This window comes from Microbacterium sp. Bi98, from assembly GCF_918698045.1.
Lineage (GTDB): Bacteria > Actinomycetota > Actinomycetes > Actinomycetales > Microbacteriaceae > Microbacterium.
In genome coordinates this window covers 1-57,671 of the sequence record NZ_CAKKLK010000008.1, presented here as the reverse complement: position 1 = coordinate 57,671, position 57,671 = coordinate 1, and the positions used below count along the sequence as shown (strand labels likewise).

General features: G+C 68.0%; 47 protein-coding genes (1 of these 47 running past the window's edge). 17 read left to right on the top strand and 30 right to left on the bottom strand.

The features are described from left to right. A protein-coding gene (locus LQZ85_RS12815; RefSeq protein ID WP_230100972.1) for an ABC transporter ATP-binding protein crosses the window boundary here: on the top strand, positions 1-107 show its 3' portion. 799 nt of this gene lie to the left of the window's left edge; the window shows 107 of its 906 coding nt (coding positions 800-906); its start codon lies beyond the left edge, outside the window; its stop codon occupies positions 105-107. Beyond that, the gene (locus tag LQZ85_RS12810) at positions 104-934 is read left to right on the top strand and encodes an ABC transporter permease (protein ID WP_230100971.1); all 831 of its coding nucleotides are present in this window, start codon (positions 104-106) and stop codon (positions 932-934) included. The genes LQZ85_RS12815 and LQZ85_RS12810 overlap by 4 nt, the downstream gene beginning before the upstream one ends. Positions 935-1,013: 79 nt before the next feature. On the opposite strand, the gene LQZ85_RS12805 is transcribed toward LQZ85_RS12810, so the two are convergent. The 7 genes from LQZ85_RS12805 to LQZ85_RS12775 form a co-directional block, all read right to left on the bottom strand. Beyond that, positions 1,014-2,132, bottom strand: coding sequence for an acyl-CoA desaturase (locus LQZ85_RS12805; protein ID WP_053098710.1), 1,119 nt, complete (start codon positions 2,130-2,132; stop codon positions 1,014-1,016). Between the two features lie 148 nt (positions 2,133-2,280). Next, positions 2,281-2,565, bottom strand: a complete 285-nt coding sequence (locus LQZ85_RS12800) for a hypothetical protein (RefSeq protein ID WP_150115151.1) — start codon at positions 2,563-2,565, stop codon at positions 2,281-2,283. Between the two features lie 158 nt (positions 2,566-2,723). Beyond that, entirely contained in the window at positions 2,724-3,131 is a 408-nt protein-coding gene (locus tag LQZ85_RS12795) for a twin-arginine translocase TatA/TatE family subunit (RefSeq protein ID WP_230100970.1), read from the bottom strand. Further along, entirely contained in the window at positions 3,128-3,922 is a 795-nt protein-coding gene (gene tatC / locus LQZ85_RS12790) for a twin-arginine translocase subunit TatC (RefSeq protein ID WP_315985299.1), read from the bottom strand. The genes LQZ85_RS12795 and tatC overlap by 4 nt, the downstream gene beginning before the upstream one ends. 3 nt (positions 3,923-3,925) lie before the next feature. Continuing rightward, complete coding sequence (locus tag LQZ85_RS12785; RefSeq protein ID WP_056276723.1) at positions 3,926-4,168, bottom strand: twin-arginine translocase TatA/TatE family subunit; 243 nt, start codon at positions 4,166-4,168, stop codon at positions 3,926-3,928. A gap of 42 nt (positions 4,169-4,210) precedes the next feature. Beyond that, on the bottom strand, positions 4,211-5,185 hold the full coding sequence (locus LQZ85_RS12780; protein ID WP_230100969.1) for an intradiol ring-cleavage dioxygenase: 975 nt from the start codon (positions 5,183-5,185) through the stop codon (positions 4,211-4,213). An 89-nt stretch (positions 5,186-5,274) separates the two neighbouring features. Continuing rightward, on the bottom strand, positions 5,275-6,405 hold the full coding sequence (locus LQZ85_RS12775; protein WP_056276717.1) for a low temperature requirement protein A: 1,131 nt from the start codon (positions 6,403-6,405) through the stop codon (positions 5,275-5,277). A gap of 353 nt (positions 6,406-6,758) precedes the next feature. Here LQZ85_RS12775 and LQZ85_RS12770 point away from each other — a divergent pair, with 353 nt between their 5' ends. From LQZ85_RS12770 to LQZ85_RS12740, 7 genes are all read left to right on the top strand, one after another. Next, complete coding sequence (locus LQZ85_RS12770) at positions 6,759-8,291, top strand: sugar transferase (protein ID WP_230100968.1); 1,533 nt, start codon at positions 6,759-6,761, stop codon at positions 8,289-8,291. A gap of 98 nt (positions 8,292-8,389) precedes the next feature. Then, the gene (locus tag LQZ85_RS12765) at positions 8,390-9,538 is read left to right on the top strand and encodes a DUF1972 domain-containing protein (RefSeq protein ID WP_230100967.1); all 1,149 of its coding nucleotides are present in this window, start codon (positions 8,390-8,392) and stop codon (positions 9,536-9,538) included. Continuing rightward, positions 9,535-10,650: a Gfo/Idh/MocA family oxidoreductase gene (locus tag LQZ85_RS12760; protein ID WP_053098702.1), complete on the top strand. Its 1,116-nt coding sequence runs from the start codon at positions 9,535-9,537 to the stop codon at positions 10,648-10,650. Before LQZ85_RS12765 ends, LQZ85_RS12760 begins: the two co-directional genes overlap by 4 nt. A 2-nt stretch (positions 10,651-10,652) precedes the next feature. Further along, positions 10,653-11,540 (top strand): hypothetical protein, encoded by an 888-nt coding sequence (locus LQZ85_RS12755; protein ID WP_200955152.1) that lies wholly within the window; start codon positions 10,653-10,655, stop codon positions 11,538-11,540. A gap of 1 nt (position 11,541) precedes the next feature. Beyond that, positions 11,542-12,687 carry a glycosyltransferase family 4 protein gene (locus LQZ85_RS12750; RefSeq protein ID WP_230100965.1) on the top strand — a complete coding sequence of 382 codons (1,146 nt, stop codon included), beginning with the start codon at positions 11,542-11,544 and terminating at the stop codon, positions 12,685-12,687. A 178-nt stretch (positions 12,688-12,865) separates the two neighbouring features. After that, positions 12,866-13,483, top strand: a complete 618-nt coding sequence (locus tag LQZ85_RS12745) for a DUF4352 domain-containing protein (protein WP_056276703.1) — start codon at positions 12,866-12,868, stop codon at positions 13,481-13,483. Between the two features lie 64 nt (positions 13,484-13,547). Further along, the gene (locus LQZ85_RS12740) at positions 13,548-18,260 is read left to right on the top strand and encodes a PKD domain-containing protein (RefSeq protein WP_056276700.1); all 4,713 of its coding nucleotides are present in this window, start codon (positions 13,548-13,550) and stop codon (positions 18,258-18,260) included. Between the two features lie 58 nt (positions 18,261-18,318). Here the strand turns inward: LQZ85_RS12740 and LQZ85_RS12735 are convergent, their stop codons facing one another. The 8 genes from LQZ85_RS12735 to LQZ85_RS12700 form a co-directional block, all read right to left on the bottom strand. Then, positions 18,319-20,718 (bottom strand): right-handed parallel beta-helix repeat-containing protein, encoded by a 2,400-nt coding sequence (locus LQZ85_RS12735; protein WP_157538076.1) that lies wholly within the window; start codon positions 20,716-20,718, stop codon positions 18,319-18,321. Positions 20,719-21,002: 284 nt separating this feature from the next. Continuing rightward, complete coding sequence (locus tag LQZ85_RS12730; protein WP_082586533.1) at positions 21,003-21,626, bottom strand: CDP-alcohol phosphatidyltransferase family protein; 624 nt, start codon at positions 21,624-21,626, stop codon at positions 21,003-21,005. An 89-nt stretch (positions 21,627-21,715) separates the two neighbouring features. Next, on the bottom strand, positions 21,716-27,067 hold the full coding sequence (locus tag LQZ85_RS12725) for a PKD domain-containing protein (RefSeq protein ID WP_082586495.1): 5,352 nt from the start codon (positions 27,065-27,067) through the stop codon (positions 21,716-21,718). Positions 27,068-27,162: 95 nt separating this feature from the next. Further along, complete coding sequence (locus tag LQZ85_RS12720; RefSeq protein ID WP_056276689.1) at positions 27,163-27,813, bottom strand: hypothetical protein; 651 nt, start codon at positions 27,811-27,813, stop codon at positions 27,163-27,165. A 54-nt stretch (positions 27,814-27,867) separates the two neighbouring features. After that, positions 27,868-29,067 (bottom strand): O-antigen ligase family protein, encoded by a 1,200-nt coding sequence (locus LQZ85_RS12715; protein WP_150115149.1) that lies wholly within the window; start codon positions 29,065-29,067, stop codon positions 27,868-27,870. Between the two features lie 61 nt (positions 29,068-29,128). Further along, the gene (locus tag LQZ85_RS12710; RefSeq protein WP_056276686.1) at positions 29,129-30,454 is read right to left on the bottom strand and encodes a hypothetical protein; all 1,326 of its coding nucleotides are present in this window, start codon (positions 30,452-30,454) and stop codon (positions 29,129-29,131) included. 37 nt (positions 30,455-30,491) lie between these two features. Continuing rightward, on the bottom strand, positions 30,492-31,721 hold the full coding sequence (locus LQZ85_RS12705) for a hypothetical protein (RefSeq protein WP_230100964.1): 1,230 nt from the start codon (positions 31,719-31,721) through the stop codon (positions 30,492-30,494). Positions 31,722-31,827: 106 nt separating this feature from the next. Beyond that, positions 31,828-33,006: a glycosyltransferase gene (locus tag LQZ85_RS12700; RefSeq protein WP_230100963.1), complete on the bottom strand. Its 1,179-nt coding sequence runs from the start codon at positions 33,004-33,006 to the stop codon at positions 31,828-31,830. A gap of 162 nt (positions 33,007-33,168) precedes the next feature. Here LQZ85_RS12700 and LQZ85_RS12695 point away from each other — a divergent pair, with 162 nt between their 5' ends. Then, on the top strand, positions 33,169-33,630 hold the full coding sequence (locus LQZ85_RS12695; protein ID WP_053098689.1) for an adenylyltransferase/cytidyltransferase family protein: 462 nt from the start codon (positions 33,169-33,171) through the stop codon (positions 33,628-33,630). Between the two features lie 49 nt (positions 33,631-33,679). Here the strand turns inward: LQZ85_RS12695 and LQZ85_RS12690 are convergent, their stop codons facing one another. Further along, positions 33,680-34,072 carry an SIP domain-containing protein gene (locus tag LQZ85_RS12690; protein WP_056276678.1) on the bottom strand — a complete coding sequence of 131 codons (393 nt, stop codon included), beginning with the start codon at positions 34,070-34,072 and terminating at the stop codon, positions 33,680-33,682. A gap of 108 nt (positions 34,073-34,180) precedes the next feature. Between LQZ85_RS12690 and LQZ85_RS12685 the strand changes: the two genes are divergently transcribed. From LQZ85_RS12685 to LQZ85_RS12675, 3 genes are read left to right on the top strand one after another with little or no spacing between them, the layout of a single operon-like run. Beyond that, positions 34,181-34,444 carry a glutaredoxin domain-containing protein gene (locus tag LQZ85_RS12685; protein WP_053098687.1) on the top strand — a complete coding sequence of 88 codons (264 nt, stop codon included), beginning with the start codon at positions 34,181-34,183 and terminating at the stop codon, positions 34,442-34,444. Between the two features lie 38 nt (positions 34,445-34,482). Beyond that, positions 34,483-35,880, top strand: a complete 1,398-nt coding sequence (locus LQZ85_RS12680) for an MFS transporter (protein ID WP_230100962.1) — start codon at positions 34,483-34,485, stop codon at positions 35,878-35,880. A gap of 28 nt (positions 35,881-35,908) precedes the next feature. Then, positions 35,909-37,663 (top strand): aldehyde dehydrogenase family protein, encoded by a 1,755-nt coding sequence (locus LQZ85_RS12675; protein WP_230100961.1) that lies wholly within the window; start codon positions 35,909-35,911, stop codon positions 37,661-37,663. 24 nt (positions 37,664-37,687) lie between these two features. Here LQZ85_RS12675 and pip read toward each other — a convergent pair whose 3' ends face one another. Together pip and LQZ85_RS12665 are read right to left on the bottom strand one after the other, a co-directional pair. Then, positions 37,688-38,650, bottom strand: coding sequence for a prolyl aminopeptidase (gene pip, locus LQZ85_RS12670; RefSeq protein WP_171821979.1), 963 nt, complete (start codon positions 38,648-38,650; stop codon positions 37,688-37,690). Between the two features lie 9 nt (positions 38,651-38,659). Beyond that, positions 38,660-39,541, bottom strand: a complete 882-nt coding sequence (locus LQZ85_RS12665) for a neutral zinc metallopeptidase (protein WP_056276671.1) — start codon at positions 39,539-39,541, stop codon at positions 38,660-38,662. A 50-nt stretch (positions 39,542-39,591) separates the two neighbouring features. On the opposite strand from LQZ85_RS12665, the gene LQZ85_RS12660 reads away from it, so the two are divergent. Then, complete coding sequence (locus tag LQZ85_RS12660; protein ID WP_187248878.1) at positions 39,592-40,581, top strand: malate dehydrogenase; 990 nt, start codon at positions 39,592-39,594, stop codon at positions 40,579-40,581. Between the two features lie 52 nt (positions 40,582-40,633). Next, a complete protein-coding gene (locus LQZ85_RS12655; protein ID WP_056276664.1) occupies positions 40,634-41,104 on the top strand; it encodes a recombinase family protein in 471 nt (156 codons plus the stop codon). A 25-nt stretch (positions 41,105-41,129) separates the two neighbouring features. Here LQZ85_RS12655 and LQZ85_RS12650 read toward each other — a convergent pair whose 3' ends face one another. From LQZ85_RS12650 to LQZ85_RS12595, 12 genes are all read right to left on the bottom strand, one after another. Then, the gene (locus tag LQZ85_RS12650; RefSeq protein WP_230100960.1) at positions 41,130-41,882 is read right to left on the bottom strand and encodes a hypothetical protein; all 753 of its coding nucleotides are present in this window, start codon (positions 41,880-41,882) and stop codon (positions 41,130-41,132) included. Then, positions 41,882-43,093 carry a hypothetical protein gene (locus tag LQZ85_RS12645; protein WP_053098680.1) on the bottom strand — a complete coding sequence of 404 codons (1,212 nt, stop codon included), beginning with the start codon at positions 43,091-43,093 and terminating at the stop codon, positions 41,882-41,884. Before LQZ85_RS12645 ends, LQZ85_RS12650 begins: the two co-directional genes overlap by 1 nt. After that, positions 43,093-43,389, bottom strand: a complete 297-nt coding sequence (locus LQZ85_RS12640) for a hypothetical protein (protein WP_053098679.1) — start codon at positions 43,387-43,389, stop codon at positions 43,093-43,095. The genes LQZ85_RS12645 and LQZ85_RS12640 overlap by 1 nt, the downstream gene beginning before the upstream one ends. Then, positions 43,386-43,688 (bottom strand): SAV_915 family protein, encoded by a 303-nt coding sequence (locus LQZ85_RS12635; RefSeq protein ID WP_053098678.1) that lies wholly within the window; start codon positions 43,686-43,688, stop codon positions 43,386-43,388. Before LQZ85_RS12635 ends, LQZ85_RS12640 begins: the two co-directional genes overlap by 4 nt. A gap of 19 nt (positions 43,689-43,707) precedes the next feature. Then, positions 43,708-47,682 (bottom strand): type VII secretion protein EccCa, encoded by a 3,975-nt coding sequence (gene eccCa / locus LQZ85_RS12630; RefSeq protein WP_230100959.1) that lies wholly within the window; start codon positions 47,680-47,682, stop codon positions 43,708-43,710. Further along, positions 47,679-48,923 carry an FHA domain-containing protein gene (locus tag LQZ85_RS12625; RefSeq protein WP_053098676.1) on the bottom strand — a complete coding sequence of 415 codons (1,245 nt, stop codon included), beginning with the start codon at positions 48,921-48,923 and terminating at the stop codon, positions 47,679-47,681. Before LQZ85_RS12625 ends, eccCa begins: the two co-directional genes overlap by 4 nt. Next, positions 48,920-50,284 (bottom strand): hypothetical protein, encoded by a 1,365-nt coding sequence (locus LQZ85_RS12620; RefSeq protein ID WP_053098675.1) that lies wholly within the window; start codon positions 50,282-50,284, stop codon positions 48,920-48,922. Before LQZ85_RS12620 ends, LQZ85_RS12625 begins: the two co-directional genes overlap by 4 nt. A 118-nt stretch (positions 50,285-50,402) precedes the next feature. Further along, a complete protein-coding gene (locus tag LQZ85_RS17895; protein WP_053098674.1) occupies positions 50,403-51,839 on the bottom strand; it encodes a hypothetical protein in 1,437 nt (478 codons plus the stop codon). Beyond that, on the bottom strand, positions 51,829-53,166 hold the full coding sequence (locus LQZ85_RS12610; protein WP_082586491.1) for a S8 family serine peptidase: 1,338 nt from the start codon (positions 53,164-53,166) through the stop codon (positions 51,829-51,831). Before LQZ85_RS12610 ends, LQZ85_RS17895 begins: the two co-directional genes overlap by 11 nt. Next, positions 53,166-53,603, bottom strand: coding sequence for a hypothetical protein (locus LQZ85_RS12605; RefSeq protein ID WP_053098672.1), 438 nt, complete (start codon positions 53,601-53,603; stop codon positions 53,166-53,168). Before LQZ85_RS12605 ends, LQZ85_RS12610 begins: the two co-directional genes overlap by 1 nt. A 127-nt stretch (positions 53,604-53,730) precedes the next feature. Further along, positions 53,731-54,012 carry a WXG100 family type VII secretion target gene (locus tag LQZ85_RS12600; protein WP_082298072.1) on the bottom strand — a complete coding sequence of 94 codons (282 nt, stop codon included), beginning with the start codon at positions 54,010-54,012 and terminating at the stop codon, positions 53,731-53,733. Positions 54,013-54,053: 41 nt separating this feature from the next. Continuing rightward, on the bottom strand, positions 54,054-54,368 hold the full coding sequence (locus LQZ85_RS12595) for a WXG100 family type VII secretion target (protein WP_053098670.1): 315 nt from the start codon (positions 54,366-54,368) through the stop codon (positions 54,054-54,056). Between the two features lie 443 nt (positions 54,369-54,811). Here LQZ85_RS12595 and eccD point away from each other — a divergent pair, with 443 nt between their 5' ends. Together eccD and eccB are read left to right on the top strand one after the other, a co-directional pair. Then, complete coding sequence (gene eccD / locus LQZ85_RS12590) at positions 54,812-56,146, top strand: type VII secretion integral membrane protein EccD (RefSeq protein WP_230100958.1); 1,335 nt, start codon at positions 54,812-54,814, stop codon at positions 56,144-56,146. A 3-nt stretch (positions 56,147-56,149) separates the two neighbouring features. Then, entirely contained in the window at positions 56,150-57,502 is a 1,353-nt protein-coding gene (gene eccB, locus LQZ85_RS12585) for a type VII secretion protein EccB (protein WP_056276640.1), read from the top strand. The last annotated feature ends 169 nt before the right edge of the window (positions 57,503-57,671 follow it).

Below are 57,671 nucleotides of genomic sequence, written 5' to 3'. Positions count from 1 at the left end.
CCACTCTCGAGGACATCTACCTCGGCCTCATCCGTGAGCACGGAGCCGCATCCGATTCCGATCCGACCGCAGAGGTCTTGCGGGCAGATGTGGCGGAGTCCGCATGAGCACCACGACTGCCACGCCGAACTTCGGGCTCGCTCGCACCGTTCGCCTCGGGGTCCGCCGCATCCCGTTCGAACTGCGTCAGTACTTCCGCGCCAGCGACCAGGTCTTCTTCACGTTCCTGTTCCCCACCCTCATGTACCTCATCTTCGCGACGATCTTCACGGGCGACATCGGCGAAGGCCCCGACAAGATCAGCATGGCGACGTACTATCTTCCCGGTCTCGTCGCAGGAGGCATCTTCCTCTCCGGGATGCAGGGCCTGTCGATCGAGATCGCGGTGGAGAAGAGCGACGGAACCCTCAAGCGGCTGGGCAGCACGCCGATCTCACCGGCGACGTACTTCATCGGCAAGATCGGTGAGGTCTTCGTCACCGCGATCCTGCAGATCACTCTGCTGCTGGTCGTCGCGGTCGTCCTCTATCAGGTCGAACTGCCCTCGGATGCTGAGGCCTGGGGTCGCTTCGCCTGGGTCTTCGTGCTCGGGCTGCTCTCGTGCACGCTTCTCGGCATCGCACTGTCGGCCGTGCCGCGGTCGGGCAAGACGGCGTCCGCCGTGGTGATCCCGGTCGTGCTGCTGCTGCAGTTCATCTCCGGCGTCTACATCGCCTTCACCGCGCTGCCGGAATGGCTGCAGAACGTCGCTGCGGTCTTTCCCCTCAAGTGGATGGCTCAGGGTATGCGCGCGGCGATCCTGCCCGAGTCGTTCTCCTCGGCGGAGCCGAGCGGATCATGGGATCTCGGGCTCGTGGCGGTCGCCCTCGCCGCATGGCTCGTGGTCGGCTTCATCCTCAGCCGCGCGACGTTCCGCTGGATCAGGCGGAACTGACCGTCTGGCATGCGAACGGCCCCATCCCGAAGGATGGGGCCGTTCGATGTGCGGGTCGGCTGCGATGCCGCGAGAGTGTTTACGCCCGGACGAACTGGGCCGCTGCGGGGCAGTCGAACGGATCAGCACCGGCGGCGAGACCGACGCGGTTGAGGTACTCGATCACGATCGCGTACGACCGGCCGAGGCTGGTCTCGGTGTAGGGCACGTTGTTGGCGGCGCAGTAGTCGCGCACGACCTCGCGAGCCTTCGAGAGGTGCGGGCGGGGCATGTTCGGGAACAGGTGGTGCTCGACCTGGTAGTTGAGTCCGCCCATGAGCCAGGTGGCCCACCATCCGCCGCGGATGTTGCGAGAGGTGCGCACCTGCTTCGAGAAGAAGTCGAGACGGGCGTTGGGATCGATGATCGGCATGCCCTTGTGGTTCGGCGCGAAGGACGCGCCCATGTAGACGCCGAAGACGGCGAGCTGCACACCCATGAAGGCGAATGCCATGCCGAGCGGCAGCATCAGGAACACAGGCACGAGGACGATCGCGAACCGGAGGGCGATGAGGCCCAGCTCGATCCAGCGACCCTTGGCCTTCTTGCTGGTCACCAGGTGCTTCACGCCCAGGTAGTGAAGGTTCAGGCCCTCGAGCGTCAGCAGCGGGAAGAACAGCCACCCCTGCTTGCGCGTGATCAGACGGACGATACCGCGGGACTGCGCGGCGTCGGTCTCGAGGAACGAGATCGTGTCGACCTCGATGTCGGGGTCCTTGCCGACCTGGTTCGGGTTGCCGTGGTGCTTGGTGTGCTTGGAGTCCCACCAGGAATAGCTGATTCCCACCACGCCGGCGGCGAGGATGCGGGCGAGGCGGAAGTTCGCCGGGCCCGTGGAGAGGATCTGACGATGCGCGGCCTCATGGGCGAGGAACGCCACCTGCGTGAGGATGATGCCGAGAGCCCCGGCCATCAGGAGCTGGAGCCAGCTGTCGCCGAGAAGGATGAAGCCGGTGATGACTCCGCCCAGAGCCACGGCGATGCCGGCGGCCACGAAGATGTAGAACCATCCGGCGCGCTGGAGGAGGCCGGTTTCGCGGATGACCTGCGAGACCTGCTTGTAGGCGTGGGTCATCGGAGGAATGTCCGCATTGCCCGAATACGTCTGACGTACCGGTCCGAGAACTGCGTCGGTCTTTTCGACCTGTGAAATGGAGATGTTGCTCTCCCGTCGATCGGAGCCCTTGAGCTGATGTGAAGCCCAAGGCAGATCGCCGAACGCTTAACTCAGGCTAACCCTGCCCTCATGCGATTTGGGGAATACATCAGCATCCCTTGCCGATTCACAGTTCCCCCGCATGGAACGGTCAGGCGCGTGCGCGACGCGGTCGGCTGCGGAGGGCGCGGCGAAAGGGAGAGGTGAGGCTGCGCGGGCGAGATCTCGGCGCATTCGCGCTCTCGAGGGCGTCACGGGCGGCATCCAGCGACTCGAACGAGCCGAGGTCGTCACCGCGCTGGTCGCGGGCGACATGCGCGGTGCCGTCGAATTCGACGAACCCGGCGAACTCGCCGCCGCGGGTCGCGACGTGCACATCTGTGTCGGCCTGTTTCCAGGTCAACGGATCGGAAGGAGGAAAAGTGGTCGTGCTCATGGTGATACTCATTGCTGTGTGACGGGCACGCGTTGTCGCGACCCGCAAGATGTGAGATCGAAGGCGGATGCCGCGCGCATCGATGCGCTTGGTCCGTAATGGCCCTGATCAGTGGCTCCGTGGTGGCCTAGAGGGCGGCCAGAACTCACGTTGCTCCATCAGTCTAGCAGGTCGGCGCCGCGCACGCGGGCCTCCGCCTCAGCGGGCTTCCACACGCGCCGTGGATGACCGGACGATCCAGCCACGATCCAGCGCCCCTCGGGCTCCGGCTGCGGGGCCTCAGCGGCTTTCGAGCCGTCCGACTCCTCCCCCGCATCCCACGCCTCGCGGATGATCTGCCTCGGGTCGTACCGCCGAGGATCCACGGCGGTCCATTCCTGGCGGATGCTCGCCACTCCGGCCTCCTGCTCGGCTCGCCGCGCCGCCTCGCCGACGGTGAGCGTCACCCGGTGGACGAGGGCGCCGAGACGGCCCGCATACTCCGGCAGTCGCCGAGGACCGATGATCACGGCTGCGATCAGCGCGACGAGGAACAGCTTCTCGATCGTGAGTCCGAACATCGTCATGCCTCCGTTGTGCCGACGGCCGACTCCCCGACCCTGCGATCATGCAGCCATGCGAGCAGCAGGGCGATCAGGAACAGCAGGGTCATGGGAATCGCGATCAGGAACATCGACAGCACGTCGGCCGCGGGGGTCACGACCGCACTGAAGAGGACGATCGCGACGACGACGAGACGCCAGCTCCGCGCGATCGCCGCCGCCGACACGACACCGAGCAGGTTGAGCATCACGACGAACACCGGGAGCACGAAGGCGACCCCGGTCGCGAGCACGATCTTGAGGATGAAGTCGACGTAGTACGACGCCTGCAGCAGCGTGCTGTCCTCGGTCGAGGCGAAGCTCGCGAGCAGCTCGACCATGTGGGGGAAGAGAAGGAAGCCCATCAGGCATCCGCCGATGAACAGGGGAACGGATGCCGCCAGGAAGCCGAACGTGTACCTCTTCTCTCTGGTGGTCAGACCCGGAGCGAGGAACGCGAGCAGCTCGTGCATCCAGACGGGACTCGACAGCGCGACACCGGCGAAGAGCGCGATCTTGAGCCGAAGGTCGAAAGCCCCGGTGATGCTGTCGTAGTTGAGGCTCGCATCGCGCGATTCGGCGAGCGCACTGATCGGTGCTCGCACGACCTCGAGGATCTGGTCCGAGAGGAGATACCCGGCGACCACCCCGGTCAGGAGCGCCGCCGTCGCACGGAACGAGCGCGTGCGCGCCTCCCGCAGGTGCGAGGACAGCGGCATCCGGGCCAGGGCGGGCGCGGTGCTCGCCTCGACGGCATCAGCGGCGAGCGAGGACACGGTTTACTCCGCGGGCCGCAGGACGGGCTGCGGGAGGTCTGCGGACTCCCGAGCGTCGACACGGTCCCGGCCCCTCGGCGTCGGCTCGACCCGTGCCTCGTTCGAAGGCTCGGCGACCTCCGATCTGAGGATGCGCATCGACTGGCCGACGCTCTTGGCGAGGGCGGGGAGCTTCGCGGCGCCGAAGACGAGGACGACGATCGCGAGGATGATCAGGGCGTGCCACCCTGTGAGGTTCTGGAGCATGGTCTCTGTTCTTTCGCATGGAGGGGTTGTCGGGGTTCGGGTTCAGTCGGACGGCGGCTCGCCGCCACCACCGGGGCCGCCCGCGCCGTCCGACGGCGCGGAGCCTGCGCTGGGCGTCGTGGCCGTGTCGACGCCGACCACGAGCGTCGCGGTGTATCCGCTGCCGCCGCCGGTGACAGTGGCCAGCTGAAGGGCCCCGGAGTCGTCGCCGAAGACGTTGTCGCCGGAGAGGCTCGTCTGCGACAGGTTCTGCGTCGAGCCCGGGTAGCGGGAATCGGCGTAGACGGTGGCGCAGACATCTTCGGGCAGTGCCAGCTGGGACGTGGCGATGGCGTTGGCCGAGTCGGTGATCGAGGCGAGGTCGGGGTAGACCTCGAAGTGGATGTGCGGCCAGCGGCCCGAGTAGCAGCCGGGGAAGATCGACGTGAACGAGACCTTCCCCTCGGCATCCGCCACCTGCACTCCACGGAGGTAGGTGACATCCTCGAGCCCCGACGAGTACATCGAGTACTCCCCCTCAGCCGTGCAGTGCCATGCGTACACCGCGACGCCCTCGAAGGGGACGCTGCCGTTCGCGAGGTCGACCACCTGGAACTCGAAGGTCAGCGGGATGCCGTCGGCTGTCGCCGACCCGTCGATCGACGTCGTGATGTCCTGTCGCACGATGCCCGAATCCTCGAGGACGTCCGGTCCGTTCGATCCGTCTCCGGGGTAGGGACCTGCGGTCTCGTCGGGGATCTCGCCGGCCGCTGTCGCGGTCGACGATCCGGACGTCGTCCCCGTATCGCTCGTCGATGTCGACTCGCTCGTGCTGCCGCTGCCCGACGGGGCGCACGCGGCGAGCACCATCGCGCCCACCCCGAGTCCGGCGAGTCCGAGAATGCCGCGGCGCGTCACCAGGGTGCGGATGTCGAAGGCAGCGCCCTGATCCACGACCTCCTCATCGGCACGGTCGAGCAGCCGCCCCTCGTAGGTCGGGCCCTCAGGGGTCTGTACGGGTTCGGGAATGCGGCTCATGATCGTGCTCCTCTCGATGTGGATGGGTGTCGATGTACCCATGGTCACGGAGGAGACGATCAGCGAGCTATGCCGCGTCTATGCAGAATCTATGGCTCTCGACGCACCGGCGGATGGAGGACGAGGACGACCACGATCACCACGAGAACGAGGGCGCTGACCGCCACGGGGATAGGCAGCACGGCGTCGAGGAGGACGACAGCCGCACCGACCGGCACGACGGTGTTCACCACCCTGTCGGCGTTCTCGCGGATCGCGATCCACCAGACGCCGAGCAGGAAGATCGCGATCGGGATGGTCACGGTGAACGACGCCTGGATGGTGGAGAGATGGCTCTCCCCTATCAGGACGTCGAGTTCGACCTCGATGCCCGCCGAGAAGGCAGCGGCCGCGGCGAAGACGAGATAGTGCGTGTACCCGTAGCGGAGCGAGCGTCCGAACGTCGTGATCGCCCTGTGGTGCGGCGCCCAGAAGTAGATCCACCAGAGAGATGCGGTCACGACCAGGGTCAGCACGGAGATCGAGATGAGAGGGACGAAGGAGTCGAGTTCGTTCTTCGCGTCGATGATCGCATTGGCGGAGGCGAGGAGGCTCTCGCCGAGCACGATCAGGGTGAACAGCCCGTAGCGCTCGGTGATGTGATGGGGATGCCAGGGCGTCTGCCTGCGGTGCTCGGCGAACACGGGCACGCTGACCTCGACGAGAGCGAAGATCACGAAGGCCACGAGCTGGAGGGGGCCCGACGGGATGAGCAGGAAGAGCACCCAGAGCACCTGCACACCGGCGATCCCGATGGCGTACCGACGCGCGGCGGCCTTGAGATCTCCCGCACCGCGGGACGCCCGGAGCCACTGCGCGATCATGGCCACACGCATGACGATGTAGCCGATCACCGGGACGGTGAAGTCCCCCTCCTCGAACGCCGCAGGGATGCCGGCAGCGAGCACGAGCACCCCGCCCATCTGGATGATGGTGGTGACGCGATACAACCAGTCGTCTGTGTCGAAGGAGGTGGCGAACCAGGTGAAGTTCATCCACGCCCACCACACCGCGAAGAACACCATCGCGTAGGAGGTGATTCCGTGAACGAAGTCGCCGTGGCTCAGCGCGTGGTGCAGCTGGGCCGAGGCGATGCTCACCGCGACGACGAAGACGAGATCGAAGAACAGCTCGAGCGTGCTGGCCGTGCGATGAGGCTGAGCCGGATCCCTCGGCAGCATGCGGCTGAGACGGAATCGAGGCGCTGAAGTGGTGGTCACGCGGTCAGAATATCGGGGCCATTCTCCGACTAAGCAGATGTACCGGAATACAGGTTGATCCACTCCCGTGAATTATCTTCCCCTGAACGTTTGGTTCCGCTAGAGTGAACGAAGTCTGCAGTGCCTGCTGCCAGCACCACCGTGTGGGACGGTGACCGCAACCCGTGATGTGGGATCACGGATGCAGCAGGACCCGAGGGGTCGGGAACGCAGACGATGCCATGGACGTGGGGTCCGTGGTCTGGGGAATATCTGGGGATAACTATGGCGCACTGGGGAATTCTGCGTACATTCACGGCTCAAGGGGCCTCGGCATGACTTCCGTCGAGGATGCTCTGAGCATCACTCGCGCGGGTTCGGTCTTCACGCCGGTCTCTGCTCCGCGAGCCGCGAAGTCGGTCACGCGTACGGTGGTCACACCGCGCGTGTCCGCAACGCTGGAGCGACGCCGCCAGTGGGAGCGGCGTTATCGGATGCGGCTGCGGATCACGGATGCTGGGGTCATCCTGTTCGCGGTCGGAATCACAGCAGCGGTCCAGGTGATGACCGGTGTCGTAGGGGAAGAGGCCCTGCGCAACGGCATTCTGCTGGCCACGCTCTGGTATCTGATGCTCGGCGCGCTGCACACCCGTGACGCAGCGCTGTTCCGCGCCAGCGCCACCGAGTACCGCGGTGTGGCACACGCGAGTGGATTGGCGTTCGGGATCATCGCCATGCTCAGCGTCGTGCTCGGCTGGCAGACGATGCAGCTCGTGCTGCTCGTCGGCCTGCCGCTCGGTGTCCTCACACTGCTCGTCACGCGCTGGGCGTGGCGGCACTGGCTGACGGCGCAGCGTGCGCGAGGTCGTTTCGCCTCGCGCACGCTCGTCGTCGGCAACCGCGACGACGTCGAGTACGTCATCCGCACCCTGCACCCGATCGGCGCCTCCGGGTACCAGGTGGTGGGCGCGACGCTGCTCGACGGCAACGCGCGAGATGTCGAAGCACGCGGCGAGCAGTTCCCGGTGCTCGGCAACGTCAACTCCGTCTCCACCGTGGCTGCCGAACTGGGCGCCGACACGATCATCGTCGCAAGCCGCCCAGACGGCGAGCCCGACTTCGTGAAGCACCTCAGCTGGCAGCTCGAGGGCACCGCCGCAGAGCTCGTGCTCTCGAGCCGCCTCACCGATGTCGCGGGCCCGCGCATCTCCTTCGCTCCTGTCGAAGGTCTTCCGCTGATCCAGGTGCAGATCCCCTCGTACGAGGGCGGTCAGCACGTGCTGAAGCGCGCACTCGACATCGCCGTCGCGTCCGTCGCTCTCATCCCGATCGCACTCATCACGCCGATCCTCGCGCTCCTCGTCAAGCTGGACTCGCCCGGACCGCTGTTCTTCTCGCAGGAGCGCGTCGGTCGCGACGGTCGCACCTTCAAGATCATGAAGTTCCGCTCGATGAAGACCGACGCCGAGCAGCAGCTCGCGACGCTCAAGGAGCAGAACCAGGGAGCGGGCCTGCTGTTCAAGATGAAGGACGACCCCCGCGTCACGCGGGTGGGCAGGATCCTGCGCAAGCTGTCTCTCGACGAGCTGCCGCAGTTCTGGAACGTCCTCATCGGCGACATGAGCGTCGTGGGTCCGCGCCCGCCGCTGCCCACCGAGGTCACCGCCTACGACGGCACCGTGTTCCGTCGGCTCTACATCAAGCCGGGCATCACAGGCCTGTGGCAGGTCTCCGGGCGCAGCGATCTCTCGTGGGACGAGAGCGTTCGCCTCGACCTGCGCTACGTCGAGAACTGGTCGGTCATGAACGACCTGCAGATCATGTGGCGCACCGCCAAGGTCATGGTCCAGCCCAGCGGGGCATACTAGGTACAGAACACTGTGGTTCGGTCTGCCGGGGAGGCGGATGCAGGGCCGTGATGCAGTGAAATGGGTGCGGGAGCACCCGACATGAGGGGGAAATCACCGTGCCATCAACCGTTCGGATACTTGGCACCCACGGCGTTCCTGCCGCCTATGGCGGCTTCGAGACGGCGGCCGAGAACGTCGGTCTGTATCTTCGCGATCAGGGGTGGAACGTCATCGTCTACTGCCAGCTCCCGGGCGAGGGTCCGACCACGGTCGACGACTGGAACGGTCTCCAGCGCGTGCTCGTGCACGAGCCACGTGAAGGCTGGAAGGGCACGTCGGCATTCGACCTGACCACGATCCGTCACGCGATGCGCGAGCACATCGACGGCGACGTCTGGCTGACCTTCGGCTACAACACCGGTGTCTTCGACGTCATCCCGCGGCTTCGGCGGATCCCCAACGTCATCAACATGGACGGCATGGAGTGGACACGCAAGCGCTGGGGCATCGTCAAGCAGGGAATCCTGCTGGCGAACGAGCGTCTCGCCGGCTGGGTCGGCGATGTGCTGATCGCCGACCACCCCGTGATCGCGACGTATCTGCGGCGCCACTTCGGCACGCGGCGCGTTCAGACCATCACCTATGGCGCCCACGAGGTCGTCGATGCTCCGACCGCACCCGTCGAGGAACTCGGCCTCGTGCCCGGCAGGTATGCGACCGTCGTCTGCCGACCGATCCCCGAGAACTCCGTTCTCGAGATCGTGCAGGCGTGGTCGGCCACCTCACGGGGAATGCCGTTGGTGGTCGTCGGCCCCTACGGCGAGGACGACCCTTACCACGCGGCTGTGCGGGCGGCGGCATCCGATGAGGTGCTCTTCCCCGGTGCCATCTTCGAGCCGGAGCGGATGCGGTCGCTCCGCTTCCACTCCGCTCTCTATCTGCACGGTCACACTGTCGGTGGGACCAACCCCTCGCTCGTCGAGGCCATGGCCGCGGGCAACCCCGTGATCGCTCACGACAACTCTTACAACACCTGGGTCGCAGGACCCGACAACGCCTACTTCACCGGAGCCGACGATCTCGCCGGCCTGCTCGACGACGTGCTCTCCGATGACAGCAGACGGCAGCGCATGGGCGCCGCCAGCCGCGACAGGTTCCACGCGGAATTCACCTGGACCAAGATCGGCGCCGAGTACGAGAAGGCGCTACGGACGGCACTCGCGCGACGAGGCCACACGCATCAGCAGACAGGGGTAAACGCATGATCGATGTCGCGGTAGTCGGACTGGGGAAGATGGGACTGTCCCACCTGTCGATGATCAAGGCCCACCCAGACGTGAATCTCGTCGGAGTGTGCGATGCGACGGGGTACCTTCTCGACATCCTCGCGAAGTACACGGGGGTCACGACATACAAGGACCTCGACAAGATGCTCGACGAGGCTCGTCCGCAGGCAATCATCATCGCGACGCCGACGCACCTGCACGCCGGCATGATCCGGCGGGCGCTCGAACGCGGCATCCACGTGTTCTGCGAGAAGCCTCTGGTCATCGACCCCGCTGACAGCATCGAGCTCACCGCACTCGCCGAGCAGAAGGGTCTGGTCACACAGGTCGGTTACCACAATCGGTTCGTCGGCGCCTTCCGCGAAGTCAAGCGACTCCTCGACCTCGACGCGATCGGCACCGTGAACACCGCGCTCGCCGAGGCGTACGGCCCCGTCGTGCTCAAGCCCGCCGGGCGCACCTGGCGAAGCGAGCGAGCGACCGGTGGAGGGTGCCTCTACGACTACGCGGCGCATCCGCTCAACCTCCTCACCTGGTACCTGGGCACACCGGAGTCGGTGAGCGGCAGTCAGCTGACGAGCATCTTCTCCGCCCAGATCGACGACGCTGTCGCGAGCACTCTGCACTACCCCGACGGCACGGCGCAGATCATCTCCAACTGGTCTGACGAGTCGCAGCGCAAGATGACCACCAAGATCACGCTGTGGGGCACCAACGGTCGCATCTACGCAGACCGCCAGGAGATCCACGTCTACCTGCGAGACACGGCGACGATCCCCGAGGGATACCGTGTCGGTTGGAACGTCCGATACACCACCGAGCTCACCGAGGCACCGTGGTTCTATCTGCGCGGCGAGGAATACAGCGCCCAGCTCGACTCGTTCGTGCAGCGTGCGCAGGCCGGTGCGTCCGCCGGCACGAACGACTTCGCGTCGGCCGCGGTCACCGACAGGGTGATCTCCATGATCAGCGAGGACGCGGTGCGCGAGGACTCGCGCCTCACGTCTGACGCAGCATCCGATCTCGCAGTGAACACCGCACCGAAGGGGCGCATCGCGGCGGCATTGACCGCGCTGCGCGGAGGGAAATGACCATGACGACAACCACTCGAACGATGGACCGGCTGCTGTTCGGTGACAACCAGTTCTTCGGCGTCAATCACATGTCAGAAGAGAAGGCACGGGCGCAGCAGATGCGCTTCCAGGACACAGACGCCATCATGAGCGTCCTCGACGCCGCGTACGACGAGGGTGTCCACACCTTCATGTGCACCACTCACGACCGGATCGCCGAGGTGACGGACCACGTCCGCGCGCACCCCGATCGTTACTCGGACATGACCTTCTTCCCGTGTATGCCGTATGCGCACAAGTACGCCAATGCGGTGACGGAAGACGGCTTCCTCGGCGCAATCCGCAAGTTCCTCCCGGAGGAGGGACTCCTCGACAGCATCGCTCGCGGCACCTCCTCGCTCGCCCGCAAAGACATCGAGGGCGTGACGACGCTGCTCATCGACGCCGAGATGAAGATGTTCGAGGGCCTCGACACCCCCGTCATCTGGCTTCAGAACGTGGTCGTCGATCTGCTCTCGGGACTGGGCTTCACCGACGCGTTCCGCATCTTCGCCGATCACGTGCGCAAGCGCTACAACGCGGAACCCGGGTTCATCACGATGAACCTGCCTCGCCTGCTCGACGACCTCGACAAGGCCGGCGTCGAGAACCCGATCGTGTGCTCGAACATCAACAAGCTCGGCTTCCGTATGTCCGGGGGCGTCGACGCGTACCGCGAGGCGATGGACAAGCGCCCGTTCCGCGCGGTCGCGATGTCGGTGTATGCCAGCGGTGCCATCCCGCCGCGGGAGGCCATCGAATGGGTGACCTCGCTACCGAATCTCGAGTCGATCGTCTTCGGCGCATCGAGCAGGGCGAACATCGCGTCGACAGTGAGTCTGGTCGACGAATACTGGCCGCAGCGCTGACATGCCCACCGGTGATCCCAACGTCGTCCTGATCGCGAACCCCGGTGCCGACCTCTACGGCTCCGATCGGATGGTGCTCGAGACCGTGCGGGCTCTCGTAGGTGCGGGGCGACGAGTCGTCGTCACCGTGCCGGCTTCGGGACCTCTCGTGCCGCTGCTCACGCAGGCGGGTGCCGAGGTGGTCGAATGCTCGACTCCCATCGTGCGCAAGGGCCTGTTGAGTCCGCGCGGGCTGATCAGCCTGTTCGTCACCGCTCTGAGGTCGATCGGACCGGGCCTCCGACTGATCCGGCGCGTCGACCCCGGCGCCGTGATCGTGAACACGATCACTCCCCCGCTGTGGATCGCCCTGGCCCGGTGGAGCCGCCGGCTGACCGTGTGCCATGTCCATGAGGGTGAAGGCTCCGTGTCGGGCATCCTGCGACGCGCGCTCTATCTTCCACTCGTGTTCAGCCATCGGGTGATCGCGAACAGCGATTTCACAAGGCGTGTCCTCGCCGAGGCCGCGCCTCGGGTGCGCTCGCGCACTGTGGTGGTGCACAATGCCGTTCCGGGGCCGCCAGAGGTCGTGCCACCGCGTTCGTCCCTCGTCGCGCCGACCCGCCTTCTGTACGTCGGTCGTCTCTCTCACCGCAAGGGTGTGCATGTCGCGGTCGATGCGCTCGACATCCTCGTCCGCGGTCGCCGGGACGCCCGCCTCGACATCGTCGGAGCCGTCTTCCCGGGCAACGAGTCCTACCTCGAGGAGCTGCACGCTCGCATCGAGCAGCGCGGACTCGGCGAGCGCGTATCCTTCCTCGGCTTCAAGGCCTCCGTGTGGGACGACCTGGCCCGCACAGATCTCTCGCTCGTCACCTCTTTGGTCGACGAGACGTTCGGGAACACCGCTGTCGAGGCCGCGCTGTCCGCGCGCCCCGCAGTCGTGAGCAGGGTCGGGGGTCTGCCCGAGGCTGTCAGCGCCTCGCAGAGCGCCACGCTCGTCACCCCCGGCGACGCCGCCGAACTGGCTGCGACCATCGCCGCGAAGATCGACGACTGGCCCGCGCAGGCTCGGCTCGCACTGGCGGATTCCGTCGCCGTTGCTGAGGCGTTCTCGACTGCGCGCTATTCGGACGGCATCCTGGCCGCGCTTGCGCTGAAGGTCTAGCGAACGCTATCCACAGGTCTCTTGTCCCCCATCCGGTGGACATGATATGATCTCGCCACTGGGGATAGTGTCATTTGGGGATGACACAAGCTGACCGATCCGTTCTGAACGGATCGATGTCGGCAACCCTGATTGGGGAATCTGGGGATCGACAATCATGATGATTGCGCGTACAAGCATGTCCATCGCGACCCTCGCGCTCTGCGTGAGCCTGGTCGCTTGCACCGGCAGCAGCGAGGCACCGAGCGGCGGAGGGCCGTCGGCGAATCCGTCGGCGACGTCCGCTTCGGATCCGACCGCGGGCGCCGTAGCACCGAGCGAGTCCGACGGGCCGTCTCCGGACGAACCGGTCGCGAAGATCGAGAGGGCGGGCCAGTCGGGCGACCCGAGCGTGAAGGCGGATCCCGCCCGCACCTCGGATGCGGTGTCCTATGACGACGGCGTGAGCGTCGCGATCGACGATGTCACGTTCGCAGCCGAGACGGCGCAGGGCCCCGGGAGCTTCCCGGACCGCGAGTACGCCCGCCTGACGATCACGATCGACAACGGCTCCTCGCAGGCGATCGACCTCGGCACCTCCGTGCTGACATTGCTCGACGCTAACGGCGCGACCGCCGTGCGCGTATACGCCGCAGAGGCTGAGACCGTCGACCTCGCCGGTGTCCTGGCAGCCGGAGAGAGCGCCACCGCCGCGTACGCCTTCGCCGTTCCCGCCGATGCGCGCGACGAGGTCACGCTGGTCGTCGACTTCGACGGCGACCATACATCCGCAATCTTCCGCGGAGGGCTCGACTGACATGTCATCACTGAGCCCGCGCGCCACCACTCGACTCGACCGCATCTCAGAACGAGGAACTTCCATGACACGCACCGCCCGCGGAGCAGATCGTCTCCGTCGCGTGATCGCCGCGATCGCCACCGCGGCCACGGCGCTCGCCATGATCGCTTTCATCGCGATGCCGACCGAGTCGGCATCCGCTGACACCCCCGGCCAGCCCGACACCGTCACCGCCGACGTCCTGCCGACGTGGCAGATCAACGGCGTCGTATGGAGCCAGGCGGTCGCCGGGAACACCGTGTACGTCACGGGCAGCTTCACCAAGGCGCGTCCGCCGGGGGTCGCCGTCGGCGGCCCCGGCGAGATCGACGCGAACAACGTGTTCGCCTTCGACATCACCACCGGCAACCCGGTGCCCAACTTCAACCATGCCTTCGACGGCCAGGGCCTCGTCGTGCGGGTCACCCCCGACGGCAAGACGGTCTACTTCGGCGGCGACTTCACCGCTGTCGACGGACAGGCTCGCGCGCATGTGGCCTCGTTCGACGTCGCAACGGGTGCGATGCTCGATTGGGCACCGCGCGCTGACGGACAGGTACGCGGTTTCGCGTTCGCCGGTGACACGGTCTACGTCGGCGGCAACTTCCGCTCCAGCGGGGGGCAACCGCGCAGCGAGCTGGCCGCCTGGAGCAGCACGACCAAGGCGATCCTCCCGTGGGCTCCGTCTGCCGCCGGCGACGGATTCGTCTGGGACATGCTGATGAGTCCCGACGCGTCCCGCGTCATCATCGGAGGCTCCTTCACGACGCTCAACGGCGCGTCCGCCTACGGCATGGCATCGATCGACGCCGCGTCGGGCACCGCCCTTCCGTGGGCCGCGACCGACAAGATCAAGACGGCCGGCCTCAATGGCGCGATCTCGAGCCTCAGCACTGACGGCACCCAGGTCTACGGGACGGGCTATGCCTTCGGCGCTGGAGCGTCGTTCGAGGGAACATTCGCTGCGGACCCGTACACGGGCTCGATCAACTGGGTCAACGACTGCCTCGGCGACACCTACGGCTCGTTCCCCAGGGACGGGGTGCTGTACTCCGTCTCGCACAAACACGACTGCAGTGTGGTCGGAGCGTTCGGCGACACGAACCCGCGTTCACGCTGGACCAAGGCCATCGCCGAGAGCACGACACCCACGGGCGTCATCACCAAGAAGGACGCCTACGGCTGGGACTTCACCGGACTCCCGTACACCGAGCAGCTGAACTGGTACCCCGACCTCGAGTTCGGCACCTACACCAGCTCTCGCCAGGCGGCCTGGTCAGTGACCGGCAACGCGAACTACGTGGTGCTCGGCGGCGAGTTCCCGAAGGTGAACAACGTCGCTCAGCAGGGGCTCGTCCGCTTCGGCAAGACGAGCGTCTCGCCGCACGCGGTCGGCCCGGTGTACAACGCGGGCCTCACACCGGCTCCGTACTCGAACGAGTCCGGCGTCGTGCGCGTGCCGTTCACCAGTGTCTGGGATCGTGACAACGCCACGATCACGTACGACGTCTTCCGCAGCCCGTCGGTGAAGATCGCGACCTTCACGCGCAGCGACGGCCGCTTCTGGAACCTCCCGGACCTCAGCATCACCGACACCGGGCAGGCGCCCGGAGCGCAGGTGCGCTACCAGGTCAGGGCCAAGGACGCAGACGGCAACGTCCAGTGGAGCGCGTGGTCGCCCTACGTCACCGTGTCGAGCACGCCGACCGCTGCATACCGCGCGGCAGTGCGAGCGAGCGGAGCCGAGCATTACTGGCGCCTCGATGAGACCACGGGAACCCGCCTCAAGGACGACATCGGAAACGCAGCGGGCACTGCGACAGGCCTCACGCTCGGCTCGAGCGGCGCGATGACGAACGACACGAACGCGGCCATCACCTCCGCGGGCGGCAGCTCACCGAAGATGACGACGCAGGACGTCAACGCCGCGCCCGCCGCAGTCACCGTCGAAGCCTGGGTGAAGACCACGAACACCAGGGGCGGACGAATCGTCGGCTTCGGCGACTCGGCCACCGGCACCTCGACCTCGGGCACCACCGATCGCGTGCTCTACCTCGACGCCTCGGGGCGAGCGAACTTCGCGATCAACGACGGCTCCTACCGCACGATCTACAGCCGGACCGCCGTGAACGACGGCAACTGGCACCACATCGTGGGTACCGTCGGCAGTGAGGGGATGCAGCTCTTCGTCGACGGCAAGCGCGTCGACCGCGACCAGGCCAGAACCTCGCCGAGGATCTACGACGGGTATTGGCGCATCGGCGCCGACCAGACCAACGGCTTCACCAACAAGCCGACCAACGCGGGACTCGCGGGAACGATCGACGACGTCGCCGTGTATCCGGCGGCCCTGAGCCCGTCGGACATCCAGTCGCACTACCTCGCGAGCGGGCGTTCCGCAGCCTGGACCTCGACTCCGACGGATGTCTACGGCGCCGCCGTATCCACGGACAAGCCTGACCTGTTCTGGCGTCTCAACGAGACCGTTGCGGGAAGCATCGTCGATTCGGCGACCGGCGGCACGACCGGAAACCTCTCCGGCACCGTGACCCGGGGGCAGGCATCCGCGATCGGGGCCGGCACGGCGACCACGTTCAACGGGACGAGCGCGCTCGTCGTCGCTCAGGAGGCTTGGACGGCGCCGAGCACCTACAGCGCCGAGCTGTGGTTCAAGACGACGTCGACCAGGGGTGGGACCCTGATCGGGTTCGGGAACACGACCAGCGGACTGAGCTCGTCGTACGACCGTCACGTGGTGATGCAGAGTGACGGCAAGATCCAGTTCGGAAGCGGGCAGCCGCAGACGACGCTCGTGACCCCCACGGCTTACAACGACGGGCAGTGGCACCATGTGGTGGCCACTCAGGGCACCGGCGGCATGAAACTGTGGTTGGACACGCAGCTGGTGGGCAGCAACTCGATGGCAGGGGCTGAGAACTACCGCGGCTACTGGCGCATCGGCGCGGACCGCACCTGGGGAAGCACACTCAGCAACTACATCGCCGGCACACTCGACGAGGTCGCCGTGTACCCCACCGCTCTCTCTGAGCAGCGGGTGCGCGATCACTTCGCCGCAAGCGGCCGGACAGTGCCAGGACGTGCCCCGGTGGCAGCGTTCACATCTGCGGCGAACAAGCTGAACATCGCGGTCGATGCCAGCACCTCCACCGACGCTGACGGGGGCCCGCTCGTCTACGCCTGGAACTTCGGTGACGGCACCCTGGCGGACGGGCCGACGGCGTCGCACACCTTCGCCGCTGGCGGAACGTACACGATCACGCTCAAGGTGACGGACAGCACATCGTTGGTCAACACCCTCACGCGCGCCGTGACGGTCGCTCCGAACCAGGTCCCGACGGCAGTCGTCACCACGAACGCGGATCACCTCGACGTCGCCTTCGACGGGTCGGCATCGACGGATCCTGATGGCACGATCGCCTCGTACGCCTGGGACTTCGGCGACGGCGGGACAGGCACCGGGGCGACCGCGTCGCACAGCTACACGACGGCGGGCACATTCACCGCAACGCTCACCGTCACCGACGACAGCGGCGCCACGGCGACCGCGACTCGCACGGTGACGACGACGCTGGCGCCGAACCAGGATCCGACGGCCGCCTTCACGACGGCGACCGACATGCTCCGGATCTCGACCGACGCGTCCACGTCGGCGGACCCGGACGGCACCATCGAGTCGTACGCCTGGCAGTTCGGAGACGGTGCGACCGCGACCGGAGCCACCGCGGAGCACACGTACGCGAATGCCGGCACCTACACGGTGACGCTCACGACGACCGACAACAGAGGGGGTACCTCGACGGTCACGCACGACGTCACCGTCGCGCAGAACCAGGCACCGACCGCGGCCTTCACCACGTCGGTCGCGAACCTCACCGCCTCCGTGAACGCCTCCGGCTCCGCGGATGCCGACGGTACCGTCGCCTCCTACGCCTGGGACTTCGGAGACGGCACCTCGGGCTCGGGTTCGACAGCCACGCACGCCTACGCTGCCGGGGGCACGTACACCGTGACTTTGACGGTGACGGATGATCGAGGCGCCACTGCCACCACAACGAACGCGGTCACGGTGGCGGCTCCGCAGGTATGGGCGCAGGACGCCTTCACGCGCACGGCGACCAACGGCTGGGGCACCGCGACGACGACGGGCGGCCCATGGACCATGTTCCCGAGCAGCGCGACGGCCCTCAGCAAGTTCGCAGTCAACGGCACGGGCGGCACGGTCACGCTGTCCGCCGGCAACAACTACTCGGCATCGCTCGCCGGCTCCACGCCGTCGACGAACACCGAGGAGCGGTTCACCGTGGCGTTCAACCAGCCGTCGACCGGCGGCGGCTTCTACTTCTCGGCTCTGGGCCGTCAGATCGACAGTGGCAACGACTACCGCGCGAAGTTCCGTGTAGCCTCCACGGGCGTCGTGTCGCTGTGGCTGACGAAGACGATCGGCGGGGTCGAGACGGTCCTGTCGTCTACGACGATCCCCGGTCTCTCGGTCACCACCGCAGATCAGCTGAGCGTCAGACTGCAGGTCACCGGAACGAACCCGACCACGTTGAAGGCGAAGGTGTGGCGCACGTCGGCCACCGAACCCACCGCGTGGGCACTCACTGCCACGGATGCGACGGCGTCTCTGCAGACCGGCGGCTACGTCGGAGTGAACAGCTACCTGTCGGGGAGCGCGACGGCAGTGCCGGTCGTGTACACCTACGACGACTTCTGGTCCGGCCCGGCTCAGTAGGGGAGGCAAAGAGGCCGGGGTGCTCACGCACCCCGGCCTCTTACATGAGTACCGCCGATCAGGGGAAGCGGGCCCCGATGGTCGGCGTCGCAGAACCGAGGATCGTCGCCACCACTGCCGGGATCGTCCGAGCCGACGCGGTCACCCCGGCCAGCAGCCTTCCGGAGCGATCGGTGGCCGCACGACCTTCGATCGCGGTCGAGTTCGCATCCTGCCCGGTCGTGCCGCGGTACGTCGCCCACGTCGAGAAGACGTAGGGGTTCACGTTCTCCGCGCCGCGCGACCAGACGACGAACCAGCTGGGTGCGGCGGCACCGTTGCGCTGGACCACATTGCCGTCCGAGCGGATGTTCAGCTGCGCGGGCGTGTACCGGTGGGTGTAGTCCTCGACGCACACCGTGCAGTTGCCCGCGCTCTCACCGATGACGTTGTTGCCCATCGAGACGTCGCGGATGAGCCACGGCATCGTCGGGTCCGGGAACGGGCGCCGAGCGTTGTGTCCCGGCACCGACGCGTCAGCGGCGCTTCTGCTGTCCTGCACGATGTTGACGGCGCGGTCGCCGCCGATGATCGTGTTGTTCCAGAGGTTCACACCACCGGTGTTGTTGATCTTGACCCCGTTGCCGACGTTTCGCAGCACGAGGTTGTTGACGAAATCGATCTTCTGCGAGAGCTCGAGGAATGCCCCGGCTCCCTTGTTCTCGATGATGTCGGATCCGGCGATGCGGACGTCGTACACGGACTGGTCGAGCCAGACACCCGGTCCGTCGTTGCGCAGCAACGCGGAATCGGTCACCGTCACGCCGCGCGACTTCGCGATCTTCACTCCGCCGGACACCGGCGATGTATTGAAATGCTCGGCGTTGTTCTCGATAGCGAGCAGATCATCGATGACGAGCGCATCAGCGTAATTCGCGCCGAGGCCCATGAGGCCGTTGCGTGCGAGCGTGACATCGCGGACCGTGGCGTTCGACGACCCGACGAAGAGTCCTGTCGAGGCGTTGTCGTAGATCACGACGTTCTCAAGCGTCGCGCGCGGCGCCTCGACCGTGACGGCGCCCATCATCCACACGGACGTCGCATAGTTGCGGATGCCGATCCCCCGCACCACGGCTCCCTCGCCTCGGAGCGAGAGCGCCTTCGTCAGCGTCGAGGTCTTGACGTTGCGTCCGGTCGGATCGGTGCCGAGGTAGAGGCGGTCGTTCGCGACGTCCGTGAAGAATGTGCCCGCCTTGAGATTCGCGAGCGAGGCGACCTCCGCCTGTGCGACGCCATCGATCCAGACCTGCTCGGGATGCGCGGCCATGGGATGCGCGTCGTTCAGCCATCTCCACCCGGCCTCGGTGCCGTCGGCCTCACCCTTCGTGAACGATGGAGTGGAGTCGAAGTCGTACTTCCAGTCGGCGCTGAACCAGCGTCCGCTCGAGCCCTGCCAGTTCTTCAGCGTCGACGCCCCGTCGAACCAGACGGCCTCGCCGGGGTAGGACTGCACCGTGAGCTTCTTGCCCGCGGGGATCACGACCGACTCGTGATACGTGCCTGCCCGAAGCACGAGAGTGGCCCCGGATGCTGCACGGTCGACCGCAGTCTGCACGGTGGCGAAAGGCGCTGCGGACGACCCTGTTCCGGCGGCCGTGCCGCTGGGGCTCACGAACAGCGCACCCGATGGAACGGCGTAGTTCGTCGACCCCACCGCCGCAGAACCGGCCGCGGTGCGAGTGCCGGCAACGTTCCAGACCGGGGCTCCACCTGCGGGGGCCGCCGGAGCGGTCGGCGTCGTCGGAGCGGTCGGCGTCGTCGGGGCCGTCGGAGCGGTCGGCGTCGCCGGGGGCGTTGTCGGCTTCACCTCCTGCTTCGTCGTCACCCGAAGATCGTCGAACAGGACCGCGAGTGCGGGAGTGCTCCGCGAGACATAGAGTCGCACTCCGGTGCGGCCGGCGACCGTGAGTCGCTTCGTCGCACGGTCGGTGACGCTGAGCTTCCAGGTGGACGGCTTCACGCCCACGGCGTGCACACGCGCGTCGATGGTGACGGCGACCGTCCCCGCGAGACGGGTCTCGAGCACGAAGGGGACTCCGGCCTTGACCCGCAGGTCCGGAATCGAGGTGTGGCCGAGCGAGGTCTGCACGCCCGCGTTGACTCGGAGCGTCTCGAGAAGGATCACGCCCTTCGGGTCGACGCGCACCTGGGTCTGATAGAAGCCGTCGGCGGCGAGGCGCGACTGCAGGCTCAGGTACACGCCGGAGCCTGCAGTCGGAAGCTTCGGGAGGGTGAAGACCGTGGACTGGGTCGAGTCTCTGACCGACAGGCCGACAGGCCGAGCGGTGACCGTGGCGCCCGAGGCGGCGGCGGTCAGCTTCGCCGCGCCGTTGGCGACCGAGGCTGAGGTCACGGGTGCCGCGTCGTAGGTCGTGCCCTGGGCCGATGTGCCGAGGCCCTTGGCGACGGTACGGGTCATGGAGTCCTGAACCACGACCACGTCTGTCGTCGCCGCCGCGGCGGGTGAGACGACGACCAAGGGGAGTAGAAGTGCGGATAGGGATGCGATGAGGGGGAGGGTTTTTTTGCGCATGAGGGGGAGGCTCCGATGTGCTTCTCGTCACTGCAGGGTCGGGGTGGCAGCTACGACATCCGCCTTCGGGTGGCGGATTATCCTAGACCATAGCCTGAATTCCCTGGGTAGTCACGCTGGGTTCGCTGATATCGATTGAGTAAACGTCAGCGATCGGAGATCCTTTCGACTCAGCCGAGCGCCGACATCTTTCGGAACCATATGGCCAAGGCCGCGGCCAGGTACAGCAGCGCGGCGAGTCCCAGCAGGCTGTATACCAGCATGAACGCGGGCGCCCAACCCCAGAGCACGAACGCGAAGCACAGCACGCCGTAGTCGGTGGGTAGACCCATCAGAGAACGGACGAGCGAGAATCCCCCGGCCTGCGCCGCCTGCGGCACCCCGCGCTTGCCGCGCAGGAGGTCATTCAGGATCATCCCGAAGAACGTGACCGTCGAGATCACGGCGAACCCGAGCGGAACCAGAAGCCAGAGATCGGAGGGCAGCGGGAAGAAGCGGTACCACCCGATCGCGACGGCGAGCGGGAGGGAGACGAGCTTGGTCGAATCGAGAACGTGATCGAGCCATTCTCCGGCGAGCGATCCGCCCCCACGCAGTCGCGCCACCTGGCCATCGGCGCTGTCCCACGCATAGCCGATCGCGAGAAGCAGCCAGACGACGATGCCGAGAACGATGGACGGGGGCACCGTCGCCAGCAGGACGATCCCCGTGAAGGTGAACGCGGCGCTGATCAGCGAGACCTTGTTGGGCGTGAGGCCGGCGGTGTATGCGCCCGCCGCGATCACTCGACCCACCGGACGATTGACGAACACCGAGTAGGCGGGGGCCCCGCGGGCCCTCCCCTTCTGCGCTGCTGAAAGGCTCCGGTAGGCGTCTGCGAAACTCAGGGGGTCACTCCTCGTGCTCGGAAGTCATCGAATGCCACGGTGTACGGAACGCTGCTGAATCCGGACCCCGCATATGTCGAGATCCCGATGTAGCCGGCGGTCTGCAGGGCTGCGGTGGAATCGGTCGTGGACAGCTGCCAGGCAGCCGGTTCTGTCGTTCCCGCCGCCCAGAGCTTACTCCGCAGCGTCGTCGTACCTGTGCCGAATGCCTGCACTCGCACGTTATATATCGTTCCCGCTGCGAATGTGAACCCGGTGAGGTTCTGCGAGACGAGAGCCGTGCCGCCGCGAGCGAGCTGCGCCGTCACCGAGCCGTCGGCCCCGATCAGCCAGCGTGCACGGTAGTCGTCCGCACCGACGACCCGGGCGAGAGCCGCGACGTAGACCCGCGCGCCCGTCGGCAGTGCGGGGGCCGTGACCGTGAAGGTAAGGTCCGTGCTGGTCGAGGTCGCCGCGTTCAGCGATGCGGTGCGGGTCTGCCCCGCCGCCTGCGTCGTGAACTTCGCGGCGCCGTTGTCGATCGACACGTTCGCCGCTCCGCTGGTCTGCGACCAGACGCCGCCGGTCTGCGCCGTTCCCAGAGCACCGTTCGCCCGACCGAAGTCGTCGGCGGCGAAGGCAGCGCCCGCGGGAGCGACCACGGTCACCGACTGGGTGACGGTGTTCACGGCGCCGGCGTTGTCGGTCACCGTGAGAGTCACCGTGTATGTGCCCGCTGCGGCATACGGGTGCGAAGTCGTCGCGCCCGTGCCGGTGGTGCTGTCACCGAAGTTCCACGCATACGAGGCGATCGAGCCGTCAGGGTCCGTCGATGCCGAGGCATCCACTGCGACGGTGAGATCCGTCGGCGTGGCCGTGAACGAAGCGACCGGGTTCTGGTTCCCCGGGGCCGGAGCCGTCACGGTCACCGGCTTGGTCACCGTGCCCGTCGCACCCTTGTCGTCCGTCACAGTCAGCTTCACCTGATACGTGCCCGCCGCGGCGTACGTGTGCGCCGTCGGCGTCGCTCCCGAACCCGTGGACCCGTCTCCGAACTCCCATGCGTACGACGCGATGGTTCCGTCGGCGTCCGCCGAGGTCGACCCGTCGACCGTCGCTGCGAGTCCGCTCACCGAGCTGGTGAACGCGGCCGTGGGCGCCTGATTGGCGGGAGGAGTGGGACCGCCCGTGGTCGAGCCTGCCCAGAAGTTGTCGAACCGTGTCTGGAAGGGCACGTTGGTGACGGATCCGCCCAGGTACACCCCGAGTCCGGCGTGGCCGGCCGACTGCAACCCCGCCGTGGAGCTCGTCGTGGTCGACGTCCACGCGGTCGGCTCCGTCGTTCCGACCTTCCAGACCTTCGCCCGGACTGTGGTCGGAGACGTGCCGGTCGCCTCGGTGCGCACATGCAGCGCGTCGCCCGCGGCGACGGTCAGCCCGGTCGGAATCGTGGTCAGCACGGTGGTGGTCTGCTGCAGCTGCAGCTGCACCCCGCCGGTCGGAGACACGATCACACGGGACCTGTAGTCCTCGGTGCCGACGCGGCGTGCCGCCACTGTGTAGTACGCGCTGCCTCCGGTCGGAAGCTGCGGCAGGACCACATCGACGTCCACCGCGGTGTCTGTCGAGGAGACGCCGGTGAGGTAGGCGTACCGCTGCGCTCCTCCGGCGGGCTGCTGGAACGCCGCGTATGCACCGCTGACCAGGTAGTTGGATGCCGTGTTCGACAGCGTCCAGGCCCCACCCGTGTTTGCGGTCCCGAGGCCGCTGGCGGCCGTGCGGTTGAACGAATCCGAGGCGTATGTCACTGCACCGACCGGCGCCGACACGGTGATCGAGGCGGTCTTCTGCGAGGTGGCACCCTCGTCGTCGGTGACGGTCAGGGTGATCGTGTAAGTGCCGGCTGCAGCGTATGTGTGCGTCGCCGTGGCCCCCGAGCCCGCTGCCGTCGAGTCACCCCAGTTCCAGGAGTATCCGGCGATCGTGCCGTCGGTGTCCTGAGAAGCGCTCGCGTCGACGTCGACCTTGAGGTCGGCCGCCGCCGAGGTGAACGACGATACGGGCGCCTGGTTGGCCACCGCCTCGACGATCGCCGTCTCGGTGTCGGTCGCGCCCTTGTCGTCGGTGACCGTGAGGGTCACCGTGTAGGACCCGGCGACGGCGTAGGTGTGCGTCGCCGTAGCACCGGAGCCCGCGGGCGATCCGTCGCCCCAGTTCCAGCTGTAGGCCTGGATCGTGCCGTCGGCGTCAGTCGAGGCCGAGGCGTCGACCGCGAGGCCGAGCTTCGTGACCGCGGTGGTGAAGCTGGCGCTCGGCGCGATGTTCGCCGGCGCGCCGGTCGTTCCCAGCGCGTAGTGCTGAGAGACGGCGGTCTCGGAGATGGGCGTCAGATAGACCGCGACCTCGTCGATGGCTCCGTCGAACTCCCAGTCTCCGGGGCCCCAGGTGACGTCGCCACCCACGTGCCAGTATCCGGTGTAGTCCTGCGCGTTCGTCTGGCCGTTCGACCCCTGCAGCACGCCGTCGACGTAGAGACGCATGCCGGTCGCGCCCTGCGTCGCGACCACCTGATGCCACTGACCGTCGTTGTACGACGCGCTGGTCTGCAGCGTCTCGGCGAAACCGACCCACACGCCGTAGATCAGCTTGCCGTCGGGTGTCATGTAGACGTGTCGGTCGTACCCGGAGGAGTTGCCGTCAGCGCTGTTTCCGAATCCGATGATCTTGCCACCGGTCGTGGTGTCCGTCTTGAACCACGCCTCGAGCGAGTACGACCGCGGGTTCGTGAAGGCGTTCTGGCTGATGACCTGGCCGCCCTCGAACGTGGCCGCCGAGTTGCTGACTCCCTCGAGAGCTCCGTTCGCGCCCTTGGTGACAGCGCCGAAGTAGTTGCCCTTCTGGTTGTAACCGGAGGCGTCTGCCGCGACACTGCCGGTCGACTCGCCGAGACGCCAGTACAGCGCGGGGTCGGCGGCGTAGACGGCTGCGCCGTATGCGTCGCTCGGTGCGGTCGAGCCCTCGAGCTCGCGCCCGGATGCGGTGTAATGGGCGGCTGCCTGCTCGCGCGTCAGCGGAGCCCCGTAGATGGCGACCTCGTCGATCTGACCGTCGAAGAACGCGGCTCCAGACCAGGAGGTGTCTCCACCGACGCGCCAGTACCCGTTGTACGGCTGGGCAGAGGTGACATCGGTGCGCTGGGCGACCCGGACGCCGTCGATGTAGAGCACCATGCCGCCGTCGCTGAGGCCGGCGGACATGTAGTGCCACTGACCGTCGTTGAATGCGGACGACGAACTGATCGTCTGAGATGAGCCGGGGTAGACGCCGAAGGTGACGCGTCCGCTGGCCTCCATGTAGACGTGGCGGTCATAGCTGCCGGATGTGCCGGTCGAGCTGCTGCCGAAGCCGACGATCTTGCCGCCGTCGGTGGATGTCGTCTTGAACCAGGCCTCGACACCGAAGGTGTCAGGGCCGGCGATGGCCGAGGTGGTCGACGCGAAGCCGTTGGCCGAGCCGTCGAAGTCGGAGGCGTCACGGGAATCCGAGAGCATGGCGCCCGAGGTTCCGCGGGTGACGCCGCTGCGTACCGCGAGGTCCGATGCACCGGCCCAGTCGTACGAGAGGCTCGCGGACGAGTCGTCGAGCGGCCAGTAGCTCAGGGGCGCGTCCTCGAGCACCGCGGTACGGTACGCACTCGGAGCCGCCGAGCCGGACGCCGTCACGGTCGTCGTCCCGCCGAGGATCGAATGACCTTCGTTATCCGTGGCGCGCACCCGGTATGTGTAGCTCGTGCCGTTCGTGACGGTGGTGTCGACGAACGCCATCGGGGGCAGGCCCCAGTCGGCGGACTTCGACCGGATCTTCTCGTAGGTCTTGACGACCACGTTGTCGCGCAGGACCTCGTACTTCAGGAACTCGCTGTCACGGTCGTAGTTGAGTGGCCAGCTCACGCGGATCGATCCGCCGGTGAGCGCGATCGAGGATGCCGGCCACGCGGTGTTCCAGAGGATAGGGCCCTGTGCGTTCGGAGCCTTGCTGGTCACGGCGAAGCGGGCGAGGCCCTGCTGCCCGGTGTTGTTCACCCGGGTGAACTCGCCGCCGTACACGAGGTACTCGCTGTTGGAGGAGACCGACCACGGACCCTGCGATGCGCCACTGACGTTGCCCGCGTTGAAGGCGGGGAACCAGTGCTGCAGCTTGGGTGCGGGGTTTCCGCCGAAGTCGTAGTAGCCGAGGTTCAGGCCATAGGGCGTGGTGCGCTCGACGTCCTTTGTGACGGCCAGGCCGCGGTAGAACGACCAGGGGTCGCTCTGCGGGAATCCGTCGACGAGGCTGCCGCAGTAGTGCGAGTGGCCAGCCGCGTACACGCTGTCGCCCATGGGCTCGACGTCGTACTGGTCGCCGTGGCAGTCGTTGACCCAGACCAGGTTGCCACTCGACCACGACGCACGGAACGAGCCCTCGAGGTTGCCGCCGTTGCCGAAGACGTAGCCGGTGCCGTAGATGTCGTCGCCGTCGGACTTGAGCGAGAGAATCGCCGCGTCGAGACCGGCGTTGCGGATCACGTTGTTCGCGGAGAAGGGCAGCAGCGAGGCGTCGGATGCCGACACCATGGCCAGTCCGTAACCGGGATTGGAGCTGCCGTTGAGGGTCAGGAAGTTTCCGCCGAGCACGACCTTGTCACCCGCGGGAGAGACGGTGACGACGCGGCCCTGACGTGACTCGAGCACGGGCGCCCAGGGGAGCAGAGTGCCGCTGCGGGTGAAGGCTGCGGCGCCGGAGCGGTCGTTGCCCGAGACTCGGCCGAACGTGCCGGTGATGTACACGGTGTCGTTGGTCGCGGCCACGCCGGAGGTGACGCCGTTGGAGTTCGGGTTGAACGCGGCCAGGTTGCCGCTGGGCAGATCGAACGCGGCGACGCGGTTGCGCGTCTGGGTGTTCACCGTGGTGAAGTCGCCGACGATGTAGAGCCGCGTTCCGTCGGGCGAGGCCTCGACCTGGCGCACCTGGCCGTTGATCGAGGGGGCGAACGACGTGATCAGCGCGCCCGTGCGGATGTCGTAGGCCAGCAGGTTCGATCGGGGCGTCTCGTTCGTCCCCGCGGCCGCGCCCGCCGGGCGTGCGCTGGTGAACTTTCCGGCCGCGTAGACGACGTTGCCCACGACTGCCTGATCCCAGACGATGCCGTTGATCTGAACCGTCGGAAGCGAGTCGGCGGTCACCGTCGGCGCTTCCCCCTCGGGTGGACTGACGTCCGCCTGAGCCGGCGAGATCGCCACCAGCGATCCGAAGGCTATGGCGAGCGTCATCGCGATCGCGATCGATGCTCCCCGTGCGCGGCGTCCCCAAGACAGAGCTGTAGTGCCCATCGTTCATCTCCCCAGATGATGGACCGTTCGCGCTCAACCCCTACATTGGCACCGAACGATGATTCCCCAGTAATCCGTCGTCCGACGGTGACGACCTAAGGTCGAGGACCGACGAAGACGACGTTTGGCGCAGCGGCCAATATATCGACAGTAACACGCACGTCCCCGTCAGGAGAAGAGGGAACTGCAAACTGGTATATCGCATCCGCGCTGGCGCCTGCCGGGATGGAATCCGGCCACACTGTGGTGCCCTCGCCGGTCAAGCCCGCCGCGGGAAGCCGGTCGTCCCCGCCATAGGTCAGCGTGACGTTCGCCCCCGCCGTGTCGACGGGCGCATCCGAATCGTTCGTGAGGCGGACAGTCACCTGGATCGCCGGCCCGCTGGGCTCGCCCGGGATGTCGTTGCCTGCGGTGATCGACTCGATCGTCGTGACTTCGGCGACCACGCCGTCGACCGCGGGGGCGGGTTCGTCGAGAGGCACCTCTTCACCGTTGCCGGGCTTCGCGACGTCGTCGGTGGCACCGGGCGTCGGAGTCTCGAATTCGGTGGGCTGTGGTGTCGGCGTCGGTCCCGGTGTGGTGGTGACCCCCGGTGTGGTCGACGCGCCGGGCTCCCCCTGACCTGAGTTGCTGTTCGCGATCACGCCCCACACGATCCCGCCGATGAGGAGCACGGCGACCACGCCGACGATCGTCCATCCACGCCACCCCATCCGCCGCTGCGGACCTCCGACCGACTCAGTCACTGGTCTCTCCTCCGCGCCGGGTCTCCGCGTCGACGACACGGATATTCCGACATTCTAGGTGAGACTCGCCTGTCGCGACCGGCGCCCGTCCACCCGATCGTATTCGGGTCCGACAGGGTCATCGGCGTGCCTGGAACGATGGGTGAGCAATGAGGCCACGACGAAGAACAGGATGAAGGCAGTCGCACTGTCGATGAGACCGCTCTCCGTGACGGAGCGGATGATGACCAGCGTCAGCAAAGGCGTGATGAGCCATCGGCGCCGAGATGAGATCAGCGCGCTCGCCACGCACCACACGATCAGCGCTCCGATCAGCGCGGTGCCGATGAGCCCCGTCTGGGCGAGCAGCGAGGCCCAACTGCTGTCGAGCACCTGCTCGTCACGCCATTTGATGTCGACCGGGATCTTCTTGGCGGAGAGGCCGATGCCGATCCACTTCTGCCATTCGCTCCAGTCCCATCCGATCACGACCCTCCACACGTCGAAACGCGAGTCGAGAGCGGTGGAGGTGTCGTTCGACCCTGCTCGGGTGGCGAGGCTGCCGAAGACGTCGGTGAACGACCCGATCGCGTAGCCGAGTGGAAGAGCGCCGAGAAGAAGGTAGACGACGCTGCGGTCCCGGATGCCGTTGACCACCACTGCGACGCCGATTCCGACCACGATCGCGAGCAGGCCGGTGCGTGATCCGCTCGCCACGGCGATGCCGACCAGGAGGACGGCGGCGAGCAGCCGCCAGACCCGCACGCCGTTGCGCAGCATGAGGATGACGAGACCGACGATCGGCGCCGCCACAAGGCCGGCGAGTTCGTTCGGGTGGATCTCGGGGATACCCCCACCGAGACGACCGCTCGCCGCCAGGCTCGGCAGTCCGGTCACCGCCGCGACGACGGCCACTGAGGCCATCGCCGCGAGCAGGCACACGATGCTCGTCACCCACGGCACCGTCGTGAGGAGGAAGAGGATCGTCGCCATCACCAGGAACATCCTGCCGACGAGGACGATCGTCGCAGAGTCGTTGCCCGCGAGAATCGACCCGAGAACACTGACGAGCAGCGCGACGGCGATCACTCCCGCGGGTGCGATACCGACGGCGACCCGCTCGCGCGTCCTCGCCGCCAGCGCGACCGTCGCGGCGAGCGCGAGAAGCGCGATGAACGCCTTGGCGACAACCACCCCATCCGCGCCGCCGGAGTAGATCGTCGCGCTGCGCCAGGGGATCACGCTCACGATGATCAGCACATAGAGAGCCCCCACCACCGCCACTCTCGCCGCGCTGGGATGGTGCGCGGACTGCTGCCGAGGCGGGCGCTGAAGATCAGTCGGAGCGAGCATGCGAGCCTCCGGCGCCCGCGGCGACGGTGTCGCGATCGGAGACTCGCCACGACTCGGCGATCGAGCCCAGCGACCGAGACCCCGTGTGCAGCATGACGACGCCCAGAGGGCGGACGCCCATGACCCGCAACCGTGTCGCCACGGCGACGAGGTCGGTCGCCGACGTCGAGTTGTGCCTCACCGTGATGATGAGACCGGCGCCCGGGCCCATGAGCTGTTCGATGAGCGCGGATGCGCCGGGTTCGCACACGACGATCACCACGTCGAAGCTGTCGTGCATGGAGCTGACCAGCTCGGGGAGCTCGGAGACGAGCCTCTCGAGCGTGATGGGCTCCGCGGCGACGAGGACCGCTCTCTTGTCCTCATCGTCCGAGATCGTCGCCCCGTCGAGCACCTCGTTCAGGGTGTGCCCATGACCGGCAACGTGGGCCTCGCGGGTATCGATGACACAGGCGGTCGCGCCGATCAGACGCTGCGCTTCGAGCATCCCGGTGACCGCATCGTCGTCGATCGCTCCGTCCGAGGCGGGGACGAGCACATGCGTTCGCATGCGCCCTCCGGCGAGCGCCACGAGGTTCCCGGCCGCCTCCTCGTATGCGACGATCGCGCCGGAGCCGTCATCGGGACGGAGTCGACTGCGCCGCGGGATCTGCCCGATGACCGGGAGACCCGAGGAGCGCCGCACGTCGGAGATGGTCCGAAGCCGACGGTTCGTCGTCGTGCGATAGACCGCGATGATGGCGCCGAGCGCGAGGCCCGCGATGCCGCCGAGTCCGGTGATCGCGGTCACCTGAGGCGAGATCGGCGCAAGGGGAGCGACCGCCGGAAGCACCTGATCGAGTGCCACGGTGTACCGGGCGTCGTCCTCGTCGTTCTCGGTCTCGCCGATCAGCTCCGAGAGATGCGTCGCGGCCGAGTTGGCGATGTCGGTGGCGAGCTCAGCGGTGGGAGCATCAGCGCGCACCACGAGCAGCACCGTGTCGGCCGTGTTCTCGGCGGACAGCATCTGTCGAATGTCACGGTCGGTGTACTCGTCCTCGTCGAGGTCGAGTTCTGCGCGCACCTTGTCGATCACCTCGGGGCTGTCGACCAGCGGCGGATAGGACTTGATGCGGGCGAGGCTGAACTGATTCCGCTCGAAGAGAGACGCCTCGGTCGAATCGACGCGGAGCAGCAGTGTCGACGTGGCCGCGTACGTCTCGGGCAACAGCTTCGTGACGAACCACCCCATGCCGGCACCGAGTACCGCGAGTACGACGATGACAACCCATCCCTCGCGCAGGATACGTCCATAAGGGACATCTTCCATCGCCAACCCCCTCAGCCGAAGACAGGGCCTAAACCTATCATTCACGGTCCTGTGCTCTGTCACCACGCGGGCTGCCGGGGCCACGACCCGCGACGACCAGCCAACGCAGGCCCAGACCCCCGAGCAGTGATGCGACGGCGAGCGCGAACGGCAGCGTCGACGGTTGCGCACCCAGCGCGATCATCACGATCGCGGCCACGATCGCGAGGATCGTGTCGGAGAGACGGATCACGAATACCGCTACCTGGCGACCGGCGACCGCCCCCAACGCCCCGTACGGGGTCACGACAGCGACGGACATTCCGTAGGCCAGCCATGCGATCACAGCAAGCGGGTCGACCTCGACATCGAACAGGAGCGGACTCACCCACGGGATGAGCACCACGGCGATCGCGCTCATCACCACCGTGCCTGCGAGCAGGAAGACCACGACACGGTCGGCCTCGCGTACGGATCCGCTTCCGCCTGCCTTGTGCTGGTCGGCGAAGCGCACGAAGAGGAAGGACGAGAGCCCGCCTATCACGAGGATCAGCGGAGAGGTGTAGGTGCGAGCGGCCTCGAGCAGACCGACGGCGGTGAGCCCGGCGCCGGCGAGCACCAGCAGACGCAGCACGGTGAACAGGCTCGGGCGCAGCACCTGCTGAAGCCCACGCCACATTCCGTACCGCCAGACCGCGGCCATGTCCGCACCACGGAGGCCCACGAGACGCCTGTCGCTCCGAGGTGACAGGAACCAGCCGACGAACGTCGCGACGATCTGTCCCGCGGCGATGCCGCCGAGGAAGGCGGCGAGTGTCAGGGTGCCCGTGACATGCACCGTGAGGATGATGGCGAGCGCGACGACGAATCCTGCGACGTCGGTGATCGCGGTGCGGATGAACAACAGATGCGCGATCAGCATCCGCCGGACGATCTCCTCGACCGCGAACGCGGCGAGGGCAAGTGCGAACAGCGCCGATTCCGCTGCGTCAGAGAATCCGGTGAGCCAGGCGATCAGGAAGGAGCCGACCGCCAGCACCGCGGATGATGCGAGCAGCATCGCCTCGAGGCCTGCCCTGATCGGGCGCTGCGAGCGGTCGAGCACCACGAGGGAATCGCCGACGAGGCCGGTGACGACAGCGGTGGCGACGATCACCACACCGTACAGGATCGCGAATCGGCCGTACTCCTCGATGCCGAGCATTCGGGCGACGAGGATCTGCAGGAGCAGACCGATACCCGCCTGCGCCGCCTGCGCGATCACGGCCCCCAGTGCCTTGCGCTTCATGTCGCCTCCCCGCCTGACATCCTCGCACGCCATCGACGTCGCTCGATCCCGGCGTCGGAGCGCGGCCATCCGCAGCACCGGCGGCCCCGGTCGTACGCTCTTCGGCTCAGAGCTCGCCGGGCTTCATCGCCTCGGCATCGATCGCCCGTATGATGCGCAGCGTCGCCGTGTCCGGCTTCGGCTCCCCGTCCTGCGTCGCCTCCTTCGCCCGCCGCTGCGGCGCGTAGACCACGAGGGAGTGGAAGAGGAATCGCGCGAAGAAGGCGACGATGAGCGACAGCCCCGTCGCGAGCACGCTGGAGATATGCCAGGTCTCGACCATGAGCGCCATCACGGGGATCCGCAGTGCGGCTTCGACGTTGTTGAAGGTGAACGACGCGGCGAATCGCCCGCCCAGTCCGCGTGCGTCCGTGCGCATGTCTGCGAAGACGAACCGCTCCTGCAGGAGGAAGTTGCCGATGATCGTGACCTCGGCGCCGATGATCGCGGCCCATATATAAGGAACACCTGCGGCGGTGAGCAGCCACATGATCCCCAGGTTCGCGGCCGCGCCGATCACTCCGATGATCGCGAAGAGCGACATCTTGCCGAATCGGAGTCTGGCCAGGTGCGCGACAAAAGTCGCCCCCTGACGCAGGCTCGCTTTGGAGGTCCCGTGACGACGCTCGCCGAACTCCATCGGCACCTCGGCGATGCGGAGGTCCGTGCGAGCGAGGATCTCGAGGAGGATCTTGAATCCCTGCGGCTTGAGGGCTGCCAGGTGCAGACGCGACCGGTCGACGAGGAAGAACCCGGTCATCGGATCGGTGCTGCGGGCGAGACGGATCGGGAACATCGCCCGTGTCAGCCAGGTGGCCGCCCTGGAGACACCGAAGCGGACGGCCGTTCCCAAGCCGCTCGTGTCGCCGCCGCCGATGTATCTCGAGGCGGCGACGAGATCGGCGTCGCCTTCGCCGTGCCTTCCCAGGAGAACGGGAAGCAGCTCGGGCGGATGCTGCAGGTCGCCGTCCATGACGATGCAGAGATCGTGCTGTGCGGCCTCCAGCCCGACGACGACCGCTCCCCCGAGCCCACCGGTGTTGTCGGCCCGGTGGATCACGCGCACGGGCAGCGGAGCATCGGCTGCCACCCGCTCGACCTCGGCGGCCGTGCTGTCTGTGCTGTCGTCGACGAACAGGATCTCGGCGTCGTACGCGGCGAGCGCGAGCGCGGTGCGGGCCACCAGTTCAGCGACGTTGTCGCGTTCGTTGAAGGTCGGCACGATGACGGTGACCGCTGTCCCCACTGTCCGCCCCCTTCGCCTGTACCGGCATCACTGCGGACTCCATAGTTCCATGTGTTCCTATGCGTCGGGAAACCGCGACCTGCTAGAGTGACGGGATGCGGCTGTGGGAGTCGCTGGGCGGATGGGGATCCGCCTCTGGGGAAATACTGATCTGGGGAGATCATGGGGACGCGCATCGGCTATGCCGTGGGTGCTTTCGACCTGTTTCACGTCGGGCATCTCAACCTTCTTCGTCACGCCAAGCAGCACTGCGACATTCTCGTCGCCGGTGTCGTCAGCGATGAGATGCTGCGGCAGGTGAAGGGCATCGAGCCCGTCATCCCGACCGTTGAGCGGGCGGAGATCGTCCGTCACATCTCGTTCGTCGATGATGTGTACGTCGAGACCACGCCGTCGAAGATGGATTCGTGGCGAGACGTGCAGTTCACGCACTTCTTCAAGGGCGACGACTGGCGGGGCACCGAGAAGGGCCTGCGGCTCGAGAGGGAGTTCGGGGAGGTCGGCGTCGAGGTCGTGTACTTCCCGTACACCGCACACACGTCGAGCTCGTCGCTGCGTCGTGCGCTCGATGCGATCAGCGCAGGCGCGACCGTCGGCGGCGCTCCTGCGCTCGCGACGCGCTGACTGCCCCTGACTGACGGCGGGGCGGGCCCGGGCCGGACCCTGCCGTCAGTCAGTTCGCGACGCCGAGCAGGCTGCGCGCCATCCGTGCGACGTGCGGCGGCGTGTGCGCACCGAGCCAGACCGTCCATTGCAGCGCCGGCTCCGCGCACGTCCACTCGACGCACCAGGAGTGCACCGCGTTCGCGAGGCGCTCGCCTTTCGCATGCTGACGGGCACCGTCACCGCGCAGCAGCCACCGCACGGACACTCCCTCGGGCACGTCGATGTGGCGGAACTGGATGCGAGCGGCCGCCTCGATGAGGATGACCCCCTCGGCATCCCACGGCATGCGAGCGGCGATGGCGGCGATGGCCCCGGCATCGGTCGAATCACCCGCGATCAGCACGACTCCCTCGATGTTCTCCCAGTCCGGATCCTCGAGGTGCTCGCATGCGCTGTTCATACGCCCGAGTATAGGTAAGGTTACCCTTATCTATCAATGGCGGATCAGTCGCATCGCCGCATCCGCCGTCTCGGCGCCTGCCCAGCCGAGCGGCTCTACGCTGGATACATGACTTCTCCTGCAGACTCCGCCATCACGATGTTCGGTGCCGATTGGTGCCGCGACTGCATCCGCACCAAGAAGCAGCTCGACTCCCTCGGCGTGGAGTACACCTATGTCGACCTCGTCGCCGACCCCTCCGCGGCCGACGTCGCGAAGGAGATCTCCGGTCGCACGAACATCCCCGTCGTGGTCTACCCCGATTCCTCGCACCACGTCGAGCCGTCGAACGCGGACGTCGAGTCGAAGCTCCGCGAACTCTCCCTGATCTGACCTGAAGCGGCCTCGTCGCGCACCGATACACTGGCGCGATGAGCACCGCGGCTCGGCCCGAACGAGCGTCCGTCCGCCTGCCCGTTCGCACGGTCGCCCTGTACGCGATCGGCTCGCTCGGCACAGGCGGCTACGCCACGCTGCCCGGGCTCGTGCTGACGTACTTCCTGACCGACAATCTCGGCGTCGCCGCACTCGCGGCCGGTCTCATCGTGACCGCGGCGAAGATCTGGGACGTCGTCATCGACCCCCTGATCGGCGCAGCCTCGGACCGCCAGTACGCGAAGACCGGTTCGCGTCGCGGACTCATGGTCGTCGGCGCTCTGACACTCCCCGTGTTCTTCGCGTTGACTTTCGCGGTGCCGCCGGCGTGGGGGCCCCTCGCCGGCGCGGCGTGCGTGCTGCTCGCGTTCCTCGCCACCGCGACGTCATTCAGCCTGTTCCAGGTGCCTTACGTCGCGCTGCCCGCCGAGCTGACGTCAGGGTACGACGAGCGCACCCGCCTGCTCGGGTGGCGCGTGGTCGTGCTCACCGCATCCATTCTGCTCTTCGGCGCCGGCGGACCCGAGTTGAGACGCGCGACCGCCGACCCCGTCACGGGATACCTGCTGATGGGCGTGGTCGCCGGTGTGGTCATCGGCATCGGCATGCTCATCGCATCGCGGACAGCCGATGCGGCCGCGCGGAGCATGGCCGCGGCTGACCGACCGAAGGCCCTCGCCCCCGTGGGCCTGCGTGAGCAGTACGCTGCGGGCCTGCGCACGTTGCGTCGCAGCCAGCCCTTCCGCGCACTGCTCGGCACGTTCCTGCTGCAGGCGCTCGCCACCGGCACGATGCTCGCCGGCGCGCAGTACGTGGCCACTTGGGTGCTGCGCTCGGAGGACGCCGTCACGCTGGTCTTCCTGGCGCTCGTCGGTCCCGCCCTGGTGGCGACGCCCGGCTGGACGATCGTGGCGCGACGCCTGGGCAAGGAGCGGGCGTTCGCGATCGCGAGCGGGGTCTTCCTGACCGCCGCCGCATCGCTCGTCGTCGCGGTCTGGACGCCGGGAGCATGGATGTACGGCTCGATCGCGGTGGCGGGCATCGCCTACGCCGGACTGCAGTCGCTGCCCATGGCGATGCTCCCCGACGTGATCTCGCACGATGAGCGGCACAGCGGGCGCGGGCAGGCGGGCACCTTCACGGGAGTGTGGACGGCGGGAGAGACCATCGGGTTCGCGCTCGGAGCGAGCGCTGTGTCCCTCACCCTCGCCGCGACGGGCTACGTGTCGAGCGTCGCAGGTGCCACAGCCTCACAACCGGATGCCGCGATCACGGGCATCGTGCTCGCGTTCAGCATCCTTCCCTCGTTCCTGATGGCAGCGAGCCTGCTGACGCTCCGCCACTACCGTCTGCGTCGCGCCGACATCGACACCCGACCGGAGTACGCGACATAAGCTGGGATCCCGTCCGAAGGAGACGCCGATGACTTCTGCGACAACGCCCGCCGCTTCGACGGCGAGCCCCGAGCTGGGCGAGGCCGAACGCACTCGCCTCGACACCGCGATCGAGGACCTGCACGCCGGCACCCGAACCTGGGCAGCGCTGACACTGGCTCAGCGGGTCACGCTCCTGCGGGCCGTCCGCTCGAGCGTCGCCGCCGCTGCTGAGGACTGGGCGCACACCGCAGCCGCCTCGAAGGGCCTCGACGCCCGGCATCCGCTGCGTGGCGAGGAATGGCTCAGCGGTCCCTACAGCGTTCTCGGCGCCCTCGACGCCTACATCGAGACCCTCGCGCGCCTCGCGCACGGCACCAACCCGCTCGACGGGATCACGATCGACCGCGCCCCGGGTGGACGCACCCGCGTGCATGCCTTCCCTCTCACGGGCCTCGATCGGTTCCTGCTCTCGGGCTACACGGGCGAGGTCTGGCTCGAACCCGGGGTGACCCCGAACGGCGCACGCGCCGCGGCCGGACTGGCCCAGCGCACGCCCTCGGAATCGGGGGGCGTGGGGCTCGTGCTCGGCGCCGGCAACATCACCTCGATCCCCGTGCTCGACGTGCTCTACGAACTGCTCGCGCACAATCGCACGGCGCTGCTCAAGGTCAATCCGACCCAGGATGCGCTGGTGCCCGTCTACAAGCGGGCGCTCGCACCGCTCATCGGCCCAGGACTGCTGCGCATCACCCGTGGCGGGCCCGAGGTCGGCACCTACCTCACCGGGCATTCCGGCCTCGCGCACGTGCACATCACCGGATCGGCCGCGACCTTCGACACGATCGTGTGGGGTACCGGAGCTGCCGCCACCCGGCGACGCCGTGAGGACCGCCCGCTGCTGAAGAAGCCCATCACCGCCGAGCTCGGCGGAGTATCGCCCATCATCATCGTGCCGGGCGAGTGGACCGACGCCGATCTCACGTACCAGGCCGAGCACGTCGCCACCATGCGCCTGCAGAACAGCGGCCACAACTGCATCGCCGGACAGGTCGTCATCATGTCCTCCGACTGGGCGCAGGCCGATGACTTCCGGGCGGCCCTCCGCCGCGCCTATGCGAACGCTCCGGAACGACCGATCTGGTACCCGGGCTCCCCCTCGCGGATGCACCTCGCGACCGACGCGTACCCTGATGCCCTCGTGCTCGGCGACAGGGTGCTGGTCGAGGTCTCCGACGGCGACGACGCCACGGCGCTGCAGAGCACCGAGTACTTCGCCCCGGTGCTGGGCGTCGTCTCGCTCGCCGGAACCGGTCAGGAGTTCCTCGACTCGGCGGTGGCCTATGCGAATGACCGGCTGCAGGGGACCCTCGGGGCGAACCTGCTCATCGAGCCGTCGACCGAGAAGGCCCTCGGCGCCGGATTCGACCGTGCCATCGCCGCCCTGCGCTACGGGTCTATCGCGATCAACGGCTGGACCGCCTTCGGCTTCATCACCCCGACGATGACCTGGGGAGCATTCCCCGGCAGCACGATCGCCGACGTCGGCAGCGGCATCGGAGTGGTCCACAACGCGCTCCTGCTCGACCGCGTCGAGCGCTCGGTGATCCGCGGACCGTTCCGTCCCTTCCCCCGGTCGCTCCCGGTGGCGAATGGCGGCGGACGCCTCAGCATCCTCCCGAAGCCGCCGTGGTTCGTCTCCGCGCGCACGGGGGCGACGGTCAGCGAAGGGCTCACGCGATTCCGCGCCGACGGCGGTCTGATCCGGCTGGTGAAGACGCTGACTGCGGCTCTGCGCGCCTGACGCACTCCCTGCGGCCGCGAGCCGTCAGGCCGAGAAGCGGTCGGTCGCTGCACGCAGCGCTCGCTGGATGCCGGGCTCCGTCGCCGAGTGACCCGCGTCGTCGACCACGACGAACTCCGCCTCCGGCCAGGCCACGTGCAGATCCCACGCCGTCATCATCGGCGTGCACACGTCGTGGCGTCCCTGCACGATGACCGTCGGGATATGGCGGATGCCGTCGACACCGTCGATCAGCTGACCCTCGCTCCACCATCCGCGATTCACGAAGAAGTGATTCTCGATCCGGGCGAAGGCGATAGCCGTGTCCGGGTCTGACATCGCCTCGATCTGCGCGGCGTCCGGGCGAAGGGTCACGGTCGACGCCTCCCACCGTGACCAGGCCACCGCCGCCGGACCATGCACCGCAGGGTCGGCGTCGAACAGACGCCGGTGGTAGGCCTCGATCATGTGCGAGCGCTCGAGCACCGGAATCGGAGCGATGAACTCCTCCCACAGGTCGGGGAACAGCGCGGCGGCCCCGCCCTCGTAGAACCATTCGAGCTCTGCGCGCCGAAGGGTGAAGATGCCTCGCAGGATCAGCTCGCTGACGGCATCCGGATGAGCCTGCGCATAGGCGAGTGCGAGCGCGCTACCCCACGATCCCCCGAACACCTGCCACTGCTCGACGCCGAGGTTCTTGCGCAGCAGCTCGATGTCGGCGATCAGGTGCGCGGTGGTGACGAAGCGGAGGTCGGCGTCCGGCGCACTCGCGTGCGGGGTGCTGCGCCCGCAGCCCCTCTGGTCGAGCAGCACGATGCGGTAGACCTCCGGGTCGAAGAATCGTCGCTGCCAGGGCGAGGTGCCACTGCCCGGTCCGCCGTGGAGGAAGACCACGGGCTTGCCCTCGGGGTTCCCGCTGACCTCCCAGTACATGCGGTGTCCGTCACCGACGAGCAGCTCGCCCGTCTCATGGGGCTCGATGGGCGGGTACAGCGCGTCCAGGTCCATCGCGCCTGCCTACAGCTCTCCGCCGGACACGGTCAGCGGCTGCTCACAGACGTCCAGACCGTTGGTGTATCCCTGGGCGAACCAGGCCTTGCGCTGCACACTCGTGCCGTGCGTGAAGCTCTCGGGATTGACGGTGCCGGACGACTGCTGCTGGATGTTGTCGTCGCCGACGGTGTTCGCGGCGTTCAGGGCGTCCTCGAGCTCCGCCTCGGTCGGCGGCAGGAGGTAAGGAACCCCGTCGGGGTCCTTCTCCTTCGTCATCTGCCCGATCCACGCACCCGCATAGCAGTCGGCCTGCAGCTCGACGCGCACGCCGTTGCTGTCCGGCCCCGTGCCGTTGTTCGGGTACCTGTCCATGACGCCGGTGATGTACTGGATGTGGTGTCCCCACTCGTGCCCGACGATGTACAGCTGGGCGAGGTTGCCGGCGGATGCTCCGAACTGCTGCTCCATCAGATCGAAGAACGTGGGGTCGATGTAGACCGTCTCATCCGGCGGGCAGTAGAAGGGACCGACCGCGTTCGACGCGGTGCCGCAGGCGGTCGAGGTCGCTCCATCGACCACGATCAGCTGCGGCGGCCGATACGGATCGATGTAGTCCTCCCAGTAACCGTCGAGCGCGAGCTGGGATGCGGCGACACGGCAGTCGACGTTCTCGTTGGCATCCTCGCCGGTCTGGCAGTTCTCGATCACACTGCCCCCCTGCGGCTCCGTCCCGCCACCGGTCGTGCCGCCGCCCAGGAGGCCGGTCAGATCGATGCCGAGCAGGGGTCCGGCGATCAGGGCGATGATGCCGAGCAGGCCGACGCCGCCCGCTCCGGCTACGACGGCACCACGGCCACGTCGGCGGGCCGTGTTGCCGGAGACGTCTGCGTCAGGGTTGAAGGTCATGCCACGAGGGTACTCTGCACCACGGGCTCGCACCGTCGTAGGCTCGAGGCATGACGACCACCATCACGCTCACGGGTGCGGGCGGACAGATCGGCTACGCACTGCTCTTCAGGATCGCCGCGGGAGACCTGCTGGGCCCCGACGAGAAGGTACGGCTGCGGCTGCTGGAGATCCCTCAGGGGCTCGGCGCCGCCGAGGGTGCGGCCCTCGAACTGCAGGACGGCGCCTTCGGACTGCTCGAGCACGTCGAGGTCACGGACGACCCGGCCGTCGGCTTCGACGGGTGCGATCTCGCTCTGCTCGTCGGCGCGAGACCGCGCGGGCCGGGCATGGAGCGCGGAGACCTGCTCGCGGCCAACGCCGGCATCTTCGGCCCCCAGGGTGCCGCGATCGCCGCCCATGCCGCGGATGGCGTGCGGGTCACGGTGGTCGGCAACCCGGCGAACACGAACGCGCTGATCGCGTCGGCCTCGGCGGACGGCGTTCCGGCCGAGCGATTCGCGGCGCTCACCCGGCTCGACGAGAATCGCGCCAGAGCCCAGCTGGCACAGACGCTCGCCGTGCCGGTCGACACCGTGCGACGTGTGCCGATCTGGGGCAATCACTCCGCGACGCAGTTCCCCGACGTCTCGCACGCGACCGTCGGCGGCAAGCCCGTCGCGGATGCGCTCGAGGCCATCGTCGGCGATGTGCCCACGTGGCTCGAGCAGACCTTCATCCCCCGGGTCGCGAAGCGAGGTGCCGAGATCATCGAGGTGCGCGGCTCATCGTCCGTCGCCTCCGCCGCGAACGCCACGATCGAGCATGTGCGCGACTGGGTGCGCGGCACCGACGACTGGACCTCGGCCGGCGTGGTCTCGCATGGCGAGTACGGCGTGCCCGCCGGCCTGATCTCGTCGTTCCCCGTGCGGTCGGTCGACGGAGAATGGCAGATCGTCGAGGGGCTCGAGGTCAGCGAGTGGGCCCGCACGCGCATCGACGCCTCGGTGGCCGAGCTCGTCGAGGAACGGGACGCGGTCACAGCCCTCGGGATGCTCTGAAAGGTCACCGCTCCGGCTCCGCGCAGGGCAGAATGGATGCCGGAGGTGCGCGATGAGCGAGACGATCGATCCCATGAAGGCGACGGCATCCGTCGACGAGGCCCTGACGAGCCCGCTGCATCTGCCGCACGCGGCTGCGGAGTGCCCCAAGTGCTTCACCGAACTGCAGCAGAATCGCGACTTCTGGCTCGCACGCCCTGACGGTTCACGTCTGGTCGGGCTCGTGGTCTCCCGCGAGGGCATGCCCTCGGTGGTCGAGCAGCGCGACGATCTCACGCGTTTCGGGGTGCCGATCGAAGGATTCCGGCACCCCGCTCCCGACATCCTCGAGAGCTGGAGCGATCGGCTGTCGCGATTGATCAGCACACTGAAGCCCGGTGACGTCCTGGTCGTGGCGAACATCAACGCTCTCGGCCGCGACTCCGAAGAGGGCGCGCGTACCGCCAAGGAGCTGCGTCGCCACGGCATCATCGTCAAGGTGCTGAGTCACGACGCGCGTCATCTGGCCGACGCCACGCGTTGAGCTCGCGGGTTCACATGTCTCGCGCTCAGAAGTCTCCCGAGCGAAGTCGAGCGAGAGTTCCCGCTCCGATCTCGGCGCGGGCCTCGGGGCGTTTCCCGTAGAAGGAGACGAGTTCCGCGAGGATCACCGGATCACTCGCGAGATCGCGCGTCGCCCACGAGGATGGACGCGTCGTCGTCGTCCGGACGACCACGCGATCGCCCTCCAACGATGCAGCCGAGATCTCATCCCAGGCCGCATTCACGCGGTTGCGTGGAATCCGCAGCTCGATCCCGTCACGACGCAGGGTGAGGCGATGGCCGTCGAGAGGACGGAACCACGAGCGCACGCCGACGGTGAGCAGGATCAGCCCGATCACCGGCACGCCCAGCAGAGTCAGTATCGTCATCCGTTCGGCAGGAACGGTGAAGATGCTCCACGCCCATCCGGCGAGGAGCAGCGCTCCGGCTGCGACGAACGCGCGCAGCGGCCAGACGACCTCCGCCGCACCGCCGAACACGACCGTCGATCCGTCGACCGCAACCCGTACGACCCTCACCCGTTCGATCCGGAGATGAGCGGTCAACAGCCACGCCGCGACGCCGACCGCCAGCACGACCCCCGATCCGAGGAGCTTCATGGCCGGGGCGGGGTCAGCCAGCAGTGTGACCGCATAGAAGACGACTGCTGCCGTGAGCACGACGCCGAGCACCACCAGCCCCGTCGTCGACCCCTTCTGGCCCTGCCATCCGGCATGGCCGGGAACCCAGACGGTCTCCGCGGTCTTCTCCTGCCCCATCACCCGAACAGACCCTTCCACGCCTTCCCGACGCCGTCACCGACGTCGCCGACGAAATCGGTGGTGTTCTCCCACGCGTCCTCGGCGAAGTCCGTGGTCGCGTCCCATGCGTTCTCCATCCCTGCATCGATGGACTCCCGCACGTCCTGCGGCACCCAGCTCTCGTACGCCCAGACAGCGCCGGCGCCCACTGCCACCGCAGCCCCGCCGACGACGACCGCAGTGCCCCAGACCGGCAGGGTGATCACGCCCGCCGCGGCGAGAGCCGCGACGCCGGCGGTGGCAGCGATGCCGCCGACGACACCGCCGCCGATCTCCACAGCAGTGGAGGAGGGGTCGTCACCTGTGGACATGTCGGAACCCAGGTTCCAGATGTCGATGCCCCAGCCCACGACCGGCAGCGCCTTGCCCGCTCGGGAGAGTCGCCGAGCGAGGTCTTCCGCCTCGTCCGCCGCCCAGCGCATTCCGCCGGGGTTGGCCGCCTCCGCAGCCGCCTTCACAGCCGGGTTCCCGGACCGCAGCTCACGCACGAAGTCGGAGGCCCCGAGGCGGAGATCCTCCGCATGGGAGACAAGGTCGCTCGCCGTCGTCTTCCACGCGAGCGCCTGCCCTTCGAGGTAGATCTTCGGAGCCTCACCGCCCGCCTCGTGGAGCCCGGCGAGGATCTTCTGTGCGGTGGACTGCGTCGGGAGCCCATCGAGGAAGCCGTCGAGATTCTCGCTGATCCAGACTTCGAGCTCGCCCCACCACGAACCGACGTCCTCGGCGATCTTGTTGTACAGGTCGATGCGGTCGAGGTGCTGCTGCCACTCATCCCAGTACGGATCGTCGCGCGTCGCAGGACACACGGGAATCAGGGAGACCGGCCGACCGATCACCATTCCGTTCACGGGGAGCCCCTCGCCGCGGGCCTTCTCCCGATGCGCGGCGAAGTCCTCCTTCATCCGCTCCAGCTGGCCGGCGTACGAGCGCAGCTTCTCCGCCGCGTCGCGCGCCAACCCTGCGATCTCGTCCGCCGCGTCCGTGGTCCGCGACAGGATGGTGACGTAGTCGTCAGCCGATTCGCCGTACCAGTGCGATCGCACGCCCGTGGGGATGAAGCTCGTCGTGCGGGACGAACCGTCGGCCGCGTCTTTCAGACCGGGATCGAGCCACTCCGCAGCCGCCCGCACCTGCGCGGCGTCACCATGGGTGGTCGTGTCGATCGTCATCAGAGGTCCTCGACGATCGTCGCGACCGGGGTGAGCTGATCGATCACGTCCTGCTCGTTCGTCGCGGAATCCTGTGCGATGGCACGGACGATCTCTCCGAGCGTGCCGTTGATCCGGTACAGCGCGTCGACGCCGTCACCGACCCGCATCATGATCGCCGCCACCGCATCGGAAGCGAGGCCACCGTCGACGGCGGTCGGAATGGCGGCGAGCTTGCCTTCGATCGCCTCCACGGCCTCCTCGTGCATGCTCGCGTGGACGGCCATGACCTCCGGGTCCATCGCGATGCGAGTCATGCGATCGCCCCGTCCCGTCGATACGACGCGGGCACATCGAGATCGAAGATCACGACGTCGTACGGCTGCGCGCGCTTGATCTCCGCGAGGTCCTCGGTGCGCACCAGGATCCACGGCTGCCGTTCGCCCGCAAGCGTCAGCAGCCGGTCGAGCGCCGTGTATGCGAGGAGAGCGAGCCGCCCGTCCTTCAACTCCCTGATCTCGACGAGCTGCGCCTCCGGAGTCGACGTCACGCTCAACGGCAGATACAGCACGGGCGGCACCATCGGCTGAGACGGCGTTAGGGGTTCGAAGGTCATGACGGCCTCTCTCTCGGTCCTACTGGTAGCTCGGCGGCACCCACAGCAGCTGGGCGGCGACCAGCCCGCGGTCTCGGCTGACGATCTGGGCACGCCCCGGAATGGCCGGGATCGCCTTGACCTTGCCGATCAGCTGACCCTCCTCGGGGTTTCCCGAGAGCAGGATGCCGGTGGCACCCAGGTCGGTCATCCGCTGGATGATCGGATCGTAGGCCGCGCGGCTGGCTCCGCCGGTGCGACGCGTGAGGATCACGTGGAGCCCGAGGTCGGCGGCCTGCGCGAGCAGAGGTGCGAGCACAGCGACCGGATTGCCCTGCGACGTCGCCACGAGGTCGTAGTCGTCGATCAGCACGAAACCTTCGGCGCCCTTCCACCACGACCGGGAGCGCAGCTGGTCGGGCGTGACATCGGCGCCGGGGATGCGGCTCTGGAAGAACTGCGCGAGCTCGCTCATCCCGCCCTCGGTCATCTCGTGCGACGTGAGGTAGGCGCCGAGATACTCCTGCGGTATCTCGCCCAGCAGCGCTCGGCGGTAGTCGACGACGAAGATCTTCGCCTCCGTCGGGCCGTAGAGACGCGTGATCTCATGCACGACACCACGGAGCATCGACGACTTGCCCGAGTCGGCGTCGCCGTAGAGGTAGAGCAGAGGCTCTTCGAGCGGATCGATCGAGAACGGGGCCAGGTTGGCCTCGTCGATTCCCAGCAGGATCTCGCGGGGTTCCGAGCCGTCGGTCGAAGCGGCGGCGGCGACCGCTCGCAGATCGGCGTGGCTGATGCGCGACGGCAGCAGACGAAGCTTCGGACCCGCGGGGCCGTGCCACGCTGATGCCACCCGGGTGACCAGGTCGTCGATGCCGTCGGCCAGCGAGGAGGCGTCATCGACACCGTCGATGCGCGGCAGTGCGGTCAGCATCTGCAGGCCGTTCTCGTTGAGTCCGCGGCCCGGGATCGACGTGACGTTCTCGGCGGCCTTGCGGTTGACCTCGGAGTCGGTCGGATCGCCGAGGCGCAGCTCGATGCGGGTGCCGATGAGGTCCTTGATGTTGGCTCGGACCTCCATCCAGCGCGACGCCGTGATGACGATGTGCACACCGTAGGTGAGACCGCGCGCGGCGATCGCCTGGATCTGCGGTTCGAGCATCTCGAACTCGGCACGCAGGGTTCCCCAGCCGTCGACCAGGAGGAAGATGTCGCCGTAGCCGTCGTCGGCGAGTCCCTGGGCGCGGCGCTGGCGGTAGGTGTCGATCGAGTCGATGCCGTTCTGACGGAAGTACACCTCGCGGGCGTTGAGCAGGCCCGTGACCTCGGCCACCGTGCGACGCACGATGTCGGGTTCCGAACGCGTGGCCACCCCGCTGATGTGCGTGAACCGCTGCAGGCCGGTGAAGCTGCCGCCGCCGAAGTCGATGACGAAGAACTGCACCTCCTGCGGAGTGTGCGTGAGCGCCAGCGCGACCAACGTGGTGCGGGCGAGGGTGCTCTTGCCGCTGAGCGGAGCGCCCACGATCGCCATGTGACCGGCCGCCCCTCCGAGCGAGATCGCGAGGTTCTCGCGTCGCTGTTCGAGCGGCACGTCGACGATTCCCAGCGGCACGGTGAGTGCGCCGGCGCCCCGCCAGCGCGGGGAGATGAGACCGAGGGCGGGGTCTTCGACGAGGTCGCCGAAAAGCTGGTCGAGCGTCGCGGGCGTCTCGAGCGGCGGGAGCCACACCTGATGGGCGGCCGGTCCTCGGCCACTCATCGTCTCGACGGCGATCTCGAACGTGTTGCGCTTCTCTTCGGGCTCGGCGTCGACGACGACCTCAGGCTCGTCGACGGGCGTCTCGGCCCGCCACACGGGTGCTGCGGTGAAGAGCTCGACCGCTGTCGACCCGGTGCTCTGCGCAGAGCCCGATGTCGCGCGGCGCCGACGGCGGGGCGGGGGCCCGGACACATAGGCGGCGCGGAACTGCGTCATCGTCTCGGTGTCGGACTTCAGGATTCCGGCACCGGGCTGAGTGGGCAGGTGGTACGCGTCAGGAACTCCGAGCACGGTGCGCGACTCGGCGGCTGAGAACGTGCGGAGACCGATCCGGTACGACAGGTGCGTGTCGAGACCGCGCAGCTTGCCCTCCTCCAGGCGCTGCGAGGAGAGCAGCAGGTGCACTTGGAGCGAACGTCCGAGGCGACCGATGTTGACGAACGTGTCGACGAACTCCGGCTTCGCCGACAGCAGCTCCGAGAACTCGTCGGCGACGATGAGCAGAGCGGGAAGCGGAGCGAGGTCCGTGCGTCCGCCACGGCGGGCCTTCTCGTAGTCTGCGACGTTGGCGAAGGGCCCCGTCGCCCGCAGCAGCTCCTGACGGCGGACCATCTCGCCCTGCAGCGCATCCTGCATACGGTCGACGAGCGAGATCTCCTCGCCGAGGTTCGTGATGATCGCCGAGACGTGGGGCATGTCCGCCATACCGGCGAAGGTGGCACCACCCTTGAAGTCGACCAGCACGAAGTTGAGCTGCTCGGGAGAATGCGTCATCGCCAGCGCGAGCACGAGCGTGCGGAGGACCTCGGACTTGCCCGAACCCGTCGCACCGATGATGAGGCCGTGCGGGCCCATGCCCTGCTGGGCCGATTCCTTGATGTCGAGGATCAGAGGGCTGCCGTCTTCGGTCTGCCCGATGGGCACCCGGAGACGGTCGCGCTCGAGACGCGGGGCCCACGCGGCATCGAGATCGAGATCGCGGACGTCGGGAAGGCCGAGCAGCTCGACGAGCTCCGCCTGATCGGTCGCGCTCTTCTTCTTCGCGATGGTCGTGCCACCCGCGTAGAGGGCGATGAGTCGACGCGCTGTCGCCTCGGCCTCGACGATGCTGATCGAGTCTGCTTCGAACGGACGCGCGGGAACCTGCAGGCTGACCAGCTCGGCTCGGCGACCCTTGTCCCCCGGCTCGAACGCGATGCGCAGGGCGTTCGGATCGTCGAGATCGCCCCACCGTGAGGGGAGGTCGATCACGGTCACACCCTGCACGCCGTCGCCGCTGACGAGCGCGTCGTTGAAGGAGGTGCTGACCCCATCGGTCAGGATGACGATGTGCGGCACCTTGGCACCGGATCCGTCACGCGCGAAACGCGACCGCTCCCTGACCTCGGCCGGAAGCATCTCCTCGAGCTCCGACAGCTGAGAGCCGATCATGCGCGCAGCGCCGAGCCCGTCCCTGACCGTGCGCGAGTGCGTGTGCGGCATCCACTTCGCCCACTCCCACTGCGGGAGCACCGCCGCGTCCGCCGCGATGACGACCTGCACCGTGTCGGGATCGTGCATCGTCGCGAGGTGCAGCAGGATGGCGCGCGCGAGGCCGCGGGACTCGGTCTCGTCTCCCGTGATCTCGACACGGGCGTAGTCGCGCAGCGTGATGCCGAGCGAGAGGTTCTTCTGGATCTCGTGCGTCAGCATGAAGCGGTGCGCGGCAGAGGCGGCGACCGGGTCGAGCTGGGCGAGCGGCGGCAGCTCCGGTGCCTCGAGCGAGATGCACAGCGGCTGGTCGCTCGTGCCGACACGCACCGTGAGGAAGTCGGGGTCGTTCATCCCGCGTTCCCATACCCTGGTGCGCTCTTCGGCGATGTACGGCAGCGCCGACGGTGCGGGGAGGTGCCAGTTCGCTGCACGGCGCTGCTGGCGAGCCGCGACCCGCACGGTCTGACGCAGCTCGGTCAGGTAGGCGAGATACTCACGGCGCGAGCCGAGCGTCGCGGCCTGCCGCTGGGATCGCTGACGCCATCCGTTCACCGCCACGAAGCCGAGCGACGACAGCAGGAACATCCCGCCGGTGAGCAGTCCGGTCACCGACTGGTTCGACATCGTGACCATGACGATCGCGCCCACGCTGCCCAGCATCGGCAGGAGGGATCCGAGGATTCCCATACCGCCGTCATTGGGCTGCAGCTCGGGCGGCGCCTGGACGGGGAGCTTTCCGGAGGGGACTCGGGGCGGCGCGAGACGGGGTCCTGTCATGCTCTCTCTCCGGCGCTGCTGTCGGTGGCCAGCAGGAGGCTGATGGTGAAGCTCCGATTGCCGATGCGCACCCGGTCGGCATCGTCGAGCAGAACGCGCTCGCCGGCGACGAGCTCGGTCGTCTGCCCGTCGTCGGATCGGATGTCGGACCCGTTGGTGGAGCCGAAATCGGTCACCCAGGTTCTGCCGCGCGAGTGCTCGAGCCGGAGGTGCGTCTTCGACACCGAGGAGTCGGGGTCGGTCACGGTCACCAGCCGATCGTCGTGCACACTCGCCACCGGCGCGCGACCGATGTTCGCCGCCAGAGGGAGCCCCAGCTGCACGCGCTGGCCGGTGTCGAAGATCAGGAGCAACGCCCCGGACTCGGATGCCGGAGTCGGAGCATCGGAATGCTGCGCAGCCGCCGGGGCGACCGTGAAGAGCGGCTTGTCGTCACCCTGGGCCGCGGGGGCGGGCTTCTCGGTGCGGTGCGAGGCCGCGCGGGCGTCGGTGGGCTCGGAGTCCTCGTCGACGACGGACGGATGGGCACCGAGAGGCACGACCTGCGGAGGAGCGAGCGGAGTGGCGACCTCGGCGACCGTCGCCTCCTGCGGCGCATCGGCGGGCGCCCGAGGCGGGACGGCGACGACGACCGTGCCGGCCACGCGATCGGCCCACGATTGACGACGTCCGCCACGGTCCCATGCGCTCGAGGCGACGACGACCCAGCTGCCGACCGCGACGAGGAAGCCGGCGCCGGTGATGATCCCCCGCACGAACTGGCGCCCCACGCCGGGCGAGTACGGCCGGTCGCCGCGAGACGCGCGCAGACGCAGCACGGCGTTGCCGAGGGTGAGTCCTGTGCGCGCTTCGAGCACGCACAGGAAGATCGCGAGCTCGGCGACCGTGAGGCCGGCCAGCAGCATGCTGCGAGTGGTGATGAGGACGATGGACGCGGCGAGGATGACGGCGGCGCTGTCGAGCGTGAAGGCGGCGATCCGCGCCCCGGTCCCCGCGGGCGAGCCGACGAAAGCCGGACCGAGCCCGTCTTCGGGTCGTCTCGTCCTGGCGCGTGTCGAGACGATCGGAGTGGGGCTGGGAGGCGCGGATGCGGACCGGAGGGGCGCGCCGTCGACACCGGGTGCCGCGGCGATCAGTGCCGGTGGCAGCGCCGGGACCTCCCCGAGCTGGCCGGGTCCGGGCTGGACGGGTGGGATCGCTCCACCGCCCGGCCAGGACTGTGGTTCACCGTTCCCGCTCATCCGGCCATCATTCCACGAACGAGGGACAGCACATTCGCGTAGAGCAGCGCCGCGGGAAGGGCGAGGGCGACGGCGAGCCATTCGAAGGCGTCACCGAAGCGCGACCAGATGAGTGAGCTCGCGCCGCGGGAGACGGGGATGATCACGGCGACCGCCGCGAGGCCCACCGCGAACAGCACGGCGGCGCCGAGCACCTGGAAGCCGGAGCCCAGCGCTGCGGCCGCCTGCAGCCCGGCGACCACGGACACCACCGCCGCCGCCGCACGCGGGAGCCAGCGGAGGATGCGCGACGTCGTGTGCCGAGGGGTGAGGAGGAGTGCGAGCGCGACGCAGACGAGGAGTGCGATGCCACCCGAGATCACGAAGGGGTCGTCCGGCCACGGGCGCAGGAAGGCGAGAGGAGCCATGAGCGCGGCGACGACGCTGAGCACTGCTGTTCCGGCGATGAGCCGGGCCGAGGAGTCATCGACGACGGCGATGATGCGCTCGGGCCGCAGCAGCCCGACCGACTCCGGGATCGCCCCTCGGACCGTCCACCGGCTGGTCATGAAGTGCTTGTAGTCGATGAAGTACCCCTCCGGGAGGTTCACCAGGCTGCTGGGCAGTGCGCGCAGCCCGAGCGGCACGAGTCCGAGAGAGATGGCTGCGGCCTCGGCGGGGCCCCATCGCAGCAGCAGCGAGAGCCCCCAGACCGCCGCGAGACCCACGAGGAGCACCGTCGCCGTTCCGGCGGCCGCGCGCATCGGACGGGCTCGGGCAGAGACGGCGATGACCGAAGTGGTGATGCCCGCGGCGAGGAACCCGGATGCGGCAGAGAGGTGCGCACTCGCGTCGAGCTGAGCCGGGATCAGGAGCGCTCCGGCCGAGAACGACAGGAGGACAGGCGCGAGGACGCCGAGGATGCCGCGCACCCCCGCTGCGGAGTCCCGGCGCGACCATGCGACGGCACCGCTCACGGCGCCGACCACGAGGAGGAGACCGATCAGGAGCCTGAGCAGCGGATCTCCGGCCCCCTGGGCGAAGACCGCGACGAGCAGCAGTCCGCTGACGCCGAGCATCCACCATCGGGCGCCGTGGTCCGCGCGCGAAGGCCGCTCCGGCGCGCCCGTGGCTCGCGCCTGCGGCGCGAGTGCCGTGCGGTCGATCAGCGCGTAGAGGCCTCCGTCGATGAGGTCCTCGCATTCGGTGTCGCCGGGGATCTCGAATCCGCCGGGACCGATCGTCGCGAAGCGATCGGCCGTCGACAGTCCGCTGAGGACGAGCGCGTCATCGAGGGTCTCGTCGAAGGGAAGCGAGAGGTCGAAACGACGGTCCTCGCTCTGAAGAACGATCCGACGCCGTTCTACCGTTTCGACTGACATACCTGAACCCTATCGACCGTGTGCGGCTGCTCGCTCCGCGGCGTGACCGACCACCGACCATGCACGCGTGCGGGTCGTGGACGGCATCCGCCGTCCACGCCCGCCGCGGTGATCCTGATCAGTCCGCGTGCTCGTCGCGGGAGCCCGCCTGGGCGCCCTTGGCACGCGGACCGCGCTCCTCGTCGTCTTCGAGCTTGGGAGCGATCGGACCACCGAGACCGGAGCGCTTGGCCTTCTCCTCCTCGTCGGCGCCTCCCGCGCCGCCCATCATTCCCATACCCGGACGCATGCCGGAGCCTGCTGCGCCGGACGAGCCCGCCGCACCGCCTGCTCCGCCGACACCGCCGACACCGCCAGCGCCACCGACGCCGCCAGCGCCACCGACACCTGAGCCGAATCCACCCGCGCCGCGCGCACCCACTCCGCCGACGGCGGACTTGCCCAGCAGGCCGCCACTGCCTCTCTGGCCGGCGCCGGACGAGCCTCCGAGTGCGGATCCGCCGAGGGTGCCCATGCTGCCGATACCGGCGATCTTGGATCCCGCAGCGATGGCCGCGGCTCCTGCGCCGCCGCCCACGATGCCGCCGATGCCGCTGCCCCCACCGATGACTCCGCCGGGGAGCGTCGAACCGGGGTGCAACGGATACCCGCCTCCGGTTCCTGAACCGCCGCCGCCGGTGCCTCCCGGCAGCACGCCGCCGCCGGGGAAGTCGACCGTCGGGTCATCGCCGCCGGTATCACCGGGGCCTCCCGGTCCGTCGGGGTCGTACTCCCAGTCTCCGGGACCATCGGGAATCGTCGGATAGGTGGGGTCAGGCAGGTACTCGGGGACGGTCGGGTCCGTCGGCGTCGGCGGGACATACTCGCCGACCCCGCCTCCACCGCCACCGGTCTGGTATCCACCGCCACCGGGCGTGTACCCGGACGGGCCGCCGCCGATCCCCGGGGATCCGATCCTCGGGGCGTCGATCTGCGTGCCCGGGATCGGCTCGTCAGAACCGGACGGGGCCTTCGACGACCGGTAGTCGACCTCGTTCATCGCGCGGGCCGCCTGAGCCAGCTTGTTCGTCGGCTCCGTCAGCGACGCCTCGACCTTCTGAACGACCTCGCGCGCGGCATCCTCCCGCTGGTTGCCGAGGAAGTCGCCGATGGCGTCCAGAGCCTTGTCCGCCGCGAGCGGACCGAGGACCGGGTGCACCACCAAGGACGCGCCCTTGGCAGCGTTCGCCCAGAAGGGGTCGATCGATGCCGACGGGAGTTCGGCGGCCGCGATCTCGCGTCGAGCCGAGTTGCCTTCGACGACCGCGGAGTCCACGGCCTCGACGAGTCTGAGAATGGCCGACACCTTCGATCGGATCTCGTCGATGTCAGCGGTCGCCCCCTTGGCGGACTCGCCCTCCCAGAACTCGGAGAGGCGCACGGCCGAGAGCGCTCGCTCCAGTGAGGTGAACGCATTCGTCACGGCGGAGAGCCGCGGGATGATCGAGTCGTCGAGCTGCCGGATGCGGTTCAGTTCCGCCTCGTACCCGCCCGGGCCCATCTGCTTACCGGCCATGGTTTCCCCCTTGTTCGGTGGTGTCTCGTCGTGAGGAGCGTGTCAGTACGATCGCGAGGATGATCCCGCCGATCACCAGCAGCAGGAGGACGATCCCTCCGCCGATGAGCCAGGGCGTGATCGGCGATGCCTGCTGATCGGGTTGCTCGGCGACCGGCGCGTCCGTCGGGACGGGTGTCTGCGCGCCGCCTCCGAGCGCCGCCTTCGCCTCGTTCACGTCGCCGAGAGACGGCTGCGCGTACGTGTCCTCGGTGTCGAAGAGCGGGTTCACGTCAGGATATTTCGACGGGTCGACCGCGAGCATCCCCGTGAGGGAGGCCGCTCCATACCCGGTGCTGTCGTTCCACTCCGGCTCGTGCTCGCCCTTGGTGCCCGTGTTGTGGATCAGGCTCTGGATCAGCTGCCCTGCTGTCGCATCCGGGTACTTCTGCTTGACCATCGCGAGGAAGCCCGCGACGATCGGCGTCGAGAACGACGTTCCCGACCCGATCTGCTGGGCGTCCCAGGAATCCGGGGTCCCCTGCAGGAGGAGCCCGACCCCGGGTGCGGCGACGACGACGTCCTCCGCCAGGTTCGGCTTGCCGTTCGTTCCGGTCTGGATCTTGCCGTCCTCACCGAAGGCCTGCACCGCGACGACTCCGTTGAGCCCCGCGGGCCACAGGCTGATCCCGTCCTCGTTCGACATGCCGGCGACGACGACCGCGTCGGAGGCATAGGCGTCGGCGAGACCTTGCCGCATGTTGATGCTGCTTCCGGAGGAGATCGAGATGATGTCGGCGCCATCTGCCGCGGCGTCCGAGATCGCGCGGTCGAGAGCGAAACGACCGTCGTCGCCCAGCTCCTCGCCGTTCTCCTGGAGGCACTCCGCATCGCCGCCGTCTTCGCCGATGACGCCGTCGAGGACGCCGGTGCTGTAGAAGACCACCTCTGCCCCCGGCGCCACACCCTTGACCGGGGCGCCCCCGGCCGGAGCCTCGCCGGTTCCGGCGATCATCGAGACCACCTGGGTGCCGTGAGAGGACTTGCCGTACTCGGCAGAGACCGCCGGATACGGCTGGCCGGTCGCGTCGAAGCAGTACGAGGAGTCATCGACGGTGACGTTCGCCCCGCGGAGCCCGACCACGTCGGGGTTGATCTGACTGTCGATCACGGCGATCTTGATTCCCGCCCCGTCGAAGCCCGCATCGTGCGCCTCTTGGACCTTGCCGCGATCGAACCACCACAGACCCGACGCGGCGGCCGCTGTCGCGCTCGAGGGCACGGCGATCGCGGCGGCCAGCGCCATAGCGCCGACCGCCGCGATCACTCCGCGGCGAGTGCGTCTCATCAGTAGTCGGCCTCTTCGGGCTCATCGGCACCCGTAGACGTCGGTGCAGATGCCTGGACTCCGGCTGAGCCCCCACCCGTCGCGCCGGTCCCAGCGCCTGTCGATGTCGCGGTGTCGCCGTCGCCCTGGGCAACGGCCGAGTCCAGCAGCGACACGATCAGCTTCGTCTCGTCGGCGAGCGACGCGTCCTGCTCGGCGATCTGCATCACGGCGGCGCGAATCACGTCGTGGGTGTCCTGGATCTTGGCGATGGTCCGCGCCGTGGCGTCTCCCATCGACTGCGCGGCATCGGCCACGGCCCGCCGGAAGTCGACGGTGGCCTTCGACGACCCTCCCTCGGAGACCGCCACCTCAGACGGGCTGGGGAACTCCTGCAGCTCACGCAGGATCCGCTTCAGCTCAGCGAACACTCCATCGAAGTCGATTGCGATGCTCATCGACGACCCTCCCCTTCACAACGGCAGATGATTCCGAAACATCTGCTGCGCCCTCCGACTCGATCGCCGAACAGCACAGTAGACGGCGCGGGCCCGGCGCATCGCTGCGTCGGGCCCGCGCCACGGATCAGGCCCCGAAACGCCCAGCGGCCGACTTGTCGGTCTGGACGTACTGGCCCGAGATCTCCTCGGTCTTGCCCGCGATCTGCGTGAGAAGCTGCTGCATCTCGCTCAGCGAACGGTTCCACTTGGCCTGAGCCTGGTCATACGCCTGCTGCGCGGAACCATCCCACGCCGCACGGAGCTTGCTGACCTCGGACTCGAGACGGTCCAGCTCGGAACGAATACCCTGCGACCCGCTGCGGATCTGCGCTGCCAGAGCGTTGACCTGCTCCGGGCGAACTGACATCGACTGCATCATGTTCTCCTTGAAATCTCTGTGGTCTACGCTCAGGCGCCCATCATCGAGCCGAGGCCCGAGATGGTCTGCTGGTGAGCTTCTTCGGTCGCAGCCTGGTCACGCTCGGTGCCCGCAAGAGCATCCTCGAGCGTCACGAGGACCTCGTTCAGCTGACGCGCCTGCTCGTCCCAGCGCGACATCAGCGTCGTGAACGACACAGCAGCCGCACCGGTCCAGAAACCACGCAGCTGCTCGATCTCACCGCGGACCTTCTTGGTCTGCTGGTCGATCCCGGACTTGGTCTCCCGCACCGCCTGGGCTCCGCGACGCAGAGCCCCTTCTTCTGCGGAGATGACATCAGCCATAACTCACTCCCTCCGGTCCACATGGGACACACGTGCGGGGGAGCGCATCCCAGTCTTGGGACGACAACGAAACAACCCCCCACGAATCTGTTTCACGACACAGGCTAGAACACATCGGAACGAATCGCCAGATTTCATGATGCATCCGAGCGGAGATCCTGCAGTCGATGGAGAAAATCGAAGATGCTCAGTTCCGCGCCCTGTCACGGGCACACGATCAGCGCACTGGTTCCCCCGCGCTTCGAGTATCGCGTAGAGGCTCGAGAGGTCCTGCCTCCGATCACCAGAACGCACAGCATCCTCTGGGAGATCGTGCAGTCGATGGAGAAACGTCGCATCCTGCGACTGTGCGTTGTCGCACGCCTCAACTAGGGTGAAAGGCGGAATGCGCAGCCACGGGTCTCCTCCCGCCCGGCTGCACACCATGGAGGGGGCATCGTTCCATGACTCAGAGCAGCGCAACGGCAGGCACCGTGCTGCGGCTTTCCGTCGTCAGCGACGACCGTCGGCTCGACGTCGGCGTGCCGTCGCAGGTCCCGCTGGTCGAGATCATCCCCGGGTTCGCCCGGAGTCTCGGCGTGCTCGACCCGACCCTCACCCACGGCGGCTACTCGTTGCAGCGAGCCGATGGCACACCCCTGGACCCGGCACGCGGCGCGGCGGCGCAGGGGGTGCACGACGGAGAGCTGCTCACTCTCGTCCGCGGCGGCCTCATGCAGGAGCCGCGCGTCTACGACGACGTCGTCGAAGCGGTGATCGATGCGACGGCAGAGCAGCACGGCTCCTGGACGCCCGCGGACAGCTCGCGCACGGCGCTCTTCGTCAGCCTCACCTTCCTCGCCCTCTGCGCACTGCTGCTCGTCGCCACACCGCCGACGTCCCTCCTGCCCGCGATCATCGCGGGCTCGGGAGCCATCGTCCTCAGCGTCGCGGCCGCCGTGCTCATGCGTCTCCGTCAGCCGGAAGCCGGACACGCCCTGGGACTCACCGCCGCGGCCTACGGAGGGCTCGCGGGTTTCCTCGCCGTTCCCGTGCAGAGCATCTGGGGCTGGCCGCTCGCGGCCATGGGACTGGGTCTCGTCATCGTCGGCGGCCTCGGCCTCGCCGTCACCCAGGAGAAGCCCGAGATCCATCTCGTGCCGATCGCGCTCGGCGCTTCGATCGGCATCACCGCGACGACCGCCGCGATCTTCGGCGATGCGCTCGCTCCCTACGCGATCATGCTCGCCACGACCGCACTGCTCGCGAACGGCATCCCGTGGCTCGCTCTCAGCTCGACGCGCATCAGAGTCATCTCCCCTCAGAGCGACGCCGACATGTTCGCCGCACCCGAGCCCATCGATGCCGACGAGGTCAAGCGCCGCGCCGCCGCGGGGACACGCACTCTCATCGCACTGCGCGCTGCGCTGGGCCTCGCGGCGGTGATCGCGACCCCTCTGGTCGCCGGGAGCGGCGTCTTCGGCGCTCTGCTCTGCGTGCTCGCGTTCGTGGGCATGATGTTCCAGTCGCGTCAGATCCACGCGCGCCTCGGCGTGCTCGTCCTCATGGCCATCGGCGCGATCGGGCTCGCCGTCACCGGTGTGACGGTGGCACTCGCTCTGCCCGACGTCCGCACCTGGATGCTTCTCATCCTGGTCGTGGCCACCGTGATCCTGGTCGGTCTCACGCTGCTCACGCCGAAAGCGCGTCTGCGGCTCACGAGGCTGGGCGACACGGTCGAGGTCATCGCACTCGCTCTGCTGCTGCCGCTCGGCGTCACGACGGCCGGACTCATCTGACCCATGGCGACCAAGAAGGATCTGATCGAGGCCCAGGGCTTCAGCAGGCGCCGCCTGCTCTCGGCGTTCACCGGCGGAGCCCCCGGGGGCAAAGAGCTCGACCCCGCGAAGCCCCTGCGCGCGGTCGTCGCCGGAGTCGCACTCACGGTCGGCGTGATCCTCGTCGGGGTGTTCTGGGGAATCATGCAGCCCGGGCTCCCCGGCGACTGGCAGAACAACCGCCTGATCGTCGCCACCGACACCGGTGCCCGCTACGTCTCCGTCGAGGGCACGCTGTACCCGGTGATCAACACGGCCAGCGCGCGGCTTCTGATCCCCGCCGGAGAGTTCAAGGTGGTGCGCACGGATCAGGCGGCGCTCGACGGGATCCCGGTCGGCCCCTCGATCGGCATCCTCGGTGCGCCCGATGATCTGCCCGCGCCCGCGGCGCTGATCAACTCCTCCTGGACAGCGTGCATCGACGACACGGCCGGCGCCGCCGTGTCACTGTCGAGCGCGCCGATCGCCGAGGTGTCGACGGGAACCGGTGCCGTCGTCCAGCGCGGCGACGAGCTGTTCGTGATCGCAGACGGCAAACGCCACGCAGTGCCCGCCGACGATGCCAACGCCGTGCTCCGCGCCGTCGGACTCGGCACCAGCGACGTCCTCGAGGTCGACGGACGATGGCTCAACCTCTTCGAGTCCGGTGACGAGCTCGAGCCGATCCGCATCAACGGCATCGGCGCATCGGTGCCCGGAACGGATCTGAGAGCCGGCACGATCGTGCACACCCAGGGCAGCCCTGCCGACGAGCGCTACGTGGCGCTCGGCACCGGCGAGCTCGCCAGGCTCAGTCCCCTCGCATATCAGCTCTACCTCCTCGGCAGCGGCCAGGAGGTCGGTGCTCAGCAGGAGGTCTCCCCCGCCGAGGTCGCCGACGTGGAGACCCGCCCGTACATCGGGGGCGAGGACTGGCCGACGCTGCCGTTGACCACGCTCGCCGCCGGCGAGACGCCCTGCGCGATGCTCACCGATGACGCGCACACGGTGCTCGCGGCGACGACCACCGAGTTGCCCGAGCAGCGCTCCGGCGTCGATGTGAAGGTCGGTGGCGGCGCCCTCGTCGAGGTCACGGGTGGGTCCGAGGACGCGGCGGGTCTGGCCGTGCTCATCGACGAATCCGGCACCGCGTTCGCGATCCCCGGTGCTGCAGCAGCGCAGAACGCCGAGGAGTCCGCAAGCGGCCCCATCGCTCAGCTCGGGTACTCCCCCGATGACGTCGGACAGGTGTCGGACGCGTGGATCGAGTTCTTCGCCGCCGGCCCCGCGCTGACCTCCGATGCTGCGAGAGAGTCGCCCGGCTCGGGGACCGACTGATGCGCGGCCGCACAGCCGCTCTCACGGCCGTCGTCCTCGGCGCCACGCTGCTGGGCGTACCGGCATCCGCTCTGGCATCGCCCGCCGTCCCGACGTCGATCGCATCGATGGCGACGTCCGGCGATGCCTGCACACCCGGCAACGTGGTGTTCACGCCCGAGGTCCCACC

Excerpts from the sequence above, each read along its gene's own strand:
- LQZ85_RS12705 (WP_230100964.1), bottom strand. The coding sequence starts at position 31,721 with ATGAAGCGCAAGGCACTGGGGGCCGTGATCGCGCAGGCGGCGCAGGCG.
- LQZ85_RS12640 (WP_053098679.1), bottom strand. The coding sequence starts at position 43,389 with ATGACTCGCATCGCGATGGACCCGGAGGTCATGGCCGTCCACGCGAGC.
- LQZ85_RS12695 (WP_053098689.1), top strand. The coding sequence starts at position 33,169 with ATGGGGACGCGCATCGGCTATGCCGTGGGTGCTTTCGACCTGTTTCAC.
- LQZ85_RS12735 (WP_157538076.1), bottom strand. The coding sequence starts at position 20,718 with ATGACCCGTACCGTCGCCAAGGGCCTCGGCACATCGGCCCAGGGCACG.
- LQZ85_RS12660 (WP_187248878.1), top strand. The coding sequence starts at position 39,592 with ATGACGACCACCATCACGCTCACGGGTGCGGGCGGACAGATCGGCTAC.
- pip (WP_171821979.1), bottom strand. The coding sequence starts at position 38,650 with ATGGACCTGGACGCGCTGTACCCGCCCATCGAGCCCCATGAGACGGGC.
- LQZ85_RS12610 (WP_082586491.1), bottom strand. The coding sequence starts at position 53,166 with ATGAGACGCACTCGCCGCGGAGTGATCGCGGCGGTCGGCGCTATGGCG.
- LQZ85_RS12685 (WP_053098687.1), top strand. The coding sequence starts at position 34,181 with ATGACTTCTCCTGCAGACTCCGCCATCACGATGTTCGGTGCCGATTGG.
- LQZ85_RS12770 (WP_230100968.1), top strand. The coding sequence starts at position 6,759 with ATGACTTCCGTCGAGGATGCTCTGAGCATCACTCGCGCGGGTTCGGTC.
- LQZ85_RS12775 (WP_056276717.1), bottom strand. The coding sequence starts at position 6,405 with ATGCTGCCGAGGGATCCGGCTCAGCCTCATCGCACGGCCAGCACGCTC.
- LQZ85_RS12780 (WP_230100969.1), bottom strand. The coding sequence starts at position 5,185 with ATGAGCCGCATTCCCGAACCCGTACAGACCCCTGAGGGCCCGACCTAC.
- LQZ85_RS12800 (WP_150115151.1), bottom strand. The coding sequence starts at position 2,565 with ATGAGCACGACCACTTTTCCTCCTTCCGATCCGTTGACCTGGAAACAG.
- LQZ85_RS12795 (WP_230100970.1), bottom strand. The coding sequence starts at position 3,131 with ATGACGATGTTCGGACTCACGATCGAGAAGCTGTTCCTCGTCGCGCTG.
- LQZ85_RS12605 (WP_053098672.1), bottom strand. The coding sequence starts at position 53,603 with ATGAGCATCGCAATCGACTTCGATGGAGTGTTCGCTGAGCTGAAGCGG.
- LQZ85_RS12680 (WP_230100962.1), top strand. The coding sequence starts at position 34,483 with ATGAGCACCGCGGCTCGGCCCGAACGAGCGTCCGTCCGCCTGCCCGTT.
- LQZ85_RS12595 (WP_053098670.1), bottom strand. The coding sequence starts at position 54,368 with ATGGCTGATGTCATCTCCGCAGAAGAAGGGGCTCTGCGTCGCGGAGCC.
- LQZ85_RS12810 (WP_230100971.1), top strand. The coding sequence starts at position 104 with ATGAGCACCACGACTGCCACGCCGAACTTCGGGCTCGCTCGCACCGTT.
- LQZ85_RS12750 (WP_230100965.1), top strand. The coding sequence starts at position 11,542 with ATGCCCACCGGTGATCCCAACGTCGTCCTGATCGCGAACCCCGGTGCC.
- LQZ85_RS12760 (WP_053098702.1), top strand. The coding sequence starts at position 9,535 with ATGATCGATGTCGCGGTAGTCGGACTGGGGAAGATGGGACTGTCCCAC.
- eccB (WP_056276640.1), top strand. The coding sequence starts at position 56,150 with ATGGCGACCAAGAAGGATCTGATCGAGGCCCAGGGCTTCAGCAGGCGC.
- LQZ85_RS12740 (WP_056276700.1), top strand. The coding sequence starts at position 13,548 with ATGACACGCACCGCCCGCGGAGCAGATCGTCTCCGTCGCGTGATCGCC.
- LQZ85_RS12710 (WP_056276686.1), bottom strand. The coding sequence starts at position 30,454 with ATGGAAGATGTCCCTTATGGACGTATCCTGCGCGAGGGATGGGTTGTC.
- LQZ85_RS12745 (WP_056276703.1), top strand. The coding sequence starts at position 12,866 with ATGTCCATCGCGACCCTCGCGCTCTGCGTGAGCCTGGTCGCTTGCACC.
- LQZ85_RS17895 (WP_053098674.1), bottom strand. The coding sequence starts at position 51,839 with ATGGCCGGTAAGCAGATGGGCCCGGGCGGGTACGAGGCGGAACTGAAC.
- LQZ85_RS12725 (WP_082586495.1), bottom strand. The coding sequence starts at position 27,067 with ATGGGCACTACAGCTCTGTCTTGGGGACGCCGCGCACGGGGAGCATCG.
- LQZ85_RS12675 (WP_230100961.1), top strand. The coding sequence starts at position 35,909 with ATGACTTCTGCGACAACGCCCGCCGCTTCGACGGCGAGCCCCGAGCTG.
- eccCa (WP_230100959.1), bottom strand. The coding sequence starts at position 47,682 with ATGACAGGACCCCGTCTCGCGCCGCCCCGAGTCCCCTCCGGAAAGCTC.
- LQZ85_RS12635 (WP_053098678.1), bottom strand. The coding sequence starts at position 43,688 with ATGACCTTCGAACCCCTAACGCCGTCTCAGCCGATGGTGCCGCCCGTG.
- LQZ85_RS12690 (WP_056276678.1), bottom strand. The coding sequence starts at position 34,072 with ATGAACAGCGCATGCGAGCACCTCGAGGATCCGGACTGGGAGAACATC.
- LQZ85_RS12655 (WP_056276664.1), top strand. The coding sequence starts at position 40,634 with ATGAGCGAGACGATCGATCCCATGAAGGCGACGGCATCCGTCGACGAG.
- LQZ85_RS12645 (WP_053098680.1), bottom strand. The coding sequence starts at position 43,093 with ATGACGATCGACACGACCACCCATGGTGACGCCGCGCAGGTGCGGGCG.
- LQZ85_RS12755 (WP_200955152.1), top strand. The coding sequence starts at position 10,653 with ATGACGACAACCACTCGAACGATGGACCGGCTGCTGTTCGGTGACAAC.
- LQZ85_RS12785 (WP_056276723.1), bottom strand. The coding sequence starts at position 4,168 with ATGCTCCAGAACCTCACAGGGTGGCACGCCCTGATCATCCTCGCGATC.
- eccD (WP_230100958.1), top strand. The coding sequence starts at position 54,812 with ATGACTCAGAGCAGCGCAACGGCAGGCACCGTGCTGCGGCTTTCCGTC.
- LQZ85_RS12600 (WP_082298072.1), bottom strand. The coding sequence starts at position 54,012 with ATGTCAGTTCGCCCGGAGCAGGTCAACGCTCTGGCAGCGCAGATCCGC.
- LQZ85_RS12620 (WP_053098675.1), bottom strand. The coding sequence starts at position 50,284 with ATGTCAGTCGAAACGGTAGAACGGCGTCGGATCGTTCTTCAGAGCGAG.
- LQZ85_RS12665 (WP_056276671.1), bottom strand. The coding sequence starts at position 39,541 with ATGACCTTCAACCCTGACGCAGACGTCTCCGGCAACACGGCCCGCCGA.
- LQZ85_RS12650 (WP_230100960.1), bottom strand. The coding sequence starts at position 41,882 with ATGGGGCAGGAGAAGACCGCGGAGACCGTCTGGGTTCCCGGCCATGCC.
- LQZ85_RS12625 (WP_053098676.1), bottom strand. The coding sequence starts at position 48,923 with ATGAGCGGGAACGGTGAACCACAGTCCTGGCCGGGCGGTGGAGCGATC.